At 71.7% G+C, this 57095-nt stretch carries 54 protein-coding genes (2 of these 54 cut by a window edge); 23 read left to right on the top strand and 31 right to left on the bottom strand.

Annotated features, from left to right (window positions below):
- On the bottom strand, positions 1-644 hold the 5' portion of the coding sequence (locus Raf01_RS25790; protein ID WP_203920573.1) for a L,D-transpeptidase. 568 nt of this gene lie to the left of the window's left edge; only the first 644 of its 1212 coding nucleotides appear in the window; the start codon lies at positions 642-644; its stop codon lies off the left edge, out of view.
- 210 nt (positions 645-854) lie between these two features.
- On the opposite strand from Raf01_RS25790, the gene gltX reads away from it, so the two are divergent.
- From gltX to Raf01_RS25750, 8 genes are all read left to right on the top strand, one after another.
- Entirely contained in the window at positions 855-2282 is a 1428-nt protein-coding gene (gene gltX, locus Raf01_RS25785) for a glutamate--tRNA ligase (RefSeq protein WP_203920572.1), read from the top strand.
- Positions 2283-2501: 219 nt separating this feature from the next.
- Positions 2502-3152 (top strand): hypothetical protein, encoded by a 651-nt coding sequence (locus Raf01_RS25780; RefSeq protein ID WP_203920571.1) that lies wholly within the window; start codon positions 2502-2504, stop codon positions 3150-3152.
- Between the two features lie 123 nt (positions 3153-3275).
- Positions 3276-4445, top strand: coding sequence for a PucR family transcriptional regulator (locus Raf01_RS25775; protein ID WP_203920570.1), 1170 nt, complete (start codon positions 3276-3278; stop codon positions 4443-4445).
- A gap of 147 nt (positions 4446-4592) precedes the next feature.
- Positions 4593-5756: an acyltransferase domain-containing protein gene (locus Raf01_RS25770; RefSeq protein ID WP_203920569.1), complete on the top strand. Its 1164-nt coding sequence runs from the start codon at positions 4593-4595 to the stop codon at positions 5754-5756.
- Positions 5753-6730: a beta-ketoacyl-ACP synthase III gene (locus Raf01_RS25765; RefSeq protein WP_203920568.1), complete on the top strand. Its 978-nt coding sequence runs from the start codon at positions 5753-5755 to the stop codon at positions 6728-6730. Before Raf01_RS25770 ends, Raf01_RS25765 begins: the two co-directional genes overlap by 4 nt.
- Before the next feature lie 70 nt (positions 6731-6800).
- The gene (locus Raf01_RS25760) at positions 6801-7046 is read left to right on the top strand and encodes an acyl carrier protein (RefSeq protein WP_203920567.1); all 246 of its coding nucleotides are present in this window, start codon (positions 6801-6803) and stop codon (positions 7044-7046) included.
- A 40-nt stretch (positions 7047-7086) separates the two neighbouring features.
- On the top strand, positions 7087-8313 hold the full coding sequence (locus Raf01_RS25755) for a beta-ketoacyl-[acyl-carrier-protein] synthase family protein (RefSeq protein ID WP_203920566.1): 1227 nt from the start codon (positions 7087-7089) through the stop codon (positions 8311-8313).
- 56 nt (positions 8314-8369) lie between these two features.
- Positions 8370-9773, top strand: coding sequence for an acyl-CoA carboxylase subunit beta (locus Raf01_RS25750; protein ID WP_203920669.1), 1404 nt, complete (start codon positions 8370-8372; stop codon positions 9771-9773).
- A gap of 133 nt (positions 9774-9906) precedes the next feature.
- On the opposite strand, the gene Raf01_RS25745 is transcribed toward Raf01_RS25750, so the two are convergent.
- Positions 9907-11559 carry a glycoside hydrolase family 3 protein gene (locus tag Raf01_RS25745; protein WP_373319564.1) on the bottom strand — a complete coding sequence of 551 codons (1653 nt, stop codon included), beginning with the start codon at positions 11557-11559 and terminating at the stop codon, positions 9907-9909.
- A gap of 13 nt (positions 11560-11572) precedes the next feature.
- Positions 11573-12064 (bottom strand): DUF3145 domain-containing protein, encoded by a 492-nt coding sequence (locus Raf01_RS25740; protein ID WP_203920565.1) that lies wholly within the window; start codon positions 12062-12064, stop codon positions 11573-11575.
- Positions 12065-12399: 335 nt separating this feature from the next.
- Between Raf01_RS25740 and Raf01_RS25735 the strand changes: the two genes are divergently transcribed.
- The 3 genes from Raf01_RS25735 to Raf01_RS25725 all read left to right on the top strand — a co-directional run bounded on the left by Raf01_RS25735 (position 12400) and on the right by Raf01_RS25725 (position 16364).
- On the top strand, positions 12400-12732 hold the full coding sequence (locus Raf01_RS25735) for a hypothetical protein (protein ID WP_203920564.1): 333 nt from the start codon (positions 12400-12402) through the stop codon (positions 12730-12732).
- A 261-nt stretch (positions 12733-12993) separates the two neighbouring features.
- The gene (locus Raf01_RS25730; protein WP_203920563.1) at positions 12994-13650 is read left to right on the top strand and encodes a DedA family protein; all 657 of its coding nucleotides are present in this window, start codon (positions 12994-12996) and stop codon (positions 13648-13650) included.
- 353 nt (positions 13651-14003) lie between these two features.
- Positions 14004-16364, top strand: coding sequence for a HelD family protein (locus Raf01_RS25725; protein WP_239133920.1), 2361 nt, complete (start codon positions 14004-14006; stop codon positions 16362-16364).
- A gap of 92 nt (positions 16365-16456) precedes the next feature.
- Here Raf01_RS25725 and Raf01_RS25720 read toward each other — a convergent pair whose 3' ends face one another.
- Positions 16457-16816 carry an STAS domain-containing protein gene (locus Raf01_RS25720; RefSeq protein ID WP_239133905.1) on the bottom strand — a complete coding sequence of 120 codons (360 nt, stop codon included), beginning with the start codon at positions 16814-16816 and terminating at the stop codon, positions 16457-16459.
- Between the two features lie 164 nt (positions 16817-16980).
- On the opposite strand from Raf01_RS25720, the gene Raf01_RS25715 reads away from it, so the two are divergent.
- Positions 16981-17991, top strand: coding sequence for an NADP-dependent oxidoreductase (locus Raf01_RS25715; RefSeq protein WP_203920562.1), 1011 nt, complete (start codon positions 16981-16983; stop codon positions 17989-17991).
- A gap of 192 nt (positions 17992-18183) precedes the next feature.
- On the opposite strand, the gene Raf01_RS25710 is transcribed toward Raf01_RS25715, so the two are convergent.
- Together Raf01_RS25710 and Raf01_RS25705 are read right to left on the bottom strand one after the other, a co-directional pair.
- Positions 18184-19254 carry a Gfo/Idh/MocA family oxidoreductase gene (locus Raf01_RS25710; RefSeq protein ID WP_203920561.1) on the bottom strand — a complete coding sequence of 357 codons (1071 nt, stop codon included), beginning with the start codon at positions 19252-19254 and terminating at the stop codon, positions 18184-18186.
- 12 nt (positions 19255-19266) lie between these two features.
- A complete protein-coding gene (locus tag Raf01_RS25705) occupies positions 19267-19737 on the bottom strand; it encodes a hypothetical protein (RefSeq protein WP_203920560.1) in 471 nt (156 codons plus the stop codon).
- A 185-nt stretch (positions 19738-19922) separates the two neighbouring features.
- On the opposite strand from Raf01_RS25705, the gene Raf01_RS25700 reads away from it, so the two are divergent.
- Entirely contained in the window at positions 19923-20996 is a 1074-nt protein-coding gene (locus Raf01_RS25700) for a coiled-coil domain-containing protein (RefSeq protein WP_203920559.1), read from the top strand.
- A 68-nt stretch (positions 20997-21064) separates the two neighbouring features.
- Here the strand turns inward: Raf01_RS25700 and Raf01_RS25695 are convergent, their stop codons facing one another.
- On the bottom strand, positions 21065-21937 hold the full coding sequence (locus tag Raf01_RS25695) for a PP2C family protein-serine/threonine phosphatase (RefSeq protein WP_239133904.1): 873 nt from the start codon (positions 21935-21937) through the stop codon (positions 21065-21067).
- A 63-nt stretch (positions 21938-22000) separates the two neighbouring features.
- Here Raf01_RS25695 and Raf01_RS25690 point away from each other — a divergent pair, with 63 nt between their 5' ends.
- Positions 22001-23086: a helix-turn-helix transcriptional regulator gene (locus Raf01_RS25690; RefSeq protein ID WP_239133903.1), complete on the top strand. Its 1086-nt coding sequence runs from the start codon at positions 22001-22003 to the stop codon at positions 23084-23086.
- Between the two features lie 6 nt (positions 23087-23092).
- On the opposite strand, the gene Raf01_RS25685 is transcribed toward Raf01_RS25690, so the two are convergent.
- The 6 genes from Raf01_RS25685 to Raf01_RS25660 all read right to left on the bottom strand — a co-directional run bounded on the left by Raf01_RS25685 (position 23093) and on the right by Raf01_RS25660 (position 30217).
- Positions 23093-23812: an HAD family hydrolase gene (locus Raf01_RS25685; protein ID WP_203920558.1), complete on the bottom strand. Its 720-nt coding sequence runs from the start codon at positions 23810-23812 to the stop codon at positions 23093-23095.
- A gap of 137 nt (positions 23813-23949) precedes the next feature.
- Positions 23950-25065, bottom strand: a complete 1116-nt coding sequence (locus tag Raf01_RS25680; RefSeq protein ID WP_373319571.1) for an MBL fold metallo-hydrolase — start codon at positions 25063-25065, stop codon at positions 23950-23952.
- 90 nt (positions 25066-25155) lie between these two features.
- Positions 25156-27375 carry an amylo-alpha-1,6-glucosidase gene (locus Raf01_RS25675; protein WP_239133902.1) on the bottom strand — a complete coding sequence of 740 codons (2220 nt, stop codon included), beginning with the start codon at positions 27373-27375 and terminating at the stop codon, positions 25156-25158.
- A gap of 242 nt (positions 27376-27617) precedes the next feature.
- Positions 27618-28907 carry a hydroxyacid-oxoacid transhydrogenase gene (locus Raf01_RS25670; protein WP_203920557.1) on the bottom strand — a complete coding sequence of 430 codons (1290 nt, stop codon included), beginning with the start codon at positions 28905-28907 and terminating at the stop codon, positions 27618-27620.
- Between the two features lie 27 nt (positions 28908-28934).
- On the bottom strand, positions 28935-29390 hold the full coding sequence (locus Raf01_RS25665) for an acyl-CoA thioesterase (protein WP_239133901.1): 456 nt from the start codon (positions 29388-29390) through the stop codon (positions 28935-28937).
- A gap of 44 nt (positions 29391-29434) precedes the next feature.
- Positions 29435-30217: a polyprenol monophosphomannose synthase gene (locus tag Raf01_RS25660; protein WP_275413048.1), complete on the bottom strand. Its 783-nt coding sequence runs from the start codon at positions 30215-30217 to the stop codon at positions 29435-29437.
- A 606-nt stretch (positions 30218-30823) separates the two neighbouring features.
- On the opposite strand from Raf01_RS25660, the gene Raf01_RS25655 reads away from it, so the two are divergent.
- Both Raf01_RS25655 and Raf01_RS25650 read left to right on the top strand, forming a co-directional pair.
- Positions 30824-32476, top strand: a complete 1653-nt coding sequence (locus Raf01_RS25655) for a sensor histidine kinase (protein WP_239133899.1) — start codon at positions 30824-30826, stop codon at positions 32474-32476.
- Positions 32473-33147 (top strand): response regulator, encoded by a 675-nt coding sequence (locus tag Raf01_RS25650; protein ID WP_239133898.1) that lies wholly within the window; start codon positions 32473-32475, stop codon positions 33145-33147. Before Raf01_RS25655 ends, Raf01_RS25650 begins: the two co-directional genes overlap by 4 nt.
- Positions 33148-33217: 70 nt before the next feature.
- On the opposite strand, the gene Raf01_RS25645 is transcribed toward Raf01_RS25650, so the two are convergent.
- From Raf01_RS25645 to Raf01_RS25630, 4 genes are all read right to left on the bottom strand, one after another.
- Positions 33218-34033, bottom strand: coding sequence for an ABC transporter permease (locus tag Raf01_RS25645; protein ID WP_203920556.1), 816 nt, complete (start codon positions 34031-34033; stop codon positions 33218-33220).
- Positions 34033-34962, bottom strand: a complete 930-nt coding sequence (locus Raf01_RS25640; protein ID WP_203920555.1) for an ABC transporter ATP-binding protein — start codon at positions 34960-34962, stop codon at positions 34033-34035. Before Raf01_RS25640 ends, Raf01_RS25645 begins: the two co-directional genes overlap by 1 nt.
- 196 nt (positions 34963-35158) lie before the next feature.
- Positions 35159-37051 (bottom strand): tetratricopeptide repeat protein, encoded by a 1893-nt coding sequence (locus Raf01_RS25635; RefSeq protein WP_203920554.1) that lies wholly within the window; start codon positions 37049-37051, stop codon positions 35159-35161.
- 208 nt (positions 37052-37259) lie between these two features.
- The gene (locus Raf01_RS25630; protein WP_203920553.1) at positions 37260-37886 is read right to left on the bottom strand and encodes a TetR/AcrR family transcriptional regulator; all 627 of its coding nucleotides are present in this window, start codon (positions 37884-37886) and stop codon (positions 37260-37262) included.
- A gap of 154 nt (positions 37887-38040) precedes the next feature.
- Here Raf01_RS25630 and Raf01_RS25625 point away from each other — a divergent pair, with 154 nt between their 5' ends.
- Complete coding sequence (locus Raf01_RS25625) at positions 38041-39066, top strand: aldo/keto reductase (RefSeq protein ID WP_203920552.1); 1026 nt, start codon at positions 38041-38043, stop codon at positions 39064-39066.
- Between the two features lie 28 nt (positions 39067-39094).
- Here the strand turns inward: Raf01_RS25625 and Raf01_RS25620 are convergent, their stop codons facing one another.
- Both Raf01_RS25620 and Raf01_RS25615 read right to left on the bottom strand, forming a co-directional pair.
- Positions 39095-39835: an SDR family oxidoreductase gene (locus tag Raf01_RS25620; protein ID WP_203920551.1), complete on the bottom strand. Its 741-nt coding sequence runs from the start codon at positions 39833-39835 to the stop codon at positions 39095-39097.
- Positions 39836-39881: 46 nt separating this feature from the next.
- Positions 39882-41306, bottom strand: a complete 1425-nt coding sequence (locus tag Raf01_RS25615) for an MFS transporter (protein WP_203920550.1) — start codon at positions 41304-41306, stop codon at positions 39882-39884.
- 89 nt (positions 41307-41395) lie between these two features.
- On the opposite strand from Raf01_RS25615, the gene Raf01_RS25610 reads away from it, so the two are divergent.
- Positions 41396-42070, top strand: coding sequence for a TetR/AcrR family transcriptional regulator (locus Raf01_RS25610; RefSeq protein ID WP_239133897.1), 675 nt, complete (start codon positions 41396-41398; stop codon positions 42068-42070).
- A 16-nt stretch (positions 42071-42086) separates the two neighbouring features.
- On the opposite strand, the gene Raf01_RS25605 is transcribed toward Raf01_RS25610, so the two are convergent.
- From Raf01_RS25605 to Raf01_RS25595, 3 genes are all read right to left on the bottom strand, one after another.
- The gene (locus tag Raf01_RS25605; RefSeq protein WP_203920548.1) at positions 42087-43193 is read right to left on the bottom strand and encodes a protein kinase family protein; all 1107 of its coding nucleotides are present in this window, start codon (positions 43191-43193) and stop codon (positions 42087-42089) included.
- Complete coding sequence (locus Raf01_RS25600; RefSeq protein ID WP_203920547.1) at positions 43177-44250, bottom strand: MerR family transcriptional regulator; 1074 nt, start codon at positions 44248-44250, stop codon at positions 43177-43179. Before Raf01_RS25600 ends, Raf01_RS25605 begins: the two co-directional genes overlap by 17 nt.
- 205 nt (positions 44251-44455) lie before the next feature.
- Positions 44456-45202, bottom strand: coding sequence for a DUF4184 family protein (locus tag Raf01_RS25595; protein ID WP_203920546.1), 747 nt, complete (start codon positions 45200-45202; stop codon positions 44456-44458).
- A gap of 174 nt (positions 45203-45376) precedes the next feature.
- Here Raf01_RS25595 and Raf01_RS25590 point away from each other — a divergent pair, with 174 nt between their 5' ends.
- Together Raf01_RS25590 and Raf01_RS25585 are read left to right on the top strand one after the other, a co-directional pair.
- Positions 45377-46183, top strand: a complete 807-nt coding sequence (locus tag Raf01_RS25590) for an SAM-dependent methyltransferase (RefSeq protein WP_203920545.1) — start codon at positions 45377-45379, stop codon at positions 46181-46183.
- A gap of 233 nt (positions 46184-46416) precedes the next feature.
- Positions 46417-48357, top strand: coding sequence for a putative bifunctional diguanylate cyclase/phosphodiesterase (locus Raf01_RS25585; protein WP_203920544.1), 1941 nt, complete (start codon positions 46417-46419; stop codon positions 48355-48357).
- Here the strand turns inward: Raf01_RS25585 and Raf01_RS25580 are convergent.
- Positions 48327-48968 (bottom strand): GNAT family N-acetyltransferase, encoded by a 642-nt coding sequence (locus Raf01_RS25580; protein ID WP_203920543.1) that lies wholly within the window; start codon positions 48966-48968, stop codon positions 48327-48329. The two genes, Raf01_RS25585 and Raf01_RS25580, sit on opposite strands and share 31 nt — an antisense overlap.
- 134 nt (positions 48969-49102) lie before the next feature.
- On the opposite strand from Raf01_RS25580, the gene Raf01_RS25575 reads away from it, so the two are divergent.
- Positions 49103-49888 carry a HEAT repeat domain-containing protein gene (locus tag Raf01_RS25575; protein ID WP_203920542.1) on the top strand — a complete coding sequence of 262 codons (786 nt, stop codon included), beginning with the start codon at positions 49103-49105 and terminating at the stop codon, positions 49886-49888.
- A gap of 194 nt (positions 49889-50082) precedes the next feature.
- Here Raf01_RS25575 and Raf01_RS25570 read toward each other — a convergent pair whose 3' ends face one another.
- The 8 genes from Raf01_RS25570 to Raf01_RS25535 all read right to left on the bottom strand — a co-directional run bounded on the left by Raf01_RS25570 (position 50083) and on the right by Raf01_RS25535 (position 54828).
- The gene (locus Raf01_RS25570) at positions 50083-50700 is read right to left on the bottom strand and encodes a DinB family protein (RefSeq protein WP_203920541.1); all 618 of its coding nucleotides are present in this window, start codon (positions 50698-50700) and stop codon (positions 50083-50085) included.
- 35 nt (positions 50701-50735) lie between these two features.
- Positions 50736-51170, bottom strand: a complete 435-nt coding sequence (locus tag Raf01_RS25565) for a GNAT family N-acetyltransferase (protein ID WP_203920540.1) — start codon at positions 51168-51170, stop codon at positions 50736-50738.
- Between the two features lie 24 nt (positions 51171-51194).
- A complete protein-coding gene (locus tag Raf01_RS25560) occupies positions 51195-51416 on the bottom strand; it encodes a DUF1905 domain-containing protein (RefSeq protein ID WP_239133896.1) in 222 nt (73 codons plus the stop codon).
- Positions 51368-52441, bottom strand: coding sequence for an RNA polymerase subunit sigma-70 (locus Raf01_RS25555; protein WP_203920538.1), 1074 nt, complete (start codon positions 52439-52441; stop codon positions 51368-51370). The genes Raf01_RS25560 and Raf01_RS25555 overlap by 49 nt, the downstream gene beginning before the upstream one ends.
- An 87-nt stretch (positions 52442-52528) precedes the next feature.
- Positions 52529-52960 (bottom strand): VOC family protein, encoded by a 432-nt coding sequence (locus Raf01_RS25550; RefSeq protein WP_203920537.1) that lies wholly within the window; start codon positions 52958-52960, stop codon positions 52529-52531.
- Positions 52960-53133 (bottom strand): hypothetical protein, encoded by a 174-nt coding sequence (locus Raf01_RS25545; protein WP_203920536.1) that lies wholly within the window; start codon positions 53131-53133, stop codon positions 52960-52962. Before Raf01_RS25545 ends, Raf01_RS25550 begins: the two co-directional genes overlap by 1 nt.
- A 14-nt stretch (positions 53134-53147) precedes the next feature.
- Positions 53148-53864 (bottom strand): SDR family oxidoreductase, encoded by a 717-nt coding sequence (locus Raf01_RS25540; RefSeq protein WP_203920535.1) that lies wholly within the window; start codon positions 53862-53864, stop codon positions 53148-53150.
- Between the two features lie 31 nt (positions 53865-53895).
- On the bottom strand, positions 53896-54828 hold the full coding sequence (locus Raf01_RS25535; RefSeq protein WP_203920534.1) for a DUF427 domain-containing protein: 933 nt from the start codon (positions 54826-54828) through the stop codon (positions 53896-53898).
- 116 nt (positions 54829-54944) lie between these two features.
- Between Raf01_RS25535 and Raf01_RS25530 the strand changes: the two genes are divergently transcribed.
- Positions 54945-55463, top strand: a complete 519-nt coding sequence (locus Raf01_RS25530) for a CGNR zinc finger domain-containing protein (protein ID WP_239133895.1) — start codon at positions 54945-54947, stop codon at positions 55461-55463.
- A gap of 13 nt (positions 55464-55476) precedes the next feature.
- On the top strand, positions 55477-57095 hold the 5' portion of the coding sequence (locus Raf01_RS25525; RefSeq protein WP_203920533.1) for an MOSC and FAD-binding oxidoreductase domain-containing protein. The gene runs 151 nt beyond the window's last position; 1619 of the gene's 1770 nt are visible here — the first part of the coding sequence; the start codon lies at positions 55477-55479; its stop codon lies beyond the right edge, outside the window.

Raw genomic sequence — 57095 nt, 5'->3', positions numbered from 1 at the left:
ACGTTGACCTTGGTGCCCTTCTGCCAGTATTTCTCCGGCCGCCAGTGCAGGGTCTGCTTGTCGAGCCAGAAGAACTTGCCCTCGATCGCCGGCGTGGCCTCGACCACGACCGCCTTCTCGGCTGCCGACTTGTTCGTGACCGCCTTGCTGAACCGCACGGCGACGACCTGGCCCACCCCGTAGGTCGCGCCGGTCTGCATGGACGTCAGCGCGTTGGCCTGGAACGTCACCTTGAGCGTCTTGGTCGGCTTCATCGTGGTGAAGCTGCTGGTCTTCTGCACCGGCGCGCCCAGGCTGTCGGTGAGCGCGGTGGTGACCGTGTAGGTCGCCCCATAGCCCAGCGAGCCGGTCGAGCGCCAGGTCTTCCCGTCCGAGTCCATCGCGCCGTCGAGTGCCTTGCCGCCGGAGGTCACCGTGACGGACTGGAGCTTGCCGCCGGTGGCCGACACCACGACCTGCTCCGTAGGCGAAACGTTGGCGGTGTCCGCCGCCGGAGAGACGGTCAGGACGATGGGAGCCGCGGACGGCTTCGTCCACACCGTGTCCGCGCCCGCGCCCGCGTCGGTCGCGGCGCTGCAGCCCGCGACCGCGGCGCCGGCCGCGACCCCGACCGCACCGGCGAACACGCCCCGCCGACTCACCATTCGCCGGCCCAGTCCACGCCCACCAGCCATCTGGCCTCTGCCCTTCCACGACAAGAGAAGGTCGCCTTCAGCGCGGTGGAAGACGCCACCCTCCCACCCCGGGGCAGCGCGCGATGAAGGGACCGAGTTCGGAGTGCAACGGTACTGGGTTATCGCAAACCGCGGAAACCCTGTGTCGGACGATCTTCGGCGGACCGTAGGGTAGACGGCGTGACGGTACGAGTTCGTTTTGCCCCCTCTCCAACTGGAATGTTCCACGTCGGTGGCGCCCGGTCCGCGCTCCAGAACTGGATCTTCGCCAAGCAGCACCAGGGCGCGTTTGTGCTGCGGATCGAGGACACCGACGCGGCACGCAACCGGCCGGAGTGGACCGAAGGCATCCTGTCCGCGCTGGACTGGATCGGAATCGCCCGTGGCACCTATGAGGGTCCGTACTTTCAGTCGACAAATGCCGACGAACATCGATCCGCGGCCGCCCGTTTGTACGAGTCGGGCCGGGCGTACTACTGCGACTGCACCCGGGAGCAGGTCCAGGCCCGTACCGGCAACCAGCACGCCGGCTACGACGGCTACCACCGGGACCTCGGCCTCGGCCCCGGCCCGGGTCGGGCGCTGCGTTTCCGCACCCCGGACTCCGGTACCACCACGATCGTCGACCTGATCCGCGGCGAGCCGGCCTTCGAGAACCGGCTGATCGAGGACTTCGTCATCGCCCGGTCCGACGGTTCCCCGGTGTTCCTCCTGGCCAACGTCGTCGACGACCACCTGATGGGGATCACCCACGTGATCCGGGCGGAGGAGCACCTGCCCAACACGCCCAAGCAGCAGTTGCTCTGGGCGGCGTTGGGGGCGCAGCCACCGATCTGGGCGCACGTGCCGGTGGTGGTCAACGAGAAGCGCCAGAAGCTGTCCAAGCGCCGCGACAAGGTGGCCCTGGAGGCGTACCGGGACGAGGGCTACCTGGCCGACGCCATGCGCAACTACCTCATGCTGCTCGGCTGGGCGCCGCGCGGCGACCGGGAGATCGTGCCCTGGTCGGTGATCGAGGAGGAGTTCCGGCTGGAGGAGGTCAACCCGTCGCCGGCCTTCTTCGACGAGAAGAAGCTGCGCGCGTTCAACGGCGAGTACATCCGGGCGCTGGCGGTGGAGGAGTTCATCGCGGCCTGCCAGCCGTGGCTCACCGGCACCGAGACCATTCCGGCGCCGCCGTGGCAGCCGGAGCGGTTCGACCCGAAGGCGTTCGCGGCGCTGGCCCCGCTGGCGCAGACCCGCGTCGCCGTGCTCTCCGAGATCGTGCCGAACGTGGACTTCGTGTTCCTGGACCGGCCCGACCGGGACCAGGCGGCCTGGGACAAGGCGGTGCGTGGGGCCGGCGACGCCGCCGGTGCGCTGCTGTCCGACGCCATCGCCGCGTTCGAGGCGGTACCGGCGTGGGACGCGGAGACCCTCAAGACCACGCTGGAGGAGATCGGCACCCGGTACGGGCTGAAGCTGGGCAAGGCACAGGCGCCGGTACGGGTGGCCATCACCGGCCGTTCGGTCGGGCTGCCACTGTTCGAGTCGTTGGAGGTCCTGGGCCGGGAGCGGACGCTGGAGCGGTTGCGGGAGGCGGCCGGAACGCTCGCCGCCGCCGGGTGAGTGATCCACGGGACAGCGCGATCGGATAAGTTATCGGATCATTTAGATAACGCCGCTCGTCAAGTCGTTCGACGCTCGGCACACTCAACATTGAGCACCTCCAGCACAAATTGAGCACCTCCAACGGGGCGTACCCCTCACGCACGGGGAGGAGTCGCGGTGACGCGCTCTTGGGATGCCCGCCCTCATCGTTCCGGGCGGGTTCGGCGGTCGTGGGCAGTGCGGCTGCTCTCCGCGAGCGTGGCGGCCATCCTGACCGTGATCGCGATCGGCGTCGGCCTGCCCACCGGCGCCTGGGCGGCCGACCAGCCCAACTCGCTGGCCATCGGCGGCCCCGGCCTGAAGAAGCCGATCACGGTGCGTGCGGCCGGGCAGCAGGACCTGTTCAACACGCTCATGCGCCAGGTCAGCTGGATGGCCGGTCAGCAGGGTGATCCGATCAACCCCGACCCGGCCAAGCTCGGCGCGAAGTACACCCTGACGGTCTTCGTCAACAACGCCGCCGCGCAGGTCTACGAGCTGTACCCGCAGGCACCCGGCGGCCCCCGGGCACACCGCCCGGCGGCACAGCCGAAGGGCTCAGCGCGCAACGCCTGGTTCTACGCCTCGGTCGCCATGCCCGACGCCCTGGCGGCGGCCGGGGTGACGCTGCCCCACCCGGACGCCAGCGGCGCCGCTCAAGAGATGATCATCCAGGATCCGAACGGGTTCGCTCCGGCCGAGGCGACCAGCCAGCCGATATCGCTCGGCATCGACAAGACGCTCCGGGATCAGGGCCGCACCCTGTTGCTGTGGCTGGCCACACCGTTCGTCGTCCTGCTCCTGCTGTTCGCCGCCGCCAGGCGCAGCCGCCGCTACGTCGCCCGCTGACGCCCCCGGGGGCGCAGCCGGAGCCGAACCGTGGCGGAGGCGAGCACCCCAGCGCTTTCTCTGGAATGTCGCCCGGCCCGGCGCGGCGGGAGGCGCGGACGCCGCTCCGCCTAGGCTGGCCCCATGGCGCCCCCTGACGAGCTGGCCGCGACCCTCCGCCAGATCGAGCGATCTGCCGGCGCGCTGGCCACTGCCAGCGTGTCCCGGATGGAGGACGTGCTGCCCTGGTTCCGGGAGCTACCGGCCGACCAGCGGGCCTGGGTGATGCTGGTGGCTCAGGCGGGGGTGCGCTCGCTGGTCGAGTGGCTGACCAACTCCGGCACCTCTCAGGAGGTCTCCGACGAGGTCTTCGACGCGGCGCCCCGGGCGCTGGCGCGTTCGCTGAACCTCCAGCAGACGGTACAGCTGATCAAGGTGACCATCGACGTGGTCGAGGAGCAGGTGCCGCACCTGGCCGCGCCGGGCGAGGAAGACGCCCTGCGGGAGGCGGTGCTCAGGTTCTCCCGGGAGATCGCTTTCGCCGCCGCGCGGGTCTACGCCCGGGCGGCCGAGAGCCGGGGCGCCTGGGACGCCCGGCTGCAGGCACTGCTGGTCGACGCGCTGGTCCGAGGCGACTCCTCGGACGTGCTGGCCAGCCGCGCCGCCGCGCTGGGCTGGACCGAGGCGCCGCCGGTCGCGGTCGCGGTCGGCCGCTCCCCCGGCGGCGAGACCTCCGCCGTGGTGCACGCCCTCTACCGCGCCGCCCGGCGGATCGGCGTCGAGGTGATCAGCGGCGTCCACGGCGACCGGCTGGTGGTCGTTCTCGGCGGAGCGGCGGATCCGATCTCCGTCGCCGAACGGCTGCTGGTCGGCTTCGGGGAGGGACCGGTCGTGGTCGGGCAGCCAGTACCGAGCCTCGACGAGGCCACCGAGTCGGCCCGGGCGGCTCTCGCCGGGTACCGCGCCGCGCCGGCCTGGCCGGCCGCGCCCCGCCCGGTGGCCGCCGGCGACCTGCTGCCCGAGCGGGCGCTCGCCGGCGACACCGACGCGCGCCGCATCCTGCGCCAGGAGGTGTACGGCACGCTGGCCCGCTCCGGCGAACTGCTGGAGACGCTGGACGCGTTCTTCGCCGCCGGCGGGGTGCTGGAGAGCGCCGCCCGCGCGCTGTTCGTCCACCCCAACACCGTCCGGTACCGGCTGCGGCGGGTCGCCGAAACGACCGGCTTGGCACCGCTGTCCGCCCGGGACGCGTTCGCGCTGCGTGTCGCGCTGGCGATCGGCCGCTTGGACCCATCCGCCAACACCTCCGGATGAATGTGACGCGCGGCACAACAATGACCACTCTACGTAACGGTCACCACACCCGTTGATCGTCTATTGGCGGAACTCTACAAAACTCTTGGTCGGGTTTAGTGCTTGGCGCCCGAGCGCTTCCTACCGACATCCGGGACAGTCAGAGACGTGCTTGCCGTACTCGCTCCTGGCCAGGGCTCCCAGAAGCCCGGCTTCCTCGGCCCCTGGCTGGACCTCCCCGGTACAGAGGGGCGGCTGCGCTGGTGGTCCGCGCTCAGCGGGATCGACCTGCAACACCTCGGCACCAAGGCCGACGCCGCCGAGATCACGGACACCGCGAAGACCCAGCCGCTGATGGTCACGGCCGCGCTGCTGGCCGCGGAGCACCTGCCGATGTACGACGTCGCCGTGGTCGCCGGGCACAGCGTCGGTGAGCTGGGCGCCGCCGCGCTGGCCGGGGTACTGACTCCGGAGGCGGCCGTGTCGCTGGCCGGGGTACGGGGCCGGGCGATGGCCGCGGCCTGCGCGCTCGAGCCGACCGGAATGGCCGCGGTCCTGGGCGGCGACCCGGACGAGGTGGTCGCCGGCATCGAGAGCGCCGGGCTCTACCCGGCCAACCGCAACGGCGCGGGCCAGATCGTCGCCGCCGGAGCCACCGAGGCACTGGAGAAGCTGGTCGCGACGCCGCCGGCCGGGGCGCGGGTACGGGCCCTGCGGGTGGCCGGCGCGTTCCACACCCCGTACATGGCCACGGCCGAGCGTGAGCTGGCCGCGGTCGCCGGTGGGATCACGCCCGGCGACCCACAGAAGATCTTGCTCTCCAACCTGGACGGAACGGCCGTCACCACCGGCCGTGAGGTGCTGCAGCGACTGGTCCGCCAGGTGGTGGCGCCGGTGCGCTGGGACCAATGCATGCAGAGCCTGGCGGATCTCGGCGTCACCGCGGTCATCGAGCTGCCCCCGTCCGGTGCCCTCGCCGGCCTGGTCAAGCGCGCGCTGCCCGGAGTCGAGATCGTCAAGATCGAGACCCCGAACGACCTGGCCGCCGCCCGCGACCTCATCGCCCGTCACGGCGTGGCGCCCGGCGCGGAGCCCACGCCGCAGTTCCGGGTCGTGGTGGCCGGCGTCGCCGGCAACTTCACCCCCGACCCGAGCCTGGCGGAGGGTGCCGACGTACGGTCCGGCCAGGTCATCGGCCACATCGGTACCCGCCAGGGCCCGGTCGAGGTGACCGCGCACGATTCGGGCGTGCTCACCGAATGGCTCGCTCACCACGACGACCCGGTCGCGCCGGGTCAGCCGCTCGCCCGTATCGGAGGACACCTCGTATGACCGCAGACCATAGCCACCCCACCGGTCCGGCCCGCGGCTCGAAAATCATCGCGATGGGGCACTACCAGCCCGCGCGAGTGCTCACCAACGACGACCTCGCCCGCATGGTCGACACCAGCGACGAGTGGATCCGCGACCGGGTCGGCATCGTCACCCGGCGCATCGCCGACAACGAGACGGTCGCCGACATGGCCGCCGCCGCGGCCGGCAAGGCACTGGCCGCCTCCGGGCTGTCCTCGGCCGACATCGACCTGGTCGCGGTCGCCACCTGCTCCTCGGTCGACCGGTGCCCGAACGTGGCCACCCGGGTGGCGGCCAAGCTGTCGATCAGTTCCCCGGCCGCGTACGACATCAACACCGCCTGCTCGGGATACGAGTACGCGCTGGCCACCGTGGACCACGCGATCCGCGCCGGAGCGGCCACCAACGCCCTGGTCATCGGCGCCGAGAAGCTCTCCGACGTCACCGACTGGACCGACCGGTCGTCGTGCGTGCTGTTCGGCGACGGCGCCGGTGCGGCGGTCGTGACCGCGGTCGGCGACGACGAGGAGCCCGGCATCGGGCCGGTGCTGTGGGGCTCGGCGCCGGAGAAGAGCGACGTCATCACGATCGAGGGTTGGCGCCCGTACATCCAGCAGAGCGGCCAGACCGTGTTCCGCTGGGCCACCGTGTCGCTGCCGATCCTGGCCGAGAAGGCGTGCGCGGCCGCCGGCCTCACGCCGAAGGATCTGGCCGCGTTCGTGCCGCACCAGGCCAACCTGCGCATCATCGAACCGCTCGCCCGCAAGCTGGGTGTGGAGAACGCGGTGGTGGCCAAGGACATCATCGAGTCCGGCAACACCTCCGCCGCCAGCGTGCCGTTGGCCCTGTCCAAGCTGGTCGAGCGGCGCGAGGTACCCGCCGGCTCCCCGGTACTGCTGTTCGGATTCGGCGGCGGCCTCACCTACGCCGGTCAGGTCATCCGCTGCCCATGACACCCGGCGGCATCGCCGGCCCGGTAAGCCCATCAGTCCCATGAACAACCCACCGAGAAGGGAACTCCCCATGACGACCCGTGACGAGATCACTGCCGGCCTGTCCGAAATCCTCGAAGAGGTCGCCGGCGTGAACCCGGACGACGTCGCTGAGGACAAGTCGTTCACCGACGACCTGGACGTGGACTCGCTGTCCATGGTCGAGGTCGTTGTCGCGGCCGAGGAGAAGTTCAGCGTGAAGATCCCAGACGACGAGGTGCAGAACCTCAAGACCGTGGGCGACGCGGTGACCTACATCCAGAAAGCTTCTGCGTGACGATGACTGTCAGTAATCCTCACACCGCTGGGGGTTGGAGATGACCAGGCCAGACGTCGTGGTGACCGGGATCGGCGCGACCACCCCGCTCGGCGGGGACGCCGCGTCGACCTGGGAGGCGATGCTCGCCGGCCGTTCCGGGGTGAGCGCGCTCGAGCAGGAGTGGGCGGCGCAGCTGCCGGTCCGGATCGCGGCGCAGTTGAAGGTCGATCCCTCCGAGCGGATCGACCGGATCAAGCTGCGCCGTCTGGACCGCTCCGAGGCGGCCGCGCTGATCGCCGCGCGGGAAGCCTGGGAGGACGCCGGCCTGGCCGGTGCCGGCCTGGACACCCAGCGGCTGGCCGTGGTGGTCGGCAGCGGCATCGGCGGCGCCACGACCCTGCTCAACCAGGACGACATCCTGGAAGCCTCCGGGCCGCGCAAGGTCAGCCCGCACACGGTGCCGATGCTGATGCCCAACGGGTCGGCCGCGTGGGTGGGTCTGGAGTTCGGGGCCGAGGCCGGGGTGCACTCCCCGGCCAGCGCCTGCGCGACCGGCGCGGAGTCGATCGCCTGGGGGCTGGACATCATCCGGTCCGGCCGGGCCGACGTGGTGGTGGCCGGCGGTACCGAATCGGTCATCCACCCGCTTCCGATCGCCGGCTTCGCCTCGATGCGGGCGATGTCCACCCGGAACGACGAGCCGGAGCGGGCCTCCCGCCCGTTCGACAAGGGCCGGGACGGGTTCGTACTCGGCGAGGGCTCCGGGATCGTCATTCTGGAGCGGGCCGACCATGCCGCGGCCCGCAAGGCCAAGGTGTACGCGCGGCTGGCCGGTGCGGCGCTGACGTCCGACGGGTACGACATCGTCCAGCCCGATCCGGAGGGTCGGGGGATCATCCGGGCGATGAGCGGTGCGCTGCGCGACGCCGGCATCTCGGCAAGCGACGTCATGCACGTCAACGCGCACGCCACCTCGACCCCGGTCGGCGACATGGCTGAGATCCACGCGCTGCGCAAGGCGGTGGGCAGCCAGCCGGTGGTCACCGCGACCAAGTCGATGCACGGGCACCTGCTGGGCGCGGCCGGCGCGGTGGAATCCATCGCGACGATCCTCGCCGTGCATCACGACGTGGTACCGCCGACCATCAACCTGGACGACCCGGACGACGCGCTGGATCTCGACGTGGCGGCCCACCAGGCCCGCCGGCTGACGATTCCGGCCGCGCTCAACGACGCCTTCGGATTCGGCGGCCACAACGCCGTCCTCGTTTTCACGAAGGCGTAGCAGCAACCGGGAGGAACACCGTGCCCGCCTCAACGGCAGCGAGCGATCAGTCCATAGTGGACAGCCGCGATCCCGAGACCCGGCTCCGGGCGCTCTTCGACCGCGGAACACTGCGGTTGCTGGCGTCCGGGGACGGTTCGGGCGCGCTGGCCGCACGGGGCGAGATCGATGGCGGTCCGGTCATCGCGTTCGTCACGGACGGCACCCGGATGGGTGGCGCGCTGGGCAGCGAAGGCTGCCGGCACATTGTCGACGCCATCGACACGGCGGTCCGGGAACGGATACCGGTGGTCGGCCTGTGGCACTCCGGCGGTGCGCGGGTGGACGAGGGCGTGGTCGCGCTGGATGGCATCGGCCAGGTGTTCGCCGCGATGGTACGGGCGTCCGGCCGGGTACCGCAGATCTCTGTGGTGCTCGGGCCGGCGGCCGGCGGCGCGGCGTACGGGCCGGCGCTGACCGACATCGTCGTGATGAGCGGCGCCGGCCGGATCTTCGTGACCGGGCCGGAGGTCGTCCGCAGCGTCACCGGCGAGCAGGTCGACATGGAGCGCCTCGGCGGCCCGGAGCCGCACGGCCGGCGCTCCGGCGTGGTGCACGTGACCACGAACAACGACGAAGACGCGCTACGCACGGCACGGGAGCTGGCCGGACTGCTCGGCCGCCAGGGCCGGCTGTCTCCGGCGGACGTCCCGGCCGGCGTCGAGGGGTTCGACCTGTCCTCTCTGATGCCGGCGGAGGCGAACCGGGCGTACGACGTCAAGCCGGTGATCGGTGCTCTGCTCGACCCGCCACGGGACGGGCACACCGGCCCGGTGGAGCTGCACGCCCGCTGGGCGCCGAACGTCGTCACGACGATGGGCCGGTTCGCCGGGCGTACGGTCGGCGTCATCGCCAACAACCCGCTGCGGCTGGGCGGCTGCCTGGACGCCGCGTCGGCGGAAAAGGCGGCGCGGTTCGTGCGGATGTGCGACTCGCTCGGCGTACCGCTGATCGTGGTCGTGGACGTGCCGGGGTACCTGCCCGGCGTCGGCCAGGAGTGGGACGGCGTGGTACGCCGCGGCGCCAAGCTCCTGCACGCGTTCGCCGAGGCGGTGGTGCCACGGGTGACCCTGGTGACCCGCAAGGCTTACGGCGGCGCGTACATCGCGATGAACTCCCGCTCGCTCGGCGCCACGGCGGTCTTCGCCTGGCCGACCGCCGAACTGGCCGTGATGGGCGCCGCCGCGGCGGTGAACATCCTGCACCGCAAGCGACTCGCGGCGACCCCCGTCGAGGAGCGGGAAGCGCTGCGCGCACAACTGATCGAGGAACAGACCCACACCGCCGGCGGGGTGAACCGGGCGCTGGAGATCGGTGTGGTCGATGAGGTCATCGAGCCGACCGACACCCGCCGCCGGATCGCCGAGGCACTGGCCGGCGCGCCGGCCGCCCGGGGCGCGCACGGCAACATCCCGCTGTAACAACGGCTTCGTCGCCGCGCTCGGCCGCCGGTCTGGCTCGGCGCTTCCGGCGCCGCGCCGCGCTCAGCCGCCGGTCTTCCGACCAGTCTGGCTCGGCGCGTCTCGCGCCGCGCCACGACCCAGACCAGTCGCCTCAGCAGGCGGAGCGGGGCAACTCCGCCAGCCGTACCGGTGAGTGTCCGGGTGCCGCCGCCCGCCCGGCCAGTACGGCGGCCAGCGCCTCCATCGACGCCAGAGACGACGAGTACGTGGCGACCAGGGTTTCCGAGGTCGCCTTCTCCAGCAGGTACGGCAGGTCCATCCCGACCGTCACGGCGGCATCGCGCGACAGGTCCGGCTCGGTGTCGCCGTACCCGACCAGGTGCACCCCGGTACCGCCGGACTCCACCACGGTCATCCCCTCGGCCTCCAGTGCCCGGGCCAGCCAGGCGCGCTGCCGGTCCCGCCCGGCCGACGTGGTGACCCGTACCGGGCCGGACACGAGCGGTACTCCGCACTGTCCTCTGAGGAGGGTCATCGCCGCGGCGGCCACCCGTCGCGCCGCGACGTGATGCTCCCCACTGTCCACTGCGGACATAGGCGGCTCCGACCGGGTCGGGATGCGGCTGGGCGAGCCCGAGATGCCTCCGCCGGCGAGCCGGAGTTTCAGTGCGAGGACCCGGGTCGCCGCTTCGATGAGCCGCTCGGCGGGGAGCTTGCCGGAGCGCAGCGCGTCCAGCAGGCCCCGCCTCGCCGCCGCCAGGTCGGGCGGTTGCAGGAGAAGGTCGTTGCCCGCCAGCAGAGCGCGTACCGCGGCTTCGCCCGGCGGCCACCGTTGCGCGGGTGCCATCCTCAGCGCGTCGGTGATCGCCACCCCGGTGAAGCCGAGTTGTCCGCGCAGCAGTTCGGTCAGCACCGCGGCGGAGAATGTCGCGGGCACCGTGGGGTCGATCGCCCGCACCCGGAGGTGGCCGGACATCACCAGGTCGGCACCGGCGGCGATCCCGGCGCGGAATGGCGGCAGGTCGCCCGCGTCCAGTTCGGCCCGGCTCTGGGCGAGGACCGGCACGACGGCGTGACTGTCCCCGGTGGTGTGTCCGTGGCCGGGAAAGTGTTTGAGCGTGGCGGCCAACCCGGCCGCGTGCAGTCCCCGTACGGCGGCGGCGACCTGAGCCGCCACGGCGGTGGGATCCGAGCCGTACGAGCGGGATCCGATCGGGCCGCCGGGGCCGTCCGCGATGACGTCGGCGACCGGCGCGAACACAGCGGTGAGCCCGAGCGCCGCCAGTTCGGCCCCGGCCGCGGCCCAGGCACGCCGGGTCAGCTCGGGATCGGCGGCCGCGCCGAGCGCCAGCGCCGAGGGCAGTTGAACGATGCCCGACCTGATCCGGGTCACCGTGCCGTACTCCTGATCGGTGCCGATCAGAAGCGGTACCCCAGCCGGCAGCGTGGACGCGGCGGACTGGAGCCCGGTGGTGAGCCGCCGTACCTGTTCCGGACTGTCCACATTGGTCGTCGGGTTGGTGGCGGCGGTGGGATCGTCGGCGGAGAAGCCGACCAGGATCATGCCACCGGGCCGGTACTCCTCGACCAACTGTGCCGGGGTGTCCACACCGGCCAGCCGGCGATTGGCGGCCGCCGCAGCGGCGGACACCGTACCGGCGTCGCCGCCGTGGGCGTACGGCATGAGGACCTGGCCGACCAGGTCCTCATCGGACAGGCCGGCGGCCAGGACGGCTGCCCGCCCGAGCAACCGGTCCGGGTCGCCGCGCGGCGCCGGACGAGCCGAGCCACCGGTTCCCGGCACGGTGGGAGCGCTCCTATCCGACCCGGGTGAGCCAGGTCACCGGCGCGCCGTCCCCCGCGTACCGGTAGGGCTCCAGCTCCGCGTCCCACGCGGTACCCAGAGCCTTGTCCAGCGCATGCGAGAGCCCTTCCGGTCCGCGGGCCGTCGCGATCAGTGCCCGCAGCCGGTCCTCGCCCACCATGATGTCGCCGTTGGCGCTCATCGCCGCGGTGAACAGACCCCGACCCGGCACGTACATGAACCGCTGTCCGTCGACCCCGGAGCTGGGCTCCTCGGTCACCTCGAACCGGATCATCGGCCATTGGCGCAGGCTGGCGGCCAGCTCTGCCCCGGTACCCGCACGCCCAGACCAGCTGCACTCGGCGCGTTGGGCGCCAGGCTCGATGGGCTGGGCCGACCAGTGCAGGCTGACGGGCGCGTCCAGGACGCGCGCTATCGCCCACTCGACGTGCGCACACACGGCGAGTGGCGTGGAGTGGACGTACACGACGCCACGCGTAGGCACAGCTGACCTCCCCCGGAACTCCAGGTGCGTCTTCCCCTACGACCTGGCCCCGGATTTGTTCAGTCTGTGACCCTTATTGGCCAACTCCTGGTCGGCCCGATGTTTGATGTCATGATGCCGCTGTGACGCAAGGGGCGCCAGTGAATCGCGGAAATGCCCCCGATCGGATGGGAACATTCACCGATCGCCACCCGTTGCTTACCCAGAGCGGTGATGTCGGCCAGCCAGGAGGCCGGCACCGAGCCGGGACCTGCGGCTCGGGTCGGGTAGACTTGCCCGCACCCCAATTCTTGAAATCGGCCGCCGGCCGAGATCTGTAGTGGCAGGAGATTCGCGTGGCGAGCAACACCTCGAAGACCGCCCGCGCATCCGTCCGCGCCGGCCAGGCCGGGGCGGCGGGCGGCGCGCTCAGCGTGCTGGGCGAGTTCAAGTACCTGATCCCTCTGAACCACGGCAAGCATGCCTACGTTCGGAACCTGACCAACGGCAAGACCGCGCACCTGCGCACCGACTCCGAGGCATTCGTCGAGGAGATCCGGACGCTGGCGGGCGCCGGCCACGGTGCCAAGGTTCGTGCCGAGCTGACCGCGCTTGCCACCGCACACCCGAGCGATGGCTGGGACACGACCGAGAAGCGCCTGGTCGACGCCGGCGTCTTCGAGGGCTGAGCGGCCGGGGAAGAACGTTCCGATGCCCGCGCCACGGCGCGGGCATCGGCGTGTCCGGGGCCGGTTCGGCTCGGCGTGTCCGGGTTTGGTTCGCTCGGCGTGTCCCGTCGCGTTCGGTGAGATCGGCCGCTGGTGCCCGGGCGCCGGTTCGCCTCGGTGTGTGGTTCGTCCGGCCGGATCGGCCGCCGGTGGGCGGGCGCTTGAGCGGGAAACCCGCTGGCCTGCCTAGGGTACGGTTGCGAAGGCCAAGGGGGGTGGTCCGTGGAGTCCGTACAGCACTGGTTGTCGGCTTTGCCGCCCGGGGTGATCTACACCGTGGTCGCCCTCGTGGTCGGTATCGAGAGCCTGGGAGTTCCGCTGCCGGGCGAGACCGCCCTCGTCGCGGCCGCACTGCTGACCACCAGCGGAATCACGAACGTCTGGTGGGTGGCCGCCGCGGCCAGCCTGGGTGCGATCGTGGGCGACTCGATCGGGTACGCGATCGGGCGTCGTGGCGGGCGATCCCTGCTCGCATGGCTGGGCCGGCGATTCCCCAACCACCTCGGGCCGCCGCATCTGGCCAAGGCGGAGCAGATATTCCAGCGCAGGGGCGCGTGGGCGATCTTCTTCGGCCGGTTCATCGCGTTGCTGCGTATCTTCGCCGGGCCGCTGGCCGGCGCGCTGCGGGTGCGGTATGCCACGTTCCTGCTCGCCAACGCGAGCGGCGGGATCCTCTGGGCTTCGGGCACCACGTTCGCGGTGTACGCGGCCGGCAAGGCCGCCGACCGGTGGCTGAAGAACTTCTCCTGGATCGCGCTGGCCGTCGCGATCGTGGCCGGGATCACGACCACGCTGATCCTGCGCCACCGGGCGAAGAAGTCGTTCGATGTCCAGCCCGATGAGGATGACAAGGACACTGAGGCATCCTTGACTAGCTGACCCGTTCATCCTATCGAACGACCGGTGACGCCCAGCCGACGGGTGATCGATTTTCGGCTGCTCAACAGCCCGTACTCTACGACTGGTCTGGGCCGCCACGCGGCGCCAGACGCGCCGAGCCAGACTGGTCGGACGGCTGGTCTGGGTCGCCGCACGACGCCAGACCTGCCGAGCCAGTCTGGATCGCCGCGCGGCGCCAGACGCGCGAGCCAGACCAGGCGGAAGTGCCGCCGATTGCGGGGAGTGCCTTGACCGACCAACGTCACCCCAGCGGCCCAGACGCCGCGCCGGCCCCGGACGACCACCGCGCGGTGGGTCGCGAGCCCACGTCCGGCCACGACGACGCCGGCCACGTGGCCGAAGAGATCGCCGTCGAGCAGCGCCATGTCGATCGGGTGTACGCCCGCTTGGAGATCATCAAGAAGGAGGCCGCGGCCTCCGAGACGGCCGGCTACAAGATCGCCCGAGCCGGTACGTTCGCCGCACTGGTCGAGCGGGACGCCATGGTGTTCCACGCCGCCCGCCGCAGGCGGCTGCTCGACGCGGAGCACGACGGGCTGGTCTTCGGCCGGCTGGACCTGCGCCCCGGGGCCCCGGGGCCGGGCGGCGCGAACGGCGCGGCCGGCGCGAACGGCGCAAACACAACAAGCGGCACGACTACCGCAGGCGACACGCCGACCACGGGCGACACGCCCACCACGGGCGACACGCCCAGGGCCGCCGACGCGACCACGGCCGCCGAGGCGACCACACCCGCCGACGCGACCACCGCGGGCGGCGCGACCACCGCGGACGGCGCAGCCACCGCGGACGGCGCAGCCACGGCGAGCGGCGCGGCCACGGCGGGTGAGGTGCGCTACATCGGCCGGATCGGGCTGCGCGACACCGACGCCACCTCGCTGGTGATCGACTGGCGGGCACCCGCCGCCGCGCCGTTCTACCGGGCCACCCCGGTCGACCCGCTCGGCGTGGTACGGCGCCGAATGATCCAGTGCACCGGCGAACGGGTCACCGGCGTCGAGGATGATCTCCTGGATCCGGACGCCGCCCCGGCCGGCATGCGGGTGGTCGGCGACGGTGCCCTGGTCGCGACGCTGGCCCGGGCGACCGGTACCGGCATGCGCGACATCGTCGCCACGATCCAGCAGGAGCAGGACGAGGCGATCCGCTCCCCCGCGCTCGGCGTCACGATCGTGCGCGGCGGCCCGGGTACCGGCAAGACCGCGGTCGCCCTGCACCGGGTCGCGTACCTGCTCTACGCCGACCGGCAGCGCTTCGCCGGCGGCGGTGTCCTCGTGGTCGGGCCGTCCCCGGTGTTCGTCAACTACATCGCCCGGGTGCTCCCGTCCCTCGGTGAGGACGACGTGACCCTGCGGTCGCTGGGCTCGATCGTCGTGGGTACCGAGGCGACCCGGCACGATCCCGACGAGGTCGCCCTGGTCAAGGGCTCGTTGCGGATGAGCCGGGTACTCGCCCGGGCCGCCCGGGACATCACCCCCGGCGCCCCCGACGAGTTGCGCGTGCTCTACCGCGGCACACTGCTCCGGCTGAACCGGCGCGAGCTGAGCGGGCTGCGCCACACCGTGATGTCCGGCGGAGCCAAGCGGAACACGGTACGGGCCAAGGCCGCCGGGCACGTGCTGGACGCGCTGTGGCGCCAGGCGGTCGAGCTGCTGGGTGCGTCGGCGGTTCAGCCGCGCCCGGAGTTCGCCTCCGACATCGCCGAGCGCCGCGAGTTCATCGGGTTCATGCGGGCCTGGTGGCCACGGCTGCTGCCGGTGGACGTCCTGGGCTGGCTGGCCGACCCCGATCGGACCCGCCGGTACGGCGACGGGCTGCTGTCCACAGCCGAGGTCCGGACGCTGACCGGCTCACTCGCCCGGATCGAGGCAGACGGTCCCTCGGTCGAGGACGTGGCCCTCCTCGACGAGCTCGACGACCTGCTCGGTACCCCGCCGGCACCGCCCAAGAGGCGGAGCGACCCGTTCGTGGTGAACGGCGTACGTGAGCTGACCACGCATGCCGAACGGATCGCGGCGAGCCGGGCGACGTCGGTCGAGCGACCGGCCGACTACCGCGAGTACGCGCACGTCGTGGTCGACGAGTCGCAGGATGTCTCGCCGATGCAGTGGCGGATGATCGGCCGCCGGGCGGAGTACGCGAGCTGGACAGTGGTCGGGGACCCGGCGCAGTCCGCGTGGCACGGCGACCCGGCCGAGGCGCGACGCGCACGGGACGCCGCGCTGGGCGGTCGGCGGCGCACCGAGTACGTGCTGAGCACCAACTACCGAAACTCGGAGGAGATCTTCGAGGTGGCGGCCGGCGTGGTGCGCCGGGCCGAGCCGGACATCGAACTGCCGACGGCGGTGCGGCGGAGCGGGGTCGCGCCCCGGCACGTGCGGACCGACGATCTCGAACCGGCGGTGCGCGAGGCGGCAGAGGCGCTGCTGGCCGAGGTGGACGGCACCGTCGGCGTGATCGCCACCCAGGCCGCGAAGGACCGGGTCGCCGGCTGGGTGGCCGGCCTCGACCCCGGCCGCCTGCAGACGGTCAACAGCCTGGAGAGCAAGGGCATGGAGTACGACGGGGTACTCGTGGTGGAGCCGTCAGCGATCGTCGCGGAGTCGCCGTCTGGTGTGCGTACCCTCTATGTCGCGCTGTCCCGGGCCACTCAGCGCCTCACCACGGTCGGCAGCGACGACAGCTGGCGCTGAGGTCGGACGCCCGCTGGCTGGCGGTCATCCGCGCACGGTGACTCGTCGACGGGCGTTGACCCGACGGGCGGGTGGCTGGGGCCGAGCGCCGGTCAGCCGGTCGGAGCGGGCCGGCGACCGCGCTCCGGCAGCCGGGCCGGGGAGCCGAACAGGCCGAGCAGGCCCGAGATGTAGAGAATCCGGTGCACATAGGCGGTGGGGTTGCTGACCACCAGCCGGACGCCACTGGCGGCAGCCGCGTGGTAGCACGCGACCAGCGCGCCGATTCCCACCGAGTCGATGAACTTGACGAGCGACATGTCCACCTTGATCAGCGGCGGCGGATTGGTGGCCAACATGCTCCCGACCTGCTCCCGCAGTTCGTGGCAGTTGTCGGCATCAATCTCGCCTGCCGGATTGATCTGCACCGCGCCGTTGCTGTCCATGCGGACGGTGATCGTCAAGGTGGACATTGAACCTCCCGGCGGCTCTACTCCGGTGGTGAGGAACCCATGAATCGCGCAGCAAGCTTGCCCTTTGTACCACATTCGCAAGGCCTCGGCCCACTGCCATTTCGCGGGCTGTCACATCTTCCTCGCGCTACGAAGCCATCGTCCGGCAACCGTAGGCTGGCCGGATGGCTACCCTCATCGGTCGTGAGATACATCTCGCCTCCCGCCCCACCGGCTGGCCCACGCCAGACAACTTCTCGCTGGTAGAGGCCCCTGTCCCCGCCGTGGGCCCGGGGCAGGTGCTGGTCCGGAACAGGTTCCTGTCAGTCGACCCGTACATGCGCGGGCGGATGAACGACGTGAAGTCGTACGTTCCGCCGTTCCGGGTCGGCGAGGCCATGGAGGGCGGCGCGGTCGGCGAGGTGGTGGACCCCGGAGACAGTGCACTGTCCCGCGGCGACCTGGTGCTCCACCAGTCCGGTTGGCGGGAGTACGCGGTGCTGGACGCGGAGCGGACCTCCGCCCTGCCTCCGGTACCCGGGCTCAGCCCGTCGGTGTACCTGGGCGCGCTCGGCATGCCCGGTCTGACCGCTTATGTCGGCCTCTTGGACATCGCCGGCATGCAGCCCGGGGATCAGGTCTTCGTCTCGTCGGCGGCCGGCGCGGTGGGCAGCCTGGCCGGCCAGATCGCCCGGCTACGGGGCGCCTCCAGGGTCATCGGCAGCGCCGGCACGGCCGCCAAGGTGGCCTACGTCCGGGATCTGGGCTTCGACGCCGCGTTCGACTACCACGACGGCCCGGTGAGCCAGGCGCTGGCACAGGCCGCCCCGGACGGGATCGACGTCTACTTCGACAATGTCGGCGGTGATCACCTCGCCGCCGCGATCAGCCGGCTGCGCCGTAACGGCCGGGCCGCGCTGTGTGGGGCGATTGCCGGGTACAACGCCGAAACGCCGGTACCCGGGCCGGCCAACCTGGCGCTGGTGATCACCAAGCGGCTGACGCTCCGCGGTTTCATCATCACGGATCACCGCGACCGGATGCCCGACTTCATCAAGGAAATGAGCGGATGGCTGCGCGAAGGCAACGTCCGGTTCAACGAGACGTATGTGGACGGTATCGAGCACGCGGTCGACGCCTTCCTCGGCGTCTTCCAGGGCACGAACACCGGAAAAATGATCGTCCGGCTGGACTGAGACCGGGGCTGTTTACAACCTCGACACGGCCCCGCGACACACCGGCCATCCGATGTCTGTACCGTAGGTCGTGCGGTCGGTACAGGGGTGTGGCCGGTCGCGGGCGGGAAATGACAGTAGCCCGTCCGGAGGGCGCGCGAGTGCCCTCCGGACGGGTCCGTTCGTTTCCGGGCCGGTTCGGTCGCCGCTGCCTCAGCCGACGCGGACGACCTCCCGGTTCTTCGCCGAGCGCCGGGCGGCGTCAATGATTTCCAGTGCACGGACCGCGTCCATCGGATCGACCGGCATCGGCCCGCCGTCGCGCAGCGCCGCCAGTACCGCCGGGTAGAACGCGTCCCACCGGCCGGGCACCGGGTCCACCGAGTCGCGCTCGGCACCCCGCACCAGCCAACCCTGCCTCGGCTTCGCCTCGCTTGCCGGCAGCCCGGCGCGCAGTGCCTCCTCCTGGCCGTCGACCTCGTCGACGACGTACCCGGCACCCGAACCCAGTACCCGCAGCCTCGGCCCGGGAGCGGCCGCGATCGCGCTGCACCAGAGCTGGGAGCGGGTACCGTCGGCGTGCTCCAGGGCGATGAACGCGTCGTCGTCCCCGATCTCGCCGTCGCCGGCCTCACCCTCGCCGGGCTGCCCCAGCACGTCCGGGTGCCGGTTGGCGCGGCGGGTCTCCACCTCGCCATACACCGTCAACACCGGTCCGAACAGCGACAGCGCCTGGTCGACGAGGTGGCTGCCGAGATCCAGCAGCGCGCCTCCGCCCTCGGCCGGGCCGGTGACGTCCCGCCACCGGGTCGGGTCGACCAGCGGGCGCCAGCGCTCGAACCGCGACTCGTAGCGGAGGATGCGCCCGAGCCGGTCATGCTCACGCAGCCTGCGCAGGGTGAGCTGGTCGGCGTCCCACCGGCGGTTCTGGAACACGGTCAGCGGCGTGCCGTCGGCACCCGCGACGATCCCGGCCGCGGTGCCGGCGTCGACCGCGAGCGGCTTGTCCACCACCGTGGCCACGCCGGCCGACAGGCACTCCAGCGCGTCGCCCGGGTGGGCGGACGGCACGCTCGCCACCACGGCGAGGTCCAGTCCGGCCGCGGACACCATCTCTGGGACGGTGTCGTAGCAGGTCACGCCGGGCAGGTCGCGCTCGGCGGCGGCTCTGCGCTCGGGATCGCGGGTGACCACCGCGACCACCTCTGCCCCTTCCGTCCGGGCCAGCAGCCGCCCGTGAAAGACCCGGCCGGCGAGCCCGTACCCGATGATCCCCACGCGCATGAGGTCATCGTGTCACGGGCGACCGCCGGACACGTGCAAGACCCAGAGCGCGAGGGCGGGCAGGGCCACCGACGCGACCAGCGCCGCGACGCCGACGACGAGTGCCGCCAGGCTGCCCCGGTCGGCCACCCGGAGAAAGGCCGCGACCGCTGTGGAGAGGCTCGCGACGAACAGCGCGAACGGGAGGGTGAACGCGGTCATGCCCTCCGGCGGGTGCGGCGAGGCGGCGAACATCCAGACCGAGACCGGGACGAGGAGCCAGGCCGCCGCGGCCAGCGCGGCGAACCGGGAAGAGGCCGCTTCCAGCGTCCAGCCGGCACGCCGCCCGGCGGCATGGCGGGGCGGCAGCGGCGGGAAGGCCGGGATCATGGTCGTGCCGGTCGGGCGCGGCCGGTCGGGCGCGGCCGGGCGCACCGCGTACCGGCGCGGGCCTCCGCCGGGCCCGGAGCCGCCGTGGCCGGACAGGCGCTCCCGATCGGTCATGCCCTCAGCGTGACGACGCCCGGTACCTAACGGGTACGTGTTGGGTAACGATCGGGCGGACCCGGCATCCATGAGGGTCGCGAGCGTACAGATCGGCGGCGCGAAGGGGCGGGACGGCACGCCGGGTCGGCGGTACGCTGCTCTCCGGCCATTGGACGCCGTGGTCCCCCGGAAGGACGGCGCTGATGAGAAGGATTCGATTATCGGCCGCTGACCGCGCCCGCCGCCGGCGCAGCGCCCCACGCTGGGCTCCGCTGGTCGCCGCCTTGGGCCTGTGCCTGCTGGTCGCGCCCGGAGCGGCCGTCGCCGCCCCGGCACCGAGCCCGTCGCCGACCCACTCCGGCTCCGGCGGTACGGACCCGGACGGCTCGCCGCCCTCGCTGCAGGATCAGCTCACCGCCGCCTCCCAGGCGTACACCGACGCCAAGGGTCGGCTGGCCGCGGCCCAGCAGGCACAGGCCGATCTGACCGCCAAGCTGGCCGCCACGCAGCAGCGACTCGTCACGCTCACCGCCTCGATCGACGCGGTGGCATCCCGCACCTATCGGGTCGGTCAGGTCGGCACGCTGCTGACCGTGTTCAACAGCGTGTCCCCGGACGACTTCGTGCAGCGAGCGCTGACCCTGCGCCAGCTCGCCGCCTTCGACGACGCGCAGCTGCGCGAACTGAGGCAGGTCGAGGCCACGGCCACCACGCAGAAGGCGGAGCTGGCCAGGCAGGTCAACGCGGCGCAGACCCAGACCGTCGAGCTGTCCCGGCGCAAGTCGCAGATCCAGCAGGCGTTGGCGATCACGGCGGGCGGGCCGACGAGCGGGGTGGTGATCCCGGCACCCAGCGCGGACCCGGCACCACGCAACCCGGACGGCAGCTTCCCCAACCAGAAGTGCTCGGAGGACGATCCGACCACCTCGGGCTGCCTGACCCCGCGCACGTTGCACGCGTACCAGCAGGCCCGGGCCGCCGGCTTCACCCATTACGTGGCGTGCTGGCGCGAGCAGTCGTGGGGCGAGCATCCGCTCGGCAGGGCGTGCGACTTCGCGGCCGCGAAGAACGGCTTCGGCGGAGTCGCGACCGGTTCCGACCGCGACTACGGCAACCGGCTGGCCGGGTACTTCATCGCGAACGCCGACCGGCTCGGCGTGCTGTACGTCATCTGGTACCACCAGATCTGGACGCCCGGGGTGGGCTGGCACTACTACAAGGGCGACGGCACCCCGTCCGGCGACCACATGAACCACGTGCACCTGTCCGAACGTTGATCACGGCGGGCCGGTCCCGGCATCGGCGCGCCACCCGTCCGTCCACATTAGACGGTCAATGGACCGGCTCAGGACGGGGGCGCGGCGGACACGTCGGCCACCGCGGTCACGTCGGGCACAGCGGTCACGTCAGCCACCGCGGTCACGTCAGCCACCGCCGCGGACATGTCGGCCACCACCACCGTGACGTTGTCCGGGCCACCGCCCGCGAGCGCGAGCCGCACGAGTTCCCGCGCGCACTCGTCCCGATCCGGGCGCTCGCGCAGGACAAGGGCGATCCGGTCGTCGTCTACCACATCGGACAGACCGTCGCTGCACAGCAGGAACCGATCGCCGGGGTCGGGGCGCAGAACCGTGTACGCCGGGTGCGCCGGCTGCCCCTGGAGCACCTGACTGACCAGCGAACGCTGCGGGTGCACGCGAGCCTGGGCCGGGGTGATGGCACCCTCGTCGATCAGCATCTGTACGTAGCTGTCGTCCCTGGTCAACTGCCCGAGCACGCCCTTGCGGGACAGGTACGCCCGCGAGTCTCCAATGTGGACCATCGTGATCCGGTCGTCGACCAGCAGCATCGCGGTCAGGGTGGTGCTCATGCCGGCCAGTGACGGATCGGCCGCGGCCGCCTCGCCGATGCGCACCCGTGCGTCCTCGACCGCGGCCTGGAGCGCGTCCAGCGGGCTCCGCCCGGCGGGCAGCTCGTCGTCGAGCGGCGTCAGCGTGTCGACCGCGATCTGGCTGGCGACCTCGCCGCCCGGGAGCCCGCCGACGCCGTCGGCGAGCACGATCAACCGGCGGCCGGCGAATGCCGCGTCCTCGTTGCCGTCGCGCCGCAGACCACGGTCGGTCAGCACGGCGGCACTGAGAATCACGGACGGGGCGGACCCGGCGCGGTCGGCGGTACCGGCTGGCTGCATGGAGCCGGCAAGGTCGGCGGCGTTCATGATGAACAGCCTGTCAAACGATGCTCGGAAAAGTCTGTACGCACTACTACGTATGGTAGAGCGATGATGCCGGTGTCCATGGTCGGCCGGGTCGGTGAGTTGGCCGAATTGACCCGGGCCTGGACGCGGCTCGCCTCGTCGCCGGTGGACTCGCTGGTGCACCCGCCGCTGGTGGCAGGCTCACCGGCCGGCGCGCCGCCCGACCTCGCGCCTGTCGCCGCCGACGCGGCACCCGGCACGCCGGTGCCCGATTTCGCGCATAGCGGCGCCGCGGGCATGGGGGGCATCGCGGTCATCACCGGCGATGCCGGCGCCGGGAAGAGCCTGCTCGTCCGGTGCGCCATCGACGCCATGCGGCCCCGGCCCGCCACCGTGCTGTCCGGCGGAGCCCGGGTGCACTCCCCCGCGCCGTACGACTGGCTTGCCGCCGTGCTCAGCGGCCGGCCCGCGGTCGGGCTGGACATCCCGCCCGACGCCGTGGCCTGGCTCGCCCAGCAACCGTCCGCGCCGACCCGCCGGTACGCGCCCGGTGCGCTGCTACGGCTGGCGGTGCAGGCGGTCCGCGCCCTGGCCGGTGCCGGACCCGCCGTCATCGTGGTCGAGGACCTGCACGCGCTGGACCCGGCCAGCCTGAACCTGATCGGCGAGCTGGCCGCCACGCCGAACCTGCCCGCCCTGCTCCTGGTCACCAGCCGGCTGCCCGAGGAGGCGGTGTCCCCCGCGCTGGTCGCCCGTACCCTGGCCCGGCTCACCGGTGCGCCGGACGCGATCCGCCAGCACCTGCACCCGTTGACCGAGTCCGAGGTGTCGCTGCTGCTCGGCCAGGCGTACGGCACGCCGGTGGCGCCGCACGTCATCGAGGCGGCGTACACCAGCACCGGCGGCAACCCGTACCGGCTGACCGAACTGCTCGCCACGGAACCCCGCCCGGAGCCGCCGGCACAGCTGACCGCCCGGGAGATCGAGGTGCTCGCCTGTCTCGCGGCCGGCATGTCCAACAAGCAGGTGGCCCGGTCTCTGGGCATCTCGATCCGTACCGTGACCGTGCACGTGTCCAATCTGCTGCGCAAGACCCGGTCGTCGTCGCGTACCGAGGCCGCGCTGTGGGCCGTCCGCCACCAGGTGGCCGACCAGTCCCGGGTGTCCTGACCCGGCTCAGCCGGCCGGCGCGATCTGCTCCGCGTCTTCTTCCGTCTTCGCCGTTGCCGTCGCCGCCGCTCCTGCCTCCGCCGCCCGGTCGCCCGCCAGGAGGGCGCGACCCAACGCGTACGCCTCGGTCAGGTCGTCGCCCCGGTAGCTCGCCGCGCCGAGCCCTTCGAGGTGGTGGTCGGCGTTGACCGCCACGGTCGCGTCGAGGTGGCGGAACAGCGGGGCGTCGGACATCGAGTCGCCGTACGCCACGCAGCGGGACCTCGGGACGCCGTACCGCGCCCGGAGCCGCTCCACGATGGTGACCTTGTCGGCCGGGCTGAGGACTCCGGCCGGGTCGACCGGCGCGGTGAAGGGCAGCGGCGGGAAGCGCGACGCGATCACGTCGTCGAAGCCGGACTCGAGCAGGCGGGACGCGAAGAAGTCGGGAGACAGGGTGATCACCGCCGACCGCTCGCCGCGTCGCCGGATGTCGGCGCACACCCGCTCGATGCCGGCAAGCCACGGGCCGGCGGCGAACGCCGACGCGACGATCGCGGGTGTCAGGTCGAACCACATCTCGCGTACCGCGAGGGCGAACCCGGGACTGTCCACCTCACCCGCGGAGAATCGGGCGTCCAACGCCGCCAGACGCTCCAGGTCGCCCAGTACCCGGGCCACCTCCTGGCAGGCGCTCGTGCCGCGCAGCAGCGTCCCGTCCATGTCGAACACGTGCAAGATCCCCATCGGGCAATTGTGGCCGGCCAGGCCGAGTACCCGCCAACACCTGTGTCGCAGGCCATCCGCCTCGGCCTATCCGCCGAAGCCGGCGCCAGCGGGCAATTCGCCCGCGCCCGCCCGGGCGCGCTGTCCGCTACGCGTGGTTACGCGATCGCCTGCCACCAGGCGTCCACCGGCGGCGGGGCGTCCACGTCCACCCGCTCGCCCGGCCGCGGCACGACCAGGTTGACCCCGCGCGCCTTGGCCTCCCGCCACAGCCGGTCGACCGGATCCGACCAGGCGTGGAAGGCCAGCACGAACGTCGCCCAGTGCACCGGAATGAGCACGCCGCCCCGCAGGTCGAGGTGGGACTGGACGGCCTCCTCCGGCGTCATGTGGATCTCCGGCCACCGGGCGTCATACGCACCCGTCTGGATCAGTGTCGCGTCGAAGGGCCCGTACGCCGCACCGATCTCCGGGTACCCGTCGAAGTAGCCGGTGTCGCCGCTGTAGAACACGCGCCGGTCGGCGCCGTCCGGACCGGTACCGGCGATGACCCATGAGCACCACAGCGTGTAGTTCCGCTTGGTGATCAGCCGACCGGAGAAGTGCCGCGCCTGGGTCGCGGTCAACCGCAGCCCGTCGACGACCTCGACCGACTCGTCCCAGTCCAGCTCGATGACCCGCTCGCTCGGCACGCCCCACCGGTCCAGGTGAGCGCCGACCCCGAGCGGGACGATGAACGGCGCGGACGAGATGCCCACCAGCGCCTGGACGGTCGCCATGTCGAGGTGGTCGTAGTGATCGTGGGAGATGAGGATCACGTCCAGCTCCGGCAGCTCGGAAAGCGGCACCGGTACAGGATGCAGCCGGCGCGGGCCGACGACCGAGGACGGCGAGCAGCGGTCGCTCCAGACCGGATCGAGCAGCACCCGCCGCCCGCCGATCTCCAGGAGCGCGGAGGCGTGCCCGTACCAGGTGATGTGCAGCCCCTCGGCGGCCGGAGCCGGCGCGGCCACCACCGGCACCTCGCCGGCCGGCTTGCGGTGCTGGCCACCGAACAGCAGCTCGCGCAGTGTGCTCTGGCCGGCGGCGGGCAGCATCGTGCGGGTCTGTTCCCGGTTGTGGAACGCGCCGCCACGCAACTGCGGTGAACTCGTCACCCGCGCCCGCACCTCGTCGGGACTGGCCCCGAAGGCGCCGGACAGGTCCCGCGCCACCCAGGCGGCCGCGCCGACCGCCACCGCGCCGATGGCCCCGATGGCCGCCGCGCCGAGCACCCGGCGGGTGCGGCGCCGACCCGATCGCGGGCTCTTGTCAGTCGTGCCGGTCCGGTAGCTCACGCCCACAAGGATGGCACGGCCGGACGATCACCGGGCGGGACGGACCTGGCCGGTGGTACCTCTGGCCTCGACGTCCCACAGCTTGCCGTACGCGTGCAGCCGCGTGACGCGGATCCAGTTCACGCCCTCGGGCAGGCAGGGGTCCATCTCGACGGTGCCGTTGTTCGGGTACAGCCCGAGCATCGCCCGGACGCACAGCAGCGGGGTGCCGCTGGCCCATGCCTGCGGGCTGCACGCGGTCGGATACGGGATCGGGAAGGCGGCGTGCGATCGCGGGTACCCGGAGAACGCCTCGGGCAGCCGGTACCCGGAGTACGCGCCCGCGTCCAGCAACGCCATCACGATCCGGTTGGCTTCCTTCCGGAACCCGTACCGGCACAGCCCGGTCGCGATGATCGAATTGTCGTGCGGCCAGACGGTGCCCTGGTGGTACCCGATCGGGTTGTACCCGGCGTCGAGCGTGGACAGCGTGCGCACGCCCCAGCCGGAGAACAGCGCGTCGGACATCAGCCGGTCCGCCACCATCCGGGCCCGGTCGGGCGGCACGATCCCGGACCAGAGCAGGTGCCCGTTGTTTGACGTGAGCGAGTCGATCTTCTTCTTGTCGCCATCCAGGCCCAGGGCGTAGTAGCCGCCCCGTTCCTCGATCCAGAAGTCCCGGTTGAACCGCTCGTACAACTCGGCCGCCTCCTGGCGCAGCCGCTGCGCCAGCGCCGGATCGCCGAGCGGCCCGTCGGCGAGTTCGGCCAGGCGCACCTTCGCGTCGTACACGTATCCCTGAAGCTCGCAGGTCGCGATGGGCAGCACCGGAACCGTGCCGTCCGCGGCCTGCACGCCCTCTGGGGAGTCACGCCAGCACTGGTTGCCCAGTCCCTGCCGCGACCGGGTCTGGTACTCCACGTAGCCGTCCCCGTCCCGGTCACCGTACTCGTCGATCCAGTTCAGTGCCGCCATCGCCGGCTCGCGCAACGCGCAGACCTGTTCGCCGTCGCCGGTCCACCGCCAGTACTCGGACAGCAGGATCAGCCACAACGGCGTGGCATCGGCGCTGCCGTAGTACGGGCTGAAGGGCAACAGCCCGTTCTCGGTCAGCTCGCCGCTGCGCACCTCGTGCAGGATCTTTCCCGGCTCCTCGTCGCGGAAGTCGTCGCACACCTTGCCCTGCTGGGCGGCAAGCGCGAGCAGGCCGCCCTTGGCCAGCGTGGTGCCGAGGCTGGCGGTCTGATACGCGGTGATGATCGTGTCCCGGCCGAACATGGTGAGGTACCACGGCAGGCCGGCGGCCGGCATCAGAATGTCGGAACCCTCGGCGGTCGCCCTGATCCGCAGCGCGACCAGGTCCCGCGTCGCGGCCTGGGTGGCCGCGTTGATCGCGTGCGAGTCGCTGGTCACGTGCGGCAGCACCTTCCGCCAGTCGCTCACCGGATCGTGGGCCGACGCTTCCAGCTCATCGAGGTTGCGCACCGGCGGAGCCGACTCGCGGCGCGAGTAGCTCATTGGCACGTCCAGGTCGCAGCGCCACTGGTCGCCCGGGCACAGGTGCAGCCGCCAGACCAGATCGTCGCCGTCGATCTCGTGTGCCGGCGGGTACGCGTCGACCACTGTGTCCGCCTCGAAAGAACCATTGCGGTAACGCAGGTGTATCCGGCAGTTGTCGGCGGCGTGGTGCCGGGTGATCCCGGCCGATCGGTCGCGCACCTTGGTCTTGATCTCGAACAGGTCGGCGAAGTCGTTGGCGATGGCGAGACGCAGCTCGACGTCGATCGGCTCGGTGACGAACGAGTGCAGCTCGATCTCCTCGTGGAAACCGTCGCCCAGCAGACGACGCCGGCGTACCCCGACGCTGTTCGCCTGCAGGCCGGGCAGCGGCGGGTTGGTGAGGAGGAACGACGCGTCGAAGTGCTCGACGATCGCGGAGCGCAGTGCGTACAGGCGGGATCCGTTGATCGTGAGCATCCACCGGCTCAGCAGCCGGGTGTCGTCGTGGACGAGGCCGCCGATGGTTCCGGACGGTACGTCGCCGACCAGGTCGGAGTACATGAAGGTGCGCCCGGCGACCACCGCGATGGCCTCCGGCCCGAGTTCCGGCGGCAGATTGCGCGCATCGAGCCGGGGAACGTCGGGATCCCTCTGGACGTGCGGCATCGGGTCGACGGGCGTCGCCCGGCGGACCGTGGTCGGCTGGCCGGACGACTGGCCTGGGTCGTCGCGCGGCGCCTGATGCGCCGAGCCAGACTGGTCGGCCATGCCACCCCTTCCTACCCTCGTCTCCAGTGTCGCCGGGACGCTCGTACGGGACGGGGAGAAGCGGGGCGGCTCACCCGATCCGGGTGAGCCGCGGAGCCGGTGGACGGGCAACCGAGCCAGTGGACGGGCAACCGAGTCGATGGGCGGGCAACCGAGTCGATGGGGCAACCCCGGGCGCCGGCTTCCGGCGGGCCTTGGGGAAACAGCGACGCCGGGGTGGGCGGAGGGCCGGCGCGGCAGCGCTACCAGAGTTCCAGCGAGCGGCGGAAGATGCCCGCGACGTCCTCCTCGCTCGCGGCCCGCGGTGCCGTCGCCAGCAACCGCTGCTGCCGCATGGTGCCCTGCACCAGGCTCTCGATGTCGGCATCCCGGTAACCGACCGCGCCGATCCCGTTCGGGATGCCGATGTCCCGCATCAGGCCACGCAGAATCGACGGCAGGCGCTCCGCCGGATCGTCCACAGTGGACCCGTTCGCCGTACCGGGGTCGACCGCGGGCGCGAGCAGGTCGGCTGCCGCCAGGTGGCGCTCCGGATCCGCCGGGAAGGTGAACCGCAACGCCTCCGGCGCGGTCAGCGCGACCGCCATCCCGTGCGGTACCAACGGCTCGCCGTCCGGGTAGCCGTCCGGGTGGAAGTCGTGCACGCCACCGGCGATCGGGTACGCGTTGGCGTGCGGAAGGTGCACTCCGGCGTTGCCGAATCCCATGCCGGCGAACGTCGCCGCCATCGCCAGGTCGGTACGCGCCTGGACGTCGGAGCCGTCCCGCACGGCCGCCCGCAGCGAACCGGCCAGCAGCCGCAGCGCGCGCTCCGCCCACATGTCCGCGACCGGGTTGGCGCCGCAGTATGGCACCCGCTGCTCGGGCTGCTTGCGCTCGAAAGCCGTGTAGGGCTTCGCGGTCCAGCTCTCCAGCGCGTGGCACAGGATGTCCATGCCACAGGCCGCGGTCACCTCGGGGGGCTGGGTCATCGTGAGCAACGGGTCGACGATCGCGAGCGATGGCCGCAGCCGGGCATGGCTGATGCCGGTCTTCACCTTCAGGTGCAGGACATCCAGTACGCAGATCGTGGTGCTCTCCGAACCGGTACCGGTGGTGGTCGGTACCGCGACCAGCGGGCGCAGCGGTTCGCTCGGCGCCCGTCCCCCGCCGACCGGCGCGTTGACGTAGTCCATCAGCTCGCCCGGGTTCGTGGTCAACAGGTTGACCGCCTTCGCGGTGTCGATGCTGGACCCGCCGCCAACCGCGACGAACGCGTCCCACGGCCCGTCCGCCCGGGCCACCTCGATGGCTTCGCGCAGCGACGCATCGGTCGGTTCCACGTGGACGCCGGCGAAAATCCGCACGTCCATGCCGTACCGGCGGATGCCCTCGGCGATCCGGTCCGGGGCACCCGTGGCGGCCACCCCGGGATCGGTGACCACCAGGACTCTGAGGCACCCGTACTGGCTCAGGTCGTGGCCCACCTCGTCGGCGGCGCCCGCGCCGAACTTCAGCTGCGGCGCCCCGTAAGTGAAGACGGTCTCGTGCACCCGGGTCTCCCTGGTTCGGACGGACGGTTATCTGGGCGCGTCCAGTTGACTCAGCGCGGCGCGGATCTGCTCCGGCACCGGAACCGGCCGGCGCGAGTCGCGCCCGACGTACACGTGCACGAACCGGCCGACCGCGGCGGGCTGCTCGGCGTGCTGCCCGAACAGGGCGAGCCGGTACACGACACTGCTGGTACCGAGCCGTTCCAGCGCGATACCGGCGGTCACCACCTCGGGGAAGCGCAGCTCGGCGAAGTACCGGCAGGACGTCTCCACCACCAGCCCGATCGCGGGCAGCGCCCGGATGTCCGTGCCGCTCGCCTCGATCAGCCACCCGTTCACCGCGGTGTCGAACATCAGGTAGTGGACCACGTTGTTCACGTGGCCGTAGACGTCGTCATCGGACCAACGGGTGGGCAGCTGCCGCAGCACCGCGAAGTCCGCCACGCGCCACCGGCGCGGGTCGTCGGGGTCAACGGGGTCCACCCCGGCAGCGTAGCGGTGCGTGGGCGCGGCGCCTCGGCGCAGGCTCAGCCGGCCCGCTTGCCGAACCGCAGTTGGAGTGGGATCTTCGCAGATTCGATCTTGACCTTGGTCGACATCTTGCTGGAGCCCGAGTGACGTTCTTCGAAATGGATCGGGATTTCCACCAGCGGGCAGCCGAGTTGCTTGGACTGGTAGTTCATTTCCACCTGGAAGCTGTAGCCGTCGCTGCGCAGTTTCGCCAGCGGAATCCGTTCGAGCACATCGCGGCGCCACAGCTTGAATCCGGCGGTGGCGTCCCGCACTCCGAGACCGAGGACCATGTTCACATAGAAATTCGCCCACCCGGACAGCAACCGCCGGTGCAGTTTCCACTCATCGGCGAGCGAGCCGCCGGCCACATAGCGACTGCCGATGACGACGCCGGCTTCGGTGGACATCAGCACGCCGAGCATCTGCGGGATGTACTCCGGAGCGTGGCTGAGGTCGGCGTCGAGTTGGGCGACGAACTCCGCGCCCTGCTCCAGCGCGAGCGTCATGCCGGCGATGTATGCCCTGCCCAGACCTTCTTTGCTGGTGCGGCGCAGCACCGTGAGCATGTCTTCGCGCTGGGGGCCGAGGCCGCGCACGACTTCCTCGGCGAGGTTGGCGGTCCCGTCCGGCGAATTGTCATCGACAATGATGACCCGGAGATTGGGCAGCGGCAGGTCAGCCAGGCGCTTCAGCAGTTCCTGCATATTCGCGGACTCGTTGTAGGTCGGCACGACCGCGGTAATGCGAGCCTCCGACCACGGAGTCGGCAATCGCAGTGCTTGAGAAGTGTCCTGCACAGGCCGTGAGTCCTTCCTGATCTCGCTACCGCCGGGGACCCGCAGGTCCAATGTACGTCGGGACTCCGGTACCGGGATCGACACGCTGGCACAGCCTCCGAGTGACCGTCACCGTCGGTGTCGGGTTGGCGTTCCGCCCCGGGGACCAAAGCAGTGGCCGCCATTTTAGAGGACCCACCTCAACATTCGCAGCGGGGCGGCCAAACCGCGGGGTGGGGGTGACAGGCGGCTTCGAGCTCGGTGACAAACCCGGGCGGCGGAGGGTCGTCCCGGCGACCCTGCTCAAGGGCGCCGCCGACGTCACCGATCGGCGCTATCACGGTCCTCCGCTTCCTGGACGGTCACCGGATGGGACCGGTGGCGGTCGATGGATTCGCCGGCCGGCGGGCGGTCGGCCGCGGGTCCGGTGGGAGCGGACGATCCGTCGCCGGCTGCGGTACCACGCCCGATGGGTCGATCCAGGCCGGTCGGTTTATCTCGTACGCTTACCCAGCGTACCGGGTTCGAGTACGCCCCGACTCCCTACCCGGTACCCGCCGCCTGACACCGCCCACCCCTGACTTTCGGCAGTGATGGCGCAGGCCGGACCGCTTGTACCCTCGTCGGGTGGCGGGATGGACCGGGTGGATACGTCGGGGCCGGCGGCTGCCCGTGCTGCTGGACGTGCTGCTGTGGGCAGCCCTGTCGCTCCCTGCCGCGACCGCGCTGATCTCGCCACCGTGGAGCGCGGCGGCGAACTGGCGAGCCCTGTTCACCCTCGCCCTGCTGGCGGTGGCGGTCGCGGCCAGCCGGCGGTACCCGCTCGCCTCGCTCGTGATCGTGGTGACCTGGACGCTGCAGGACGGCAACGCCGCATTCGCCATCCCGGTGATGAGCTACCTGGTGGGCATCCGGATGCGGACCGCGCGGCCGGCCGCCCTGGGATTCGCGGCGATCGTGGTTGCGGGCACGGTCATCAATGTCGTGGTGCTCGACACCAGCGCGGTGACCTGGTTCGTCCTGACCGCCACCCTGCTGTTCGCCGGAGTCCTGCCCTGGTTGGTGGGCCGGTACCTGCGCCAGCACCGGGAACTGGAGCGCGCCGGCTGGGAACGGGCCGAGCAACTGGAACGCGAGCGCGAGTTCATCGCCGAGCAGGCCCGGCTGCGGGAACGTGCGCGGATCGCGCAGGACATGCACGACTCCCTCGGCCACGAGTTGAGCCTGATCGCGCTGCGCGCCGGCGCACTGGAAGTCTCCCCGGATCTCGAACAGCGGCGCCGGGCGGCGAGCGAGCTGCGGGCAAACACGGGGGCCGCGATCGAGCGGCTGCGCGACATCATCGGCGTCCTGCGCGACGGTACCGAGCCGGCGCCCCTGGAGCCGGTGCACGAGACGGTGTCCGACCTGGTCGACCGGGCTCGCCGATCGGGCCTGGCGGTGCGGCTCCGGGTCAACGGGGACCCGGCGCGGCCGGCGCCGATGCTCGACCGGGCGGTGTACCGGGTCGTTCAGGAGTCGCTGACCAACGCCGCGAAGCACGCGCCCGGGGCGGCGGTCACCGTCCTCGTGACGCACGCGGCGAAGGAGCTCACGGTCACGGTCACCAACGACCCGCCGCCGGCCGGCCCGCTGCCGGCCGCCCGCCGCGACGGCCCGGATCCCGGCGGTACCGGACTGGTCGGGCTCACCGAACGGGTACGGCTGGCCGGCGGCACGCTGCACGCCGGCCCGTACGACGGCGGCTTCCGGCTGGTCGCCCGGCTGCCGAGCGAGGCGGCGGCGGGGCTCGCGGACCACGCACCCTCCCCAGACGCGGCGGGGCCCGCGGACCCCGCACGCTCCCCAGACGCGGCAGGGCTCACGGGCACCGGGCCCGGCGGCTGGTCGCCGTTGCCGGCGTCGGGCTCCGCGCGGCAGCGGCACGCGGCCCAGCGGCGTGCCCGGCGCAGCCTCGCCACTGCCCTTATCGCGCCGGTGGCGAGCGCGGTGGTGCTCGGCCTCGGCTACTACTCGTTCGCCACCTTCGACTCGGTACTGGTGGCCGGCGACTTCGCCCGGCTGCGCGTCGGCGATCAGCGGGCGGATCTGGCGTCGGTACTCCCGGCGAGGCAGGCGATGGACCGCCCGGCGTACCCGGAACACCCCACGCCGCCCGGATCGGCCTGCGAGTTCTACACCGACGGCAACTTCCCGTTCGCGCAGGCCACCTACCGGCTGTGCTTCGCCGGTGGCCGGCTGGTGTCGAAGGACGACGTACGCGATTGGACACAGCGGTGACGCGGGACACGCCAATTCGGGTGCTGCTGGCCGACGACGAGGCGGTGATCCGCGCCGGGGTACGGGCGATCCTGTCCGCCGACCCGGCCATCGAGGTGGTCGCCGAGGCGGCCGACGGGCGGGAGGCTGTCGACCTCGCCCGGCGGCACCGGCCGCAGGTCGCGCTGCTGGACATCAGGATGCCCCGGCTCGACGGGCTCGCCGCGGCCACCGAGATCCGCCGGCTGGTACCGGAGACCGCGGCGGTCATGCTGACCACGTTCGGGGAGGACGACTACATCGCCCGGGCGCTCGACGGCGGGGCGAGCGGTTTCCTGCTCAAGTCCGGCGACCCGCGCGACCTGATCGCCGGCGTACGGGCGGTTGCCGGCGGGGCCGCGTACCTGTCTCCTCAGGTCACCCACCGGGTCATCACGGCGCTGCGGGCCGGCGGAGCGTCCCGGGCCGCCACCGCCCGCTCCCGGATCGAGGCGCTCACCGACCGGGAACGCGACGTGCTGGCGCTGCTCGGGGCGGGGCTGTCCAACGCCGAGATCGCCCGCCGGCTGTTCCTCGTCGAGGGGACGGTCAAGAGCTACGTGAGCGCCATCCTCACCCGGCTCGGGGTACGCAACCGGGTACAGGCCGCCGTCATCGCGCACGAGGCCGGGCTGGCCGACCCCGACGGGTGACGGCCAGCCCGTTGCTCACTCGCGGCCGGGAGCCGGCCGGCTCTCCGCCACAAACCGGCTCCGGCTGCGTTCAGGCGTCGCGCCCGCGCAGTACCAAATACCCAGCCGCCAACGCGGCGACCGCCCACGCCACGACCACCACCAGCCCGACCCCGGCCGGGTACGGCGTGCTGTCGCGGAGCATGAAGTGCTCCCCGGCCACGGAGGGCAGCCACCGGGCCGCGTCGACGAACACGGTGACGTGGCTGTTCTCCAGCACCGCCGGCACGACGGTGAGGATCAGGAAGACGGTGACGAGTGTCGCCACCGCGCTGCGCATGGCCGCGCCGAGGCCGAGCGTGAACAGGCCGATCAGCGCCAGGTACACGCCGATGGCCAGCACGTCGGCGACGGTACCCGGCATCGGGAACCTCCCCCACTTGCCGAGCATCGGCGCGGCGACGAGCGCGCCGAGGATTCCCAGCAGAGTCCCGGCGGCGAGGATGACCACCCCGGCGACCGCGGTCTTGGCCAGCAGCATGCGGTCCCGGCGCGGTACCCACTGGAGGGTGGCGCGGATCGTTCCGGTCGAGTACTCGGTGGTGATGACGAGCATGGCGAGCGCGACGATCGCGAACTGGGCGATCCCCAGCGACTGGATCCCGGTCTTGCCGACCGCCACGACGCCCTGGTTGTCAGTCGGGTCGGCGTTGGTGTTGGAGTTCGTCGCGTAGATGGCGTACTGCAGGCTCGCCGCCGCCATCAGGACCGCGCTGGCCAGCAGGCTCCACCAGGTAGACCGGATGGACCACAGCTTGATCCACTCGGTGCCGATGGCGCCGCCCAAGCCACCGCCGCGGGTGCTGCCCGGTCCGTTGCCCGGCCGGACCGCCTCTCGTACCGCCATCACGCCACCCTCCCGTTCGGCGCGGGCGCGGCGTACTCCACGCTGTCCGCGGTCAGCTCCATGTATGCCTGCTCCAGCGACGCCTCGCGGGTACTCAGCTCGTGCAGATGTACGCCGAGCTGGTGCGCCAGGTCGCCGACCTCCTCCACGGTGACGCCGGTGACGACCAGCCCACCGGCGGCGGACTCCACCTGCGCGCCGTGGCCGGCAAGCCGGTCCCGCAGCGCGGCGAGCCCGGCCGGTTCCGGGCCGCGTACCCGCACGGCGGTCAACGAGCTTCCCGCGATGACCTCGGTGATCGGGGCATCGGCGATGAGCCGGCCCTTGCCGATGACCACCAGGTGGTCGGCGGTCAGCTGCATCTCGCTCATCAGGTGGCTGGACACGAAGACGGTCCGGCCCTCGGCCGCCAGCGACCGCATGAGCTGGCGTACCCAGCGCACACCGTCCGGATCCAGCCCGTTGACCGGCTCGTCGAACATCAGCACCGGCGGGTCACCGAGCAGGGCGCCGGCGATGCCGAGCCGCTGCCCCATGCCCAGCGAGTACGTGCCGGCCCGCTTGCCGGCGACCTCGGTCAGCCCGACCGACGCCAGTACCTCGTCCACCCGCCCGGCGGCGATGCCGTTGCTGCGGGCCATGGCGCGCAGGTGGTTGCGCGCGGTGCGCCCCGGGTGCGCCGCCTTCGCGTCCAGCAGCGCGCCGACCTCCCGCAGCGAGTACCGCAGCGTGGTGTACGGCCGGCCGCCCACCCGCGCGGTCCCGGCGCTGGGTCGGTCGAGGCCGAGGATCATCCGCATGGTGGTGGACTTCCCGGCGCCGTTGGGCCCGAGAAACCCGGTCACCCGGCCGGGCGCGATGTCGATCGACAGGTTGTCGACGGCGGTCACGGCGCCGTACCGCTTGGTCAGCCCGCGCAACGCGATCATGTTGTCTCCCTTGGGTTTCCCGACCGGTCTGGCTCGGCACGTCTCACGCCGCGCAACGACCCAGACCAGTCGTCCGTCATGCGCATGACGCTAGGGATCGCCAAGGTCGGGCGGACCGCACTATCGGCGCCGGTCACCCCTGTCTTTCGTCAGTAATCCGCGCAGTGCTAGAGGACCGCGCTCGACTTCGCCGCCGTCAGCGCTTGCCGCCGCGCAGGAACCGCCGCAGCGCCGACCGCTTGCTGTCCGGCGCCGACTGGTTGTCCGGCGCCGACTCCGGGGTCCGCTGCGCTGGTACCCGCTGCCCCGGCGTCCGCTCGTCCCGCGTCTCCCGCTCCTCCTCCTCGCGGCGCAGCACGTCCTGAGCCAGCGAGGTGACCTCGGGAATCATCCCGGGAACGATCCGCACGAGGGTCGCCAGCGACGACAGGATGGTCACCACCCGGTTGCGGCTGGCTTCCATCGCGGTGACGAACCGCCGGCCCACGGAGTCGCGCACCTCGTCCCGCACGGCCGGGTCCAGCCACGCCGACACGGTCAGCGCGAACAGCGCCGCCTCGACCGCCCAGTCCTCGATGCCGTAGGCGATCTCGGTCAGCACCGCGCGCTGTGCCCGGGTGTCGCCCGGCGTACCCGAGGCCAGTTCCTGGCAGTGCAGGATGCCCAGGCACGCGAACACCGCGGCGCTGCGTTCCCACCAGCCGTCCGGCAGGCTCGCGTACTCGGCGGGCCGGGCCGGCGGGTATACCAGCAGCGACAGCAGTTCGTCGACCGGCAGCTGCCCGAGCGGCATGGCGTGGTCGTACGCGGCGACCGGGTGCGGCCAACTCGGCGCGGTGACGCCGGTCAGCAGCTCGACGCTGGCCGCGGCCGGCGGCGGTACGGCCGGGGACGCGTTCATCCCGTCGTAGCGCCACAGTTCGCGGCCCGGGCGCAGCGGCGTCACCATGTCGGCCGGCGGCGGTCCGGCGATATCGGTCGACAGGCCCGGACACTCCCGGCGCAGCAACGCCAGCGCGCTGGGTACCTCCAGTGCCGACAGCGACATGCTGATCCCGTTGCCCCGGTCGTCCCGGGGGATCTGGCTGAGCACGTTCACGCACGCCTCGGTCGGCCCGGCCGGCATGCCGAGCCAGTACTGGCCGCGGCAGCTGTCCTCCAGGTCGCTGTGCTCGTGGCTGTCGATCGGGAACTCGCGCGTGAAGTCGACGAGTGCGACCAGGTGGTTGGCGTCGCCGTCGCGCAGGTACCGCAACCGGTGCACGGTGTGCACGACGCAGTCGTACGACGGGTCGACGCTCATGGCCTCTTCGACCAGCGCCAGGGCCTCGTCGAGCCGGTCGAACTCGGTGAGCCAGTTCGCCATGTCCGCGCAGATGTCCAGGTCGAGCGGGTACCGCGCGCGGGCCTCGCGCATCACCTCCAACGCCTTGTCGAGCTGGCCGTCGGCCTTGAGCGCGTACGCGTACCAGACCGCGGTGAGTTTGCTGAAGTCCAGTGCGACGGCCCGCTCCCCCCAGCGCACAGCGAGCTTCGTCTCGCCGAACCGGCGGCCGACACCGGCCGCGGCACCGTGCAGCAGCGCGTGGTCCGGGTGCGCGTCGACCGCCCGCCGGGCCAGGTCCAGGTAGACGTCGTTGGCCCGGCGGACCGCTTCGGGTACCGGGTCGGTGAGGCTGCGCATGGTCGTGACGAACACCCGTACCAGCGAGTCCGGGTCGATCGCGCGCAGGTCGGCGGCCCGTACCCAGGACACGTCGGCCCACGGCTTGCCGGGGTCGTGGGCCGTGCTCTCGGCGAGCAGAGCCAGCGCCTGACCGGGGTCGGTCGGCGCGAGCAGGTGGGCGTGGGCCACCACGGTTCCGATGTAGGCCGGCGCGCCGAGTGGAAACAGGCTCAGCCCGCCGTCGGGGCACCGGGTCGACAGCGCGGCGAGCAGTTCATGGACCTCCGGAAGGTCGGGCGCGTGACCGATCGCGCCGCCGAGATGGTTGGCGGCGTGGTGCAGGTCGTCCTCGGCGAGGGCGATGCGGGCGAGGGAGAGTTCGCCGTGTGCTTCCTCGACGGGCGTCTGAGCTTCGTCTGCCATCCGGGCAACCTAGAACAGCCTTGGCGCGCTTGGGAAGGTACGTCCGGCGCGAAGTGCTCGCCGGTCGCGCCGGGCCGACGGAAACCGGGCCGGCGGAAACCGGGCCGGCGGAAACCGGGCTGACGGAAGCCGCGGCGGCTGGCGGGCACCTCGAGATCGGTGACCGTCCACAAGGGACATCGGGTCGATCCGGGTTGGAGGAGGCCGGTCAGGCGGGTCGCCGGTGCACCCCGTGCCACCAGGTGAGCGCGAGCTCCCGGGCGGCCGCCTCGTCTCCGCTGCCGTCGTCGGTCGCCACGTGGTGGGCCAGGAAACGGTCGCCGCCCAGGACGATGAGTCGGGCGGCGGTGGCCGCGTCGATGTCGGCGCGGGTCCGGCCGGCTTCCTGCTCGGCGACGAGTACCTCGGCTGTGCGGTTCAGGAACCGGTCGAGCCTCGAACTCCAGAACTGCCGCACCGTCGCGTCGTACGACGAGACTTCGTTGACCGCCTTCAGCACCTCCGCGTGCTGCCGGTACAGCTTGATGACCTCGCGGAAGACGTCGATCAGGCGCTGCGGGTCGTCCGGCTGCCCGGTCGGCTGCCAGCGCACGACGAGATCGAAGGCCGTCGTCTGCATCGTGTTGGCCAGCCGCATCAGCAGCTGCGACTTGTCGCTGAAGTGGGTGTAGAAGGTCGACCGCGCGACGCCCGCCTCGGCCGCGATCCGCTGGACGCCGAGGTCGGTGAAGCTGGCGCCGTCGCGGAGGAGCCGTTCGGTCGCGGCCAGGATCTGCGCCTCGACCGAGGCACGGCGGGCGGGATCCGGACTGCGGCGCCGGGTGACCGATGGCATACCCGAATCCTAGAGCCGCTCTCCGGGCCGGCCGCGCACGTCCTGAGCAGGCCCTCCTGTCGCGCTAGCATTGCTCCGGACACAGTGTCCGGCACTATGTCCGGCAGAAGTCGAGCCGGTGAACGTGCGGAAAAAGCGGCAAAGGGAGCCAAGAGTGAAATACCGCTTGTTGGGTCGGACCGGAGTGTGGGTCTCCGAGCTGTCCCTGGGTGCGATGACCTTCGGGGGCGCGGATCACCCTCTCTGGGGCGGCATCGGGGGTCTCGGCCAGCAGGATGTCGACCGGCTGGTCGGCGCGGCGCTGGACGCGGGGGTCAACTTCGTGGACACCGCCAACGTGTACGCCGACGGCCAGAGCGAGGAGCTGCTCGGCAAGGCCCTGGGCAAGCGGCGGCGGGACGTCGTACTGGCCACGAAGGTGATGGGCGTGATGGGACCAGGCCCCAACCAGCTCGGCCTGTCCCGGCTGCACATGATGCAGGAGTTGGAGGACAGCCTGCGCCGGCTGGGCACCGACCACATCGACCTGTACCAGATCCACAACTTCGACCACCTCACCCCGCTGGACGAGGTGCTCCGCGCCCTGGACGACGCGGTGACCCAGGGCAAGGTCCGGTACATCGGCTGCGCCAACCTGGCCGCCTGGCAGATCAGCAGGGCTCAGGGCATCGCCGCGCTGCACGGACTGAACGGCTTCGTCGCCACCCAGGAGTACTACTCGCTGGTCGGGCGCGACGTGGAGCGCGACATCGTGCCGATGGTCGAGGCCGAGGGACTGGCTCTGACCGTGTGGAGCCCACTGGCGGGCGGCTTCCTCGCCGGCAAGACGGACGCCGCGGGCGCCTTCACCGAGGGGCGGCAGTCGGATCAGAACCTGTCCGGGTTCCTGCCGACCGACCGGAAGGCCGGGGCGGCCGTGCTCGACGTGCTCCGCGCCGTCGCTGCCCGCCACGAGGCGAGCCCGGCGCGGGTCGCGCTGGCCTGGCTACTGGCCCAGCGCGGGGTCACCAGCGTCATCGTCGGAGCCCGCAGGCTCGACCAGCTCACCGACAACCTCGCTGCCAGCGAGCTGGCCCTGACCGACCGGGACCTCGCCGAACTCGACGAGGTGAGCAAGCCGCCGATGGCGTACCCGAACTGGATCCAGGACCAGTTCCGGCCGGCCCGAATCCCTGGCTGAGGACCGGTACGCCCACGGCCCCGCTGGATCACTGCCCGGCGGCCAACCATTCGGCGAATGAGGTGGTACCGCGTACGTCCGGTGACGGCTCGGTCGCGGCGCCGGCGCGCAGCGTCCGGCCGAGCCGTCCCGGCATCGGTACCGGTACCAGCAGGGCCCGCCGGCCGGTGACCGACCGCCAGGTACGGGCCAGCTCCCGGACACCCGTCGCCACCGGGCCGGCCACGTCGATCCGGCCTCGCAGCGCGGGGCCCTCCGCCACGTCGGCGACCGCCCGGGCCGCCTCGACGGCCGCGATGGTCTGGAGGACGGCGCGTGGCACCGGCAGCGTCCGCCACCGCCCGCCCAAGGTGAACACGGTGGCGACCAGTTCGTGGAACTGGGTGGCGCGCACCACGCTCCACGGCACCGGGCCGGCCTCCACCACCCGTTCCTGGGCGACCTTCACCCGGTAGTACCCCATCGGCATCCGGTCACAGCCGACGATGGACACGCAGACGTGGTGACCGACGCCGGCCGCCCGCTCGGCGGCGAGCAGCCGGCGTGAGCCCTCGACCAGGACCTCGGCCGCTTTCTTGCGGGCGTTGCTGGCGTCGACCACGGCATCGCAGCCGACCAGTGCCGCCTCCAGCCCCTCCCCGGTGCGCAGGTCGACCCGGTACTCGCGCGACGAGCGGCTGAGTACCCGTACCTCGTGGCCCCGGGTACGCAGGTCCTCGGCGACGTACCGGCCCAGCGTCCCGGTGCCCCCGGCGATCGCGATTCTCATGCCCTATGGACGAGGCGGCGGGCCGCAGTGTGACGGGCGTGGGCCATCAGATCGCCTCGAGGCTGGGCTCCGGGACGGCTTCCGCCTCCACCGCCACCGGCGCCGCCCGGCGCAGGGCGAACAGGCTCACCGGCACCCCGGCCGCCACGATGACCGCGCCGACGACCAGGGCGAGCTGGTACCCGCTCAGGAACCGGTCCAGCGCCGGCCCGGCGGCGGAGTTCTCCCGGGAGTTGACGATCGCGCCGAGCAGCGCGACACCCATCAGGCCGGCCACCTCGCGCGAGACGTTCAGGATCCCGGAGGCGATGCCCGAGCGCGCCGGCGGAAGTACGCCGATGACGACGTTGGTCAGCGGTACGAGCAGCCCGCCGCCCACGCCGAACAGCAGGAACCAGGGCAGCAGCGCCGGATACGTGGCGCCCGCCCCGAGCGTGGAGAGCACCCCGATGGACACCGCCATCAGCGCGAGTGCGACGGCGACCGTGCGGTTGACTCCGAGGCGCGCCTCGACGCGCGGCGCGAGGATCGCGAATACCGACATCACCAGCGCCATCGGAACGAAGCCCGCACCCGCCTCGGTGGGCGAGAAGCCGAGCACGTCCTGCAGGTAGATGGCGGTGTAGAAGTACGTCCCGAACACGCCGAACGCCCAGCCGCCCATCGCCACGAGGCCCCCGCTGAAGGCGCGGACGCGGAACACCGACAGGTCGACCATCGGATCCGCCGAGCGTGCCTCGATGGCGAGGAACGCCGCCGCGGCGACCGCGGCGACGGCGAACGCGCCGAGGATCGTGGCCGAGGTCCATCCGCGCCGCTCCCCCTCGATGAGCGCGAAGGTGACCGCGAACAGCGCCGCCGAGGAACTGACCAGCCCGGGCAGGTCCAACCTCCGCCTGCCGCGCTCGCCGTCCGGAGGGAGAGACAACCCGGCCAGCACCGCGGTGACGACCCCGATCGGCACGTTGACCAGGAAGATCCAGCCCCAGTCGACGTGCTGGCTGAGGTAGCCGCCGGCGAGCGGGCCGACGGCCAGTGCCAGGGCTCCCACCCCGCCCCAGATGCCGAAGGCCGCGGCACGTTCCCGCGGGTCGGGGAACAGCACCGGCAGCAGGGCCAGCGCCGTCGGGGTCAGCAGGGCCGCACCGACACCCTGCGCGGCGCGGGCACCGATCAGCATCTCCTGACTGCCGGCCAGGCCGGAGACCAGGGACGACACGGTGAAGACCGCCAGCCCGGCGAAGAACACAGACCGCTTGCCGACGATGTCGCCGAGCCGGCCGCCGGCCACCAGCAGCCCGGCGAACACCAGGATGTACGCGCTCACGATCCACTCCAGTCCGGAGATCGTGAGGTGCAGGTCGCGCTGGATCGACGGCAGCGCGACATTGACGACGTTGTTGTCCAGGTACGTCATGAACGTGGCGAGCGCGACCGCGACCAGCGCCCACCATCTCCGACTGTTGATCATCCCAGGCGTCCTCTCTGGCCCCCGTACAACGTACTTGTACGCAGTACATGTACTTCGTACATCTAACCTGTACGTTGTATAGTCGTCAAGTGGCGAACGAGCGGTTGACCCGGCAGACCGTCGCCGAGTGCGCGTTGCGGCTCGCCGACAGCGAGGGGCTGGAAGCGGTCACCATCCGGCGACTGGCTCAGGAGTTGGGCGTGTCGCCGATGGCGCCCTACTGGCACTTCAAGAACAAGGACGAGCTGCTGCTGGGCATGACCGACCACGCGCTCGCCCCGCTGCCGCCGATCGGTGAGGCCACCGACGGGTGGCAGCGACAGCTGCGCGGGATGATCGAGACCGTCATCGGCATCATGCGCGAGCACCCGAGCCTGGCCGCCCTGCTGCAGAACATCGACGCGAAGAAGGCCGCGAGCTTCGCCCGCGCCACCAACGACACCCTGGAACTGCTCGCCCGCGCCGGACTCGGGCTGCAGGAGAGCTACTGGGTCGCGATGCAGCTGTTGCAGGGCATCACCGGCCTGATCGCGACGCGGCCCGAACACCACGCGTCGGTGACACCGGAACAGGCCGCCGAGTCCCGGCGGCAGGCCCGCCTGACGATGGAGGCACTGTCGCCCTGCGAGTACCCGATGGTGGTGGCGTACGCGCGGACGCTGGAGGAGGAGCCGGACCCGGAGCGGTACTACGCCTTCGGTGTCGACCTGATCATGGGCGGCATCGAGGCGATCGCGGCCCGCTACGGCACGGCGTCGCCCTGAGGTCCACAGTGGACGATCAGGGCCTGATCGACTGGATCGGCAGGATCGGCTCGAACCCGGTTTCCGCGCAGACCCGGTCGATCCCCTCCGCCGGGTACGGTTCGGTCCGGCGCTGGCCGTACAGCGTCCAGTAGAAGTCGTTCATCAGCACGGCGACCGGTGCGTACCGGGTGACGATGGCCGCTATTCCGGGCGGAATCCCTTGCGCCGTACCGGTTTGCGCGCACCGGCGGACGTACTCGTTGCGCGGCCCCGGATCCCGCAGCCCGAGCAGCCCGGTCACCAACCAGTTCACCAGCTGGGTGACCGCGTAGCACCCGTCGTGCGTGCGGTTCCTCGCGACGAAGTCGCGCTCGTCGGCCGACAACTGAAAGTCCGGTGACGTGGCGAGGCCGAAGTCGGCGAGGTAGAGCCGACGGCCGTCGGTGAGGATGTTGCCGAAGTGGGCGTCGAAGTGCAGCAGTCCGTGGGAGTTCAGGAACGAGACGTCGGTGCGCAGGTGCCGCTCGACCATGGCGGCCGCCGCGCGGATGGCCTCGGGGTCGCCACCGGACAGCTCCGCCTTCAGCCAGTCGCGCAGGTTGCCGGGAAACCGTTCCAGGAACAGCACGACGCTGGCCGACGCGCCGGCCACCGCCGCGAACCGTTCGCGGATGGCCGACGAACCGTGCCAGAACTCGACCATCCGCTCCCGCTCCGCCCGATCCTCCGCGCTCGGTTCCCGGGCCGGCGGCCCGGGCAACACCCGCCAGTGGTACATCAGCGGAAAACCGTCGCACTGCCCGGTGAGCACCCAGCCGGTGGTCATCAGGTTCGCGGCGACCTCGCGCCACACACCGAAGCCCGGCGCGCCCGGGCCCACACCGTACTGGCAGAAGGCGGGCAGCCCGAACAGGTTCGCCGTGGACAGCACGTTCTCCGGGCGCCGCTCCAGGTCGGTCAGCGGGATCCGCTTCGCGAAGACCGGTACCCCCTCGACGGCCAGCGCGACGGAGGTGCCACCGATTCCGGTCGCGATGACCGGGGCCGCGTCCACGAGTTCGGCCAGGCGCCGATCGGTCAGCGTCGCCAGCGCGGCGGAGACGGCCCGGTACCGGGACGGCCGGTCAGACGCTGACGACATCCGCGACCACGGCCGCTATGTTGTCGGGCGCACCGGCCGCGTACGCCAGCTCGATCAGCCCACCCAGTACCGACTCCGGGTCGCCGCCGCCGGTCAGCGCGGTGCGCAACGCCTCCTCCGGTACCACGCCGGACAGCCCGTCCGAGCACAGCAGGTACCGGTCGCCGGCCGCGGCCTCGTGCATCGACAGGTCCGGGCGGCACCCGCCGGTACCGGTCAGCGCGCGGACCAGCAGCGAGCGCTGCGGGTGCGACAGGGCCTCGTCCGGGCTCAGCCGCCCCTCGTCGATCAGCGACTGCACGTACGTGTGGTCGTGGGTGATCTGGAACAGCTCCCCGTCGCGCAGCAGGTACGCCCGGGTGTCGCCGACGTGCACTAGGGCGAGCCGGGAACCCGACCACAGCATCGCGGTGAGCGTGGTGACCGCCTCACCGGAGGGCGTCGACTCGGCGATGCCGCGCACCGCCCGTTCGGCCTCGTCGACCGCCCCGGCGAGCGCGTTCAACAGCTCCCCGGCCGGTACCGTCGTGGTCTCCAGCGGTTTGAGGGCGTCCACCACCGCGGCGCTGGCCCGGTCCCCGCCCGCTCCGCGCATCCCGTCGGCGACGGCCAGCAGCCGCCCGCCCGCGTACGCGGTGTCTTCGTTGCTCGTGCGCACCGACCCCTGCTCCGACCGTGCCGCGTAACGGATGCCCAGTGTGGCGTTCGCCTCTTCCATGGCGCTGCCCCTTCCCGAGAGATATCCGACGAGGAAGGTGGCCAGCTGCCCGCGCGCTTCGGTGTCCGCGACGACCCGCTCCCAGTACCGCCGCACCGCCTCGGCGGCGGCGGCCGGCTCCAGTTCGCACACCTCACGGATGCGCGCCAGCGGCATCCCGAGCCGTCGCAGCCAGGCGATCAGCCTGGCCCGCTCCAACTGTGCCGGATCGTAGAACCGGTACCCGGACTCCCGATCCACCGCGGCGGGCCGCAGCAACTCGAGTTCGTCGTACAGCCGCAGAGCCTTCGGCGACAGTCGCGCGACCCTGGCGAACGCTCCGATCGTCAGCAGTTCCACGCCCACCGCCCCACTGGTGCCCTCCTCGTGCGACCAATCTGGCCCGGCGCGTCTCACGCCGCGCGACGACGACCCAGATCAGTCGTGCGACCAATCTGACTTCGGCGCGTCTGACGCCTCGCCACGACCCAGATCAGTCGCCGGCCAATCGACCGGCACAGGTGATGGTGCGGCTTGCCCCAGGGGGAAGGTCCAGCGCCCAAGGTTAGATGCTGACCCGGTCGCGCTGAGTGACGCGCGTCACGGCCGTCGCGGCGAGCAGCGCGACCGCGCCCAGGACGAGCAGCCGGACGCCCAGCACGTTGGCCAGGTGTACCCCGGCGAGCACCGGCTGCGGCGCGATCCCGGCGACGACCACCACCGCCACGACCGCCCAGAACAGCCCGGGACGCACCGGTACCGGTGGCGACACCCCGTGCCACGCGACGATCAGGCGCCGCCGGCCGATGTACCAGGCGAACCCCACCGCGATCAGCGCCCCGACGACGGTCGAGGCGAGCTGGAGGACCGCCCACCACGGCTGGCCGTCGACCGCGATCCGGTCCAGGGGGTGCAGCGACCACAGGCGTCCCGGGCGGGCGTGCGTGAACGAGTCCCAGACGACGTGCGTGAGTGCCCCGACGAACGCGGAGCCCACGGTGACGTACCACCGGTGCCGGACCTGGCCGAGTACGCCGTAGTCGCGCAGCGCGAAGCCACCTCGGTTCGGCAGGTGGGCCGCGGTCGCCGGGGCCGCCCAGCGGGCGATCCGGGTGCCGATCAGAGTCACCGGTACGCAGAACCACACCAGCGCCAGCCAGGTGTGCGCGTTGAACCACACGTACGGGTACACCAGGTACGGCAGGTCGGGTGATGTCGAGCCGATGACCAGCGCGACGCCGTCCCACCTGCTCGGGGCGGCGAGTTTGATGGGCAGCACCGCGGCGGCGTGCGAAGGAAACGTCAGCGGCACCAGGTCACCGTAGCGGTCGCGTCGCACCGCGTGGCGCGCTTGGCCTTCCCTTCGACCGGTCGGGCCGACACACTGGGCCGTGTGGTGCCGGATATCGCCGGCTCGGTGGGCGCGTGACCGGTTTGCGCATGACAGGGTGAACAGTCGGAGCAGGGGATCGGGACGGGAGTGGTCGTGGCGGATCAACCGGATTGGGTACCCGAGGGTCTGGACGTGACCGTGCCGAACGCGGCGCGGGTGTACGACTGTGCGTTGGGCGGCTACCACAACTTCGGCGTGGACCGGGAGTTCAAGGATCTGGCGGAGAAGGCATGGCCCGGGATCAGCCAGCTCGCCTACGCCAACCGCGCGTTCCTGGGTCGGGTCGTGCAGTGGCTGGTCGAGTCCGGGATACGTCAGTTCCTTGACATCGGGTCGGGCATCCCCACGCTGGGCAACGTCCACGAGGTCGCTCAGGAGATCGCACCCGAGTCCCGGGTGGTCTATGTCGACATCGATCCGGTGGCCGTGTCACACAGCCGGGCGATCCTCACCGGCAACCCGTACGCCGACGCGATCCAGGGCGACCTGCGCCGGCCCGAGGAGATCCTGTACCACCCGCAGGTACTGGAGCTGCTGGACTTCTCCCAGCCGGTCGCGGTGCTGATGATCGCCGTACTGCACTTCATCTCCGACGACGCCGATCCGCCGGGGATCGTCACGAAGATCGCCGAGCCGCTGGTGTCCGGCAGTTACCTGGCGCTGTCACACGGTACGCAGGCCGGCAGGATGAGCGGCGAACAGGAGGAGGTCCGCCAGCTCTACAACCGGACCCCCACCCCGTTCTTCGTGCGCAGCCCGGAGCAGCTCGCCGACGCGCTGGCCGGCCTCGACATCGTGGAGCCGGGGATCGTGGCGATCACCGACTGGCACCCCGATCCGGAGGAGGCCGGCGAACCCCGCCAACCCGCCGCACTGGGCGTGGTCGCCCGCAAGCCATAGGTCGACCGGTCTGGGTCGCGGCGCGGCGCAGACGCGCCGAGCCAGACTGGTCGAAGACCGGTCTGGGTCGCCGTGCGGTTGCGGACGCGCCGAGCCAGACTGGTCGAAGACCGGTCCGGGTCGCGGCGCGGTGCCGGACGCGCCGGGCCATAGACCAGTGCCGACGCGAGGGCCATAATCGGCGGCTGGGGCGTCGCCGGATGACGGCGTGTCTGTCCAGTGAAGGGCGTGACATGGGAAGGTCGGGCAACGACCCGAACGGGCGGCGGGCAACCGTCGCCGATCCCGCAGTCGCCGATCCCGCCGTCGCCGGCCCCGCAGTCCCCGGCCCCGCCGTCGCCGTCGCCGTCGCCGATCCTGCCATCGCCGGCCCCGCGGTCCCCGGCCCCGCGGTCGTCGATCCGGCCGTTGCCGCGTTCGCCAGGGAGTGGCTCGACGAGATCGGTCGGGTCCACTACGTCGTCCGCCGGGGCGGCCGTGCCCGCATGGTGCTGGAGCGGCTGACCGCGACGCTGTCCGCCCTGGTGACCGACGAGTCGTGGCAGGCCCCCGCCGCCCGGGCGGTCGGGGCGGAGCTGTTCGCCACGAACATCTCCGACCCGGACGCGCTGTCCCGCAGCATCGATCTGCTCCGCGAGCGGCTGCTCCCCCGGCTGGGCATCACCGACCCTCGGGCGCCGGACCGGTTGGCACGGGTACTGGCCCAGGTCAACGCCGGCTTCATCGAGGCGTTGCGGGAACAGGCCCAGCGTGCCGGCGAGGACATCAACCGGGCCGAGCGCGAAGCGTGGCGGGAGAAACAGCAACGGCTCCAAGCTCAGCTGCACCACGCGCTGTCACACGATCCGCTGACCGGCCTGCCCAACCGGGAGAGCCTCGTCCAGCGGCTGCGTGAGGCTCTCGACGGGCCGTCGACCGGGCGCCGGCTCGGTGTGTGCGTACTCAAGCTAGAACGGTTCGAGCAGCTCGAACACAGCCTCGGTTCGCGCAAGGGCGACCAGTTGCTGCTGGCCGTGGCCCGGGCGCTGCGCGGTCTGGCCGTGGCGGGCGGGTATTTCCTGGCACACCTGAACCGCGACGAGTTCGTGTTCGTCGTGGAGGGCAGCACCGCCGAGGACGATGTCGCCAAGGTGGCGGATCTGGCGCTGCGTACCCTGCCCGACGCGTACCGGATCGACCATCACGAGATTCCGGTGTCCGGCAAGGCCGGCATCGTCGAGCACGGCACGGCGGGCGCCGACGCGAACGAGCTGCTGCGCCGGGCGCGGATGGCACTGGGCTGGGCGATGGCCGAGCGGCACAGCCAGGTCGCTCCGTTTGACCCGGCCCGCAGCGCCGAAGACGTGTTGCGCCACGAACTGTCCGGCGACATGCCGCGGGCCCGGAGGCGCGGTGAGTTCACGCTGGCGTACCAGCCGCTGGTACGCCTGCGCGACGGCGCGGTCATCGGGATGGAAGCGCTGGCCCGGTGGACCCATCCGGTACACGGCCCGGTCCCGCCCAACCGGTTCATCCCGCTGGCGGTCGACACCGGCCTGATCATGTCGCTGGGACAGGACCTGCTGGAGCAGGCGTGCCGGCAGGCTACCCGGTGGAGCCGGCTGGCACCGCACCCGCCGATGGTCAGCGTGAACCTCGCCGTCGCGCAGCTCCAGCAGCCCAGCCTGCCCGCCCTGGTCGAGGCGACCCTGGACCGCACCGGCCTGCGGCCCGACCGCCTCCAACTGGAGATCACCGAAGACGACCTCATCCGGCCGCACGACGGCATCGTGGAGACCCTGTGCGCCCTGGCCGACCTGGGGGTGCGGCTGGTACTCGACGACTGCGGCACCGGTCACTCCAGCCTGGCGATGCTCGGTACCCTGCCGATCCACGGCGTGAAGCTGGCCGCCGGCTTCCTGACCGGCATCGACCCGGAGACGCCCGCGCTGCGCTCCAACGCGCGGATGCTGCCCACCCTGATCCGGATGGCCCACGACCTGAACCTCGACATCACCGCCGAGGGCATCGACGAGCCGCACCAGGTAGACCGGCTGGCCGCGCTCGGCTGCGACATCGGGCAGGGGTACCAGTTGGGCCGCCCACTCCCACCCGGCGAGACCGCCCGGCTGGTCGCCGAGTCCCGCGACCGCCGCGGCGCGGATCACTCCACGGTCGTGCCGCGCCCCAGGTAGAGGATCGAGCCGGCGTCCGGCACGTCGATCTCGGTGAACCCGAGCCGGTCGTAGAACTTGCACGCGTTGACGTTGCTTCTGCTCGTGCTGAGATGCACCCGGGGCACGCCGGCCGTGCGCAGGCTGTCCAGGAAGCGGTGCATCAGGGCCCGGCCCCAGCCCTTGCCCTGCCAGTCGGGCAACAGGTCGATGTGCAGGTGGGCGGGGTAGTCGGACAGCAGCGCGGGGACGAGCATCCGTTCCGGCCGGTAGTGCCGCGACAGCATGACGTCGTCCCGGGTCACCGGCGGGTCCGGCGGTACCGGGCGCCGGTGCGCGACGCGCGGGATCCACTCCTGCCGGTACCAGCGGACGAAGTCCGCGGTGTCGGCGACCCCGACGATGTACCCGACCGCCGCACCGGTGCCGTCGTCGACCACGAAGCAGTGCTGCGGCTCACGCTCCGCGTACGGGACCGCGAAGATGTCACCGACCAGGGTGTCGGACAGGTACTGGCCCCGGGCGTCGGCGCCTGTGTCGGCGGTACGGAGGCAGATGTCGTACAGCGCGTCGCGATCGGACGGCTCCACCGGGCGTACCCGGACCGTCCCGGCCCCGTTACTCTCGGGCATCGCGTTCCCCCTTCATCGTTCCGACGCGAGCCCCGCCACCGTACAGATTTCCTCCACCTCGGAAGCCACAGGGCCCATCGGAGGCGGCAGCCAACCGCGTGGACACCGGCCACGTGGCACGCGACGATGGCGGGATGCCAGAGGCGGCCCGCACCGTTCCCGAACTGATCGCCGAGGCGCTGTCCGCCACTCAGGACGGCGACGAGGACCGGCGCTGGCGCGCCGTCGACGACCTGCGCGCGCACGGTGACGCGTGGCACGCCGCGCGGCAGCTGTGTCGCAGCCCGGAGCCCGCGCGCCGGGAGCTGGGCGTGGACGTCCTCGCGCGGCTACGCACCGACCCGACTCGACCGGCCGGGGAGGGACCGTCCCCCGAGAGCGTGGTCACGGTCCTGCTCGACCTGGTCAACGGCGAGCGGGATCCGGGCGTACTGCGCGCCGTGGCGACCGGTCTCGGGCACCTGCGGGATCCCCGCGCGGTCGGTCCGCTGAGCCGGCTGCGCGCGCACCCGGACGCCGAGGTGCGCGGTGCCGTCGTCTTCGGCCTGCTCGGCCGGCCGGAGCGGGAAGCCCTCGACACCCTCATCGAACTGTCGGCCGACCAGGACCCGTACGTGCGTGACTGGGCGACCTTCGGGCTGGCCCGGCGCAGCGACGCCGACTTCGCCGAACTGCGCGACGCGCTCGCGGCCCGGCTGCGGGATCCGGACCCGGACGCCCGCGCGGAAGCCGTCCACGGACTGGCCACCCGGGGCGACGCGCGGGCGACCGGACCGCTGCTCGACGCGCTCGACGGGCAGTGGAACGAAAGCGATCCGTCCGTCATCGAGGAGGCGTTGTCGGCCCTGGCGGCTGCGACCGGCGACCCGCGGCTGACCGCCCTCGCAGCGGAGCGGGCGGCGGATCCCGACCGGGACTGATCGGAACCCATGGCGAGCGCGAAGCGGTGCCACCGGTCCCAGCCGGAACGGCGTGACCGCACGGAAACGAGGCAGACCCGTCACGGCGAGAGCGACGACCGCGAGCGCGGCGGAGACGGCCAACTGCCCCTCGTTTGGCCATGACATGCTTGCCGCCCGCAACGGCCCGGCCGACTGACCGCGGCCCGGCCGCGTTACGCGCCGGCCGCCGGGGGCTCGGTTGCCCGGTGCCGGTCGGCGGCCTGCTGGACCCGCTCCAGGTGGCGCGTCCACCACTCGGCGTCGCCGATGTCGGCGTGGTCCCGACCCGCCCGACCGTCGATCGTCTCGCGGACGATGTCGGCGTGCCCCGCGTGTTGCGCGGTCTCGGCGACGACCCGGGTGAGCAGTGACCCGAGTGTCGTCTCCCGGCGGTCTTCCGGCCACCACGGCACGGTCGCCGGAGCCTCCAGCCCCAACTCTCCGATCGACCGGTCGGAGTGCTGCCACGCCGTGCGGTAGAGCGCGACCAACTCCTCGCGGGTCTGCTCGGCGGTGGCCCACATGTCGGCGCTGTCCCAGATTGACTCGTCTTCGACCCAGGGCAGCCGCACCGGGGACGGGCGGCCCACGCAGTCCCCGAGATAGCTCAGCTCGACGCCGGCGAGGTGCTTGACGAGCCCCAGCAGATTGGTGGCGCTGGGCGTCATCGGCCGCCGGATGTCGTATTCGCTCAGGCCGTCGAGGGACGCGAGGACGTTTTCCCGGGACTGCTGAAGGTATCGATGCAGGTCGGCCGCGATGCCGGTGCCGACCGTGGGCGGTGGAGTCATGGCGCGAGGCTAGCGGCGACCACCGACAGAACCGGTCAGAGCTGGATCTCGTACCGGATGAAGCCCCGGTTCACCGCGACCGCGTCGTACAGCCGGCGGGCGGTGGCGTTGGTCTCCTGGGTCGACCAGTAGACCCGGCCGCAACCCCGGTCCCGTGCCCACTCGGTCACCGCCGCGATCAGCGCCCGGCCCACCCCGCTGCCGCGCGCCTGCGGCGCGGTGAACAGATCCTGCAGGTAACACACGTCGGCCGAGGTCGTGCTGGCATGGACGAGAAAGTGCGTGATGCCGACCAGCCGGCCGTCGAGCTTCGCACCGAGCGCGTGCATCCGGGTGTCCCGTTGAAACTCGGCCCAGGCCCGGTCGAACAGCTCGGCTGAAGCCGTGCGGCCGTAGAACTCGTTGTAGCCGCCGAACAACAGCTCCCAGTCCGCGCGATCGTCCGGGATGAGCTTGCCGATACTGAGCATGCGCAGACCCTATCCCCGCACCGGTCAGGCGCCGATGGCCAGCCGTACGGTGACCGCGTCGCCCTCGTCGAGCCGTTCGGCCTTCCGCACCGCCGCCTTGACGGGCACCAGGTATCGCCCGTCCTTGGGAAACAGGGACGTGGTCCAGCGGGTCTCCCCGATCCGGGCCGTGACCGGGATCACGCCCCAGCCATAGGTCACGGCTTTGGCGATCTTCGCCAGCTCGTGGCACTCCTCGTCCGGCATGATGACGAAGTACCACGGCGCCGGTCCCCTCCAGTACACGATCTCGCCGCTGAACGTAAGGTCCACCGGGTCAGGATAGGGCCCCGGGGGGCGACGTCGGGTTTGGTGAAGCGGGCCACCAGATCCGGATCGGCGAAGAGGGTGATCCGGGCGATCCCGTCCGTGGCCATGGTGAGCACTGCGATGCCGAACGGCTCTCCGCCCACCCAGGCCGCGACCGCCGGCTGCCCGTTCGCATCGATCGGTACCATCCGCCACGCTCCGGCGTCGCCCATCGACGGGGCCGCGAACGCGACACACGCCACCTTTCCCGCAAACCAGGTCTTCGACGGCACGCCTTCCAGAGTGGCGTCCGCGCGCAGTACGCGCTCGAACTCCACCGGATCGGAACGTTCCCACGCCGCCATATACTGCTCGAGCAGTTCGCGGGCGCGCCGCTCGGTCGGCTCGCGCACGTCTTCGCGAGTCGGCGACACTTCGTTCAACCGGCCACGGGCCCGCTGAAGCGCACTCTTGACCGCCGGCACGGAGGTCTCGAGTATCCGCGCGGCTTCGGCCGCGGAGAACTTCAGCACGTCGCGCAGGAGCAGAACCGCCCGCTGCTGGGGAGGCAGGTACTGCAACCCCGCGATGAAGGCGAGTCGCACCCCCTCCCGGGCGACGACTTCCGCGGCCGGGTCGGCCACCAGCGACGTGGGGATCGGCTGGATCCAGGTCTCCGGACCGGCGACCTCCGACGGTGCGGACGGGTCGCTCGACGGAGCGCCGAGCCCGGACGGCAGGGCCCGGCGGCGACGGCCCTCGATCGCGCTGAGGCAGGTGTTGGTGGCAATGCGGTACAGCCACACGCGCACCGATGAGCGGTTCTCGAAGGTCTCCCGGCTACGCCAGGCCCGCAGGCAGGTCTCCTGGACCGCGTCCTCCGCCTCGTCCCAGGAGCCCAGCATCCGGTACGCGTGCGCGAGCAGGCCGCGCCGCTCCCGTTGGACCTGGTCGGTCAGGGACTCAGTCTCGGTCGCGTCCACCCGGCAATCCTCCCGATCGCGTCGTCACATTCTTACCGTGCAGACCTCGGCGGGACGGAAAAGGAATCGGTGCGCCGCGGTCGCCCGTCAGGCGCGGGCGAACCCGCGCTCCTGCACGGTCCAGGTGTTGCCGTCCGGGTCCGCGAAGTCGATGAAGCTAGCGTAGTCGCGCCGGTCCGGGTCGGCTCCGGGCGCGTAGTCGCCCTGCCAGTCACCGACCGAGGTCTTGTGCCGGATCGGGCCGACCGCCAGCCCGCGCCCGGTCAGCTCGCGGTGCGCGGCCTCGATATCGGTCACGACCAGACAGGTGGTACGGACGGATCCCGGTGTCGCGTCGGTGAGTCCGACGCCGAACTGGACCGAACACGACGATCCCGGCGGAGTCAGCTGCACGACGCGGAATTCGCTGTGGGGCCGGTAGTCGACATCCAGGACGAAGCCGGCCTGTTCGGTGTAGAACCGCACCGCTCGGTCGACATCGCTGACAGGCAGCGTGATGACTTCGACGCGGTACTCCATCAGGCACCGATCCCGAATCGATGGGCCACCCGCTGAAGGATTCGGCCGACCGCACGGGCGACGGACGGCGCGGGCGTGGCGGGAACGTAGATGGCCGGTACCAGACCGAGCGCCGGAGTCAGCCTCGCGGTCGAATCGATCAGTGGGGAACTGGCCGAGCCTGGGTTGTTCACTGATTTCTCCATTCCTAGACGAGGGGTTCGCCGCCGTCGATGCTGAGCGAGACGCCGGTCATGAAGGTGTTGGTCAGCGCGAACATCACGGCGTCGGCGATGTCATCGGAGTTGCCGATGCGGCGCGCGGGGTTGCCCGCCTGACGGGCGGTGAACAGCTCGGCCTTCCTCGCCTCGCCGAGGCCGTCGTAGGCGCCGGTGTCGACGGTGCCAGGGGAGATCGCGTTGACCCGGATCGGGGCCAGTTCGACCGCGAGGGTGCGGGTCACCACGTCGACGGCTGCGTTGGTCGCGCCGACGGCGAGCATGCCGGCCGCCGGCTTGCGCGCGGACGAACCGGAGAACAGGACGAAGGATCCGTCCGCGGGCATGCGCGGCGCGAAGTGCTTGGCCAGGAACATCGGCCCGACGACCTTGACGCTGAAGGACATCAGCACGGTGTCGTGGTCGAGGTCTCCCACGGCGCCGCGGGCCCGGGCCGACGCGGTCGACACGACATGGTCGACCCGGCCGAGTCGCTCGGCCAGGGCAGCGATGCTGGCCTCGTCGGTGAGGTCGACCCGTTCGGCGCGGATAGCGGGGTCGTCGTAGGCCGCCGCGAGTGCCTGCTGGTCGCGTCCGGCCACGACCACGCTGCCGCCGGCCTTCCGGATGGACAGGGCGACCGCGCGGGCGATGCCGCTGGGGCGACCGATGACCAGGACGGTACGGCCGTTGAGGGACGCGGGCATGAGGATTCTCCGTTCGTATCGTGTGGTGTGGTCAGCGCCGGAGCAGTTCGTCCGGGTCGAGTCCCCGGTCGATTCCGTGCGGCGTCACGGCTTGGCCCGACTCCAGGGCCAACTTGGTGCCGTCGAGGTGCACGTCGATGAGGTCCGGCTCGAACGACACGAACCCGGACACCCGCGCCACCTCGGGCCACGCCTCGAGGTAGGACCAGGCGGCGCGCTTGCGCTGCCCGATGTCGTAGTAGCTGGCCAGGCCCTTGTACGGGCAGAAGGTCTGCCCGTCGACCGGCGCCAGCGCCGAGGAGTCGACGTCTTCGCGGGGCACGTACCAGCGCGGGGCGAAGCCCGACTCGTAGAGCACCACCGGGCGGTGTGTCTCGGCGACGATCCGGTCCCCGTCACGCACGACCAGGTGCCGTGAGCTGTGGCGGATGTCGTTGCGGTGGTACATGTCGGCCGCGTGGCCCACGATGCGGTCGTCCTCCTCGTAGAAGGCGTCCATCGCGCGCCACGCGAACGCGACCCGGTCCCGCAGGACGGCCGCGTGCTCCGGGAGGTCGGTGTACTGCCAGGCGGCCCGTTGTGCCTGCGCGCCGCCGGCCCGTTGTGCCTGCGCGCCGCCGGCCCGTTGCGCCCCCGCGTCGCCGGCCCGTTGTGCCCGCGCGTCACCGGCGCGGACGGTGAACCACGCCGTCGGCCCGAGTTCCCGGTGGGTCGTGGTGCGCTCCTCCGGCACCAGGACACCGGGACGCACCTCGGCCAGCGGGAAGTACGCCACCGGGTAGTGGCCCGGTTCGTGCAGCAGCACGACATCTTCGCTGTCGGCCACCCACTGGTCGCCGAACCGCACCCGCATCCGCCGGCGCAGCGGCTCCGCGAACAGCAGCCGCTCGGGGAGCGGCTCGGCCACCAGGAACTGCCCGACCGAACGGGTCGCCAGCGGCCCCTGCTGCCATGCCAGACCCATGACCCTTCCCTTCTGTCACCGACCCGAGGTCGACCGTCTAACTCTCAAAATCTCGTTTGGTGGTTAGACCACATCATGCGATGATGTAACCTGTCAAGTGTGAGTTTGGAGGTTAGATGTCAGCCATGATCGAAACCGACGAAACCCTGCTGCTCGACCTGCTGAACACCACGCCCGTGATCGACGGGTCACCCCGCGACGAGTTGGCCGATGCCAAGGCGGGCAAGGGTTGGCTGGCCGCTCATGGCCAACCGGACTCCGAGGACGAATGGCGGGCGCTGCTCGACGTACGCGCGGCGCTGCAGGGCATCGTGCGCGAAGGGGCGGCACCGGCCTCGGTCGCGCGCTTCGTCGACGGCGTGAGCTACCGGCCGTCCCCGGTCGGCGACGGGCTCACCTGGACCCTCGACGTACCCACCGGCCGCTCCGCGGCGGCCAGGGCCGTACTCGCCTGGGACGCGCTGCGGGTTTCCAACCCCGGGCGCCTGCGCCCGTGCGCCAACCCGGACTGCCGGCTGTTCCTGATCGACCACAGCAAGCCGAACAGCGCCCGCTGGTGCTCGATGGCGATCTGCGGCAACCGCATGAAGGCGCGGCGGCACTACCAGCGCACCCGCCAGACCCAGACCGATTGAGGAAGACACCACCGTGGCCCGCTTGCTGTCGCTCAACGTCGGCATGCCCAGAGACGTTTCCTGGCAAGGCAGAACCGTTCACACCGGCATCTTCAAGTACCCGGTCGACGGCCCGCGCATGGTACGCACGCTCAACGTCGACGGCGACGGGCAGGGCGACCTGAACGGTCACGGCGGCGAGATGCGCGCCGTGCTCGTCTACCAGCGGGAGTCCTACGACTTCTGGCGCCAGCGGCTCGGCCGGGACGACCTCGAATACGGCCAGTTCGGCGAAAACTTCACGGTCGACGGCCTGCCCGACGACGAGGTGCACATCGGTGACCGCTTCCGCATCGGCGATGCCGAGTTCGAGGTCAGCCAGCCACGGGTCACCTGTTTCCGGGTCGGGATGCGGCTGGGCGAGCCCGAGATGCCCGCGCTGCTGGTCAAGCACCACCGGCCGGGCTTCTACCTCCGGGTCATCACGGAAGGCCACGTCCAGGCCGGTGACCAGATCGTCCGTACCCGGGTAGGCCGGCACCGGTTGAGCGTCGCCGCCGTCGACGCCCTGCTGTACCTGCCCGATCGCGACACCGACCTGCTCCGCAGGGCCGTGGACATTCCGGCGCTGAGCCCGGGGTGGCAGGGATCGTTCCACGACCTGCTGGACGCCGCCGAGTCCGGGACACCCGGCACCGCACCACCGACCGGCGTCGAACCCGGCGGCTGGTCCGGCTTCCTACCGCTGCGCGTCGCACGGGTCGTACCCGAGACCCCGACCGTCACGTCGATCTACCTGGCGGCCCCCGACAACGCTCCACTCCCCCGGTCCCGGCCCGGCCAGTACCTCACCCTCCGCGTCACCGGTGCCGGCGACCCGGCGCCGGTACGCAGCTACTCGCTGTCCGCCGCGCCGTCGGATCGTGAGTACCGCATCAGCGTCAAACGCGAGACCCGCGGCGTGGTCAGCGACTACCTCCACGCCCACCTGCGTGCCGGCGCCGCGCTGGAGGTCGCCGCCCCGCGCGGCGACTTCGTCCTGCCCGACGACAACGACGCCACTCCGGTGATCCTGCTGTCCGCCGGCATCGGAGTGACCCCGGTCCTCGCGATGCTGCACGCACTCGCCACGTCCGGCACCGCTCGCGAGGTGTGGTGGCTGCACACCGCCCGGTCGGCCGCCGAGCATGCCTTCGCCGCCGAGGCGCATCGACTCCTGGACGGCCTCGCCAACGCCCGGGAACACGTCTACTACACCGCCCCGGACCCGGCGGCGAGCCCGGACCCGGCGGCGAGCCCGTCACCGGCGGCCGGGCCGGGCCGGCTCAACCACGAGACGCTGGCCGCGCTCGGCCTGCCCGCCACCGCGACGGCCTACCTGTGCGGGCCGGACCGGTTCATGACCGCGATGCGCGAGGCGCTCGTGAAGGTCGGGCTGGAACCCGATCGTGTCCACAGTGAACTGTTCGGCGCACTGCCGGCCATCAACCCCGGGCTCACCCGCGTCGCCCGCGCCGACCCGCACCCGCCGGCGGGAGCCGCCGGCAACGGACCCCGGATCACCTTCACCCGCAGCGGACTCACCGTGCCGTGGAGCGACGAGTACGGCAGCGTCCTCGAGTTCGCCGAAGCGTGCGACGTACCGACGCGCTG

Origin of the sequence: Rugosimonospora africana (assembly GCF_016862975.1) — a bacterium.
GTDB lineage: Bacteria > Actinomycetota > Actinomycetes > Mycobacteriales > Micromonosporaceae > Rugosimonospora > Rugosimonospora africana.
The sequence above is the reverse complement of the archived record's forward strand: the minus strand, read 5'-3'. Positions and strand labels throughout refer to the sequence as shown.

Coding starts and splice junctions, on each gene's coding strand:
- Raf01_RS25775 (WP_203920570.1), top strand. CDS start 3,276: ATGGCGCCCCCTGACGAGCTGGCCGCGACCCTCCGCCAGATCGAGCGA.
- Raf01_RS25765 (WP_203920568.1), top strand. CDS start 5,753: ATGACCGCAGACCATAGCCACCCCACCGGTCCGGCCCGCGGCTCGAAA.
- Raf01_RS25760 (WP_203920567.1), top strand. CDS start 6,801: ATGACGACCCGTGACGAGATCACTGCCGGCCTGTCCGAAATCCTCGAA.
- Raf01_RS25755 (WP_203920566.1), top strand. CDS start 7,087: ATGACCAGGCCAGACGTCGTGGTGACCGGGATCGGCGCGACCACCCCG.
- Raf01_RS25720 (WP_239133905.1), bottom strand. CDS start 16,816: ATGTCCACCTTGACGATCACCGTCCGCATGGACAGCAACGGCGCGGTG.
- Raf01_RS25715 (WP_203920562.1), top strand. CDS start 16,981: ATGGCTACCCTCATCGGTCGTGAGATACATCTCGCCTCCCGCCCCACC.
- Raf01_RS25710 (WP_203920561.1), bottom strand. CDS start 19,254: ATGCGCGTGGGGATCATCGGGTACGGGCTCGCCGGCCGGGTCTTTCAC.
- Raf01_RS25705 (WP_203920560.1), bottom strand. CDS start 19,737: ATGACCGATCGGGAGCGCCTGTCCGGCCACGGCGGCTCCGGGCCCGGC.
- Raf01_RS25700 (WP_203920559.1), top strand. CDS start 19,923: ATGAGAAGGATTCGATTATCGGCCGCTGACCGCGCCCGCCGCCGGCGC.
- Raf01_RS25695 (WP_239133904.1), bottom strand. CDS start 21,937: ATGAACGCCGCCGACCTTGCCGGCTCCATGCAGCCAGCCGGTACCGCC.
- Raf01_RS25690 (WP_239133903.1), top strand. CDS start 22,001: ATGATGCCGGTGTCCATGGTCGGCCGGGTCGGTGAGTTGGCCGAATTG.
- Raf01_RS25685 (WP_203920558.1), bottom strand. CDS start 23,812: ATGGGGATCTTGCACGTGTTCGACATGGACGGGACGCTGCTGCGCGGC.
- Raf01_RS25675 (WP_239133902.1), bottom strand. CDS start 27,375: ATGGCCGACCAGTCTGGCTCGGCGCATCAGGCGCCGCGCGACGACCCA.
- Raf01_RS25645 (WP_203920556.1), bottom strand. CDS start 34,033: ATGGCGGTACGAGAGGCGGTCCGGCCGGGCAACGGACCGGGCAGCACC.
- Raf01_RS25640 (WP_203920555.1), bottom strand. CDS start 34,962: ATGATCGCGTTGCGCGGGCTGACCAAGCGGTACGGCGCCGTGACCGCC.
- Raf01_RS25635 (WP_203920554.1), bottom strand. CDS start 37,051: ATGGCAGACGAAGCTCAGACGCCCGTCGAGGAAGCACACGGCGAACTC.
- Raf01_RS25630 (WP_203920553.1), bottom strand. CDS start 37,886: ATGCCATCGGTCACCCGGCGCCGCAGTCCGGATCCCGCCCGCCGTGCC.
- Raf01_RS25620 (WP_203920551.1), bottom strand. CDS start 39,835: ATGAGAATCGCGATCGCCGGGGGCACCGGGACGCTGGGCCGGTACGTC.
- Raf01_RS25615 (WP_203920550.1), bottom strand. CDS start 41,306: ATGATCAACAGTCGGAGATGGTGGGCGCTGGTCGCGGTCGCGCTCGCC.
- Raf01_RS25605 (WP_203920548.1), bottom strand. CDS start 43,193: ATGTCGTCAGCGTCTGACCGGCCGTCCCGGTACCGGGCCGTCTCCGCC.
- Raf01_RS25585 (WP_203920544.1), top strand. CDS start 46,417: ATGGGAAGGTCGGGCAACGACCCGAACGGGCGGCGGGCAACCGTCGCC.
- Raf01_RS25580 (WP_203920543.1), bottom strand. CDS start 48,968: ATGCCCGAGAGTAACGGGGCCGGGACGGTCCGGGTACGCCCGGTGGAG.
- Raf01_RS25575 (WP_203920542.1), top strand. CDS start 49,103: ATGCCAGAGGCGGCCCGCACCGTTCCCGAACTGATCGCCGAGGCGCTG.
- Raf01_RS25570 (WP_203920541.1), bottom strand. CDS start 50,700: ATGACTCCACCGCCCACGGTCGGCACCGGCATCGCGGCCGACCTGCAT.
- Raf01_RS25565 (WP_203920540.1), bottom strand. CDS start 51,170: ATGCTCAGTATCGGCAAGCTCATCCCGGACGATCGCGCGGACTGGGAG.
- Raf01_RS25560 (WP_239133896.1), bottom strand. CDS start 51,416: ATGCCGGACGAGGAGTGCCACGAGCTGGCGAAGATCGCCAAAGCCGTG.
- Raf01_RS25550 (WP_203920537.1), bottom strand. CDS start 52,960: ATGGAGTACCGCGTCGAAGTCATCACGCTGCCTGTCAGCGATGTCGAC.
- Raf01_RS25540 (WP_203920535.1), bottom strand. CDS start 53,864: ATGCCCGCGTCCCTCAACGGCCGTACCGTCCTGGTCATCGGTCGCCCC.
- Raf01_RS25535 (WP_203920534.1), bottom strand. CDS start 54,828: ATGGGTCTGGCATGGCAGCAGGGGCCGCTGGCGACCCGTTCGGTCGGG.
- Raf01_RS25530 (WP_239133895.1), top strand. CDS start 54,945: ATGTCAGCCATGATCGAAACCGACGAAACCCTGCTGCTCGACCTGCTG.